Source organism: Streptomyces sp. NPDC052687 (assembly GCF_040678395.1).
Taxonomy (GTDB): Bacteria; Actinomycetota; Actinomycetes; order Streptomycetales; family Streptomycetaceae; genus Streptomyces.
The window spans coordinates 1-47,255 of sequence record NZ_JBFATR010000051.1 but is presented as its reverse complement, the minus strand read 5'-3'; the positions used below and the strand labels follow the sequence as shown (position 1 = coordinate 47,255).

The 47,255-nt window shown below is 74.2% G+C and carries 52 protein-coding genes and 2 tRNA genes; 21 read left to right on the top strand and 33 right to left on the bottom strand.

The window, feature by feature from the left end; all coding sequences use genetic code 11:
• A partial coding sequence (locus AB0K92_RS28650) for a helix-turn-helix transcriptional regulator (protein WP_365927564.1) occupies positions 1–369 on the top strand: 369 nt, incomplete at its 5' end.
• A gap of 38 nt (positions 370–407) precedes the next feature.
• On the top strand, positions 408–1,988 hold the full coding sequence (locus AB0K92_RS28645; protein ID WP_365927562.1) for a carboxylesterase family protein: 1,581 nt from the start codon (positions 408–410) through the stop codon (positions 1,986–1,988).
• Between the two features lie 75 nt (positions 1,989–2,063).
• Here AB0K92_RS28645 and AB0K92_RS28640 read toward each other — a convergent pair whose 3' ends face one another.
• The 6 genes from AB0K92_RS28640 to AB0K92_RS28615 form a co-directional block, all read right to left on the bottom strand.
• On the bottom strand, positions 2,064–2,981 hold the full coding sequence (locus AB0K92_RS28640; protein ID WP_365927560.1) for a TauD/TfdA family dioxygenase: 918 nt from the start codon (positions 2,979–2,981) through the stop codon (positions 2,064–2,066).
• A gap of 99 nt (positions 2,982–3,080) precedes the next feature.
• Entirely contained in the window at positions 3,081–4,679 is a 1,599-nt protein-coding gene (locus AB0K92_RS28635; protein WP_365927558.1) for an AMP-binding protein, read from the bottom strand.
• On the bottom strand, positions 4,666–5,304 hold the full coding sequence (locus AB0K92_RS28630; RefSeq protein ID WP_166003554.1) for a thermostable hemolysin: 639 nt from the start codon (positions 5,302–5,304) through the stop codon (positions 4,666–4,668). Before AB0K92_RS28630 ends, AB0K92_RS28635 begins: the two co-directional genes overlap by 14 nt.
• Positions 5,305–5,328: 24 nt before the next feature.
• The gene (locus AB0K92_RS28625; protein ID WP_365927555.1) at positions 5,329–6,711 is read right to left on the bottom strand and encodes an aspartate aminotransferase family protein; all 1,383 of its coding nucleotides are present in this window, start codon (positions 6,709–6,711) and stop codon (positions 5,329–5,331) included.
• Entirely contained in the window at positions 6,708–7,949 is a 1,242-nt protein-coding gene (locus AB0K92_RS28620; RefSeq protein ID WP_365927553.1) for an aminotransferase class III-fold pyridoxal phosphate-dependent enzyme, read from the bottom strand. Before AB0K92_RS28620 ends, AB0K92_RS28625 begins: the two co-directional genes overlap by 4 nt.
• Positions 7,950–8,248: 299 nt before the next feature.
• Positions 8,249–9,481 carry an MFS transporter gene (locus AB0K92_RS28615; protein ID WP_365927551.1) on the bottom strand — a complete coding sequence of 411 codons (1,233 nt, stop codon included), beginning with the start codon at positions 9,479–9,481 and terminating at the stop codon, positions 8,249–8,251.
• Between the two features lie 267 nt (positions 9,482–9,748).
• Between AB0K92_RS28615 and AB0K92_RS28610 the strand changes: the two genes are divergently transcribed.
• Positions 9,749–10,117, top strand: coding sequence for a VOC family protein (locus tag AB0K92_RS28610; RefSeq protein ID WP_365927549.1), 369 nt, complete (start codon positions 9,749–9,751; stop codon positions 10,115–10,117).
• A 21-nt stretch (positions 10,118–10,138) separates the two neighbouring features.
• Here AB0K92_RS28610 and AB0K92_RS28605 read toward each other — a convergent pair whose 3' ends face one another.
• Complete coding sequence (locus AB0K92_RS28605) at positions 10,139–10,537, bottom strand: DUF6234 family protein (RefSeq protein WP_365927547.1); 399 nt, start codon at positions 10,535–10,537, stop codon at positions 10,139–10,141.
• 182 nt (positions 10,538–10,719) lie between these two features.
• Positions 10,720–10,793, bottom strand: a tRNA-Pro gene (locus AB0K92_RS28600).
• A gap of 131 nt (positions 10,794–10,924) precedes the next feature.
• On the opposite strand from AB0K92_RS28600, the gene AB0K92_RS28595 reads away from it, so the two are divergent.
• Complete coding sequence (locus AB0K92_RS28595; protein ID WP_365927545.1) at positions 10,925–11,497, top strand: DUF309 domain-containing protein; 573 nt, start codon at positions 10,925–10,927, stop codon at positions 11,495–11,497.
• Between the two features lie 42 nt (positions 11,498–11,539).
• The gene (gene cobF / locus AB0K92_RS28590; protein ID WP_365927543.1) at positions 11,540–12,313 is read left to right on the top strand and encodes a precorrin-6A synthase (deacetylating); all 774 of its coding nucleotides are present in this window, start codon (positions 11,540–11,542) and stop codon (positions 12,311–12,313) included.
• A 175-nt stretch (positions 12,314–12,488) separates the two neighbouring features.
• Here cobF and AB0K92_RS28585 read toward each other — a convergent pair whose 3' ends face one another.
• Positions 12,489–13,238 (bottom strand): cobalt-precorrin-6A reductase, encoded by a 750-nt coding sequence (locus AB0K92_RS28585; protein WP_365927541.1) that lies wholly within the window; start codon positions 13,236–13,238, stop codon positions 12,489–12,491.
• A gap of 110 nt (positions 13,239–13,348) precedes the next feature.
• On the opposite strand from AB0K92_RS28585, the gene AB0K92_RS28580 reads away from it, so the two are divergent.
• Complete coding sequence (locus AB0K92_RS28580; protein ID WP_365927539.1) at positions 13,349–13,849, top strand: DUF6174 domain-containing protein; 501 nt, start codon at positions 13,349–13,351, stop codon at positions 13,847–13,849.
• A gap of 91 nt (positions 13,850–13,940) precedes the next feature.
• Here AB0K92_RS28580 and AB0K92_RS28575 read toward each other — a convergent pair whose 3' ends face one another.
• Positions 13,941–14,786, bottom strand: a complete 846-nt coding sequence (locus tag AB0K92_RS28575; RefSeq protein WP_365927571.1) for an MBL fold metallo-hydrolase — start codon at positions 14,784–14,786, stop codon at positions 13,941–13,943.
• Between the two features lie 230 nt (positions 14,787–15,016).
• Here AB0K92_RS28575 and AB0K92_RS28570 point away from each other — a divergent pair, with 230 nt between their 5' ends.
• Positions 15,017–15,445, top strand: coding sequence for a MarR family transcriptional regulator (locus tag AB0K92_RS28570; RefSeq protein ID WP_365927537.1), 429 nt, complete (start codon positions 15,017–15,019; stop codon positions 15,443–15,445).
• Between the two features lie 26 nt (positions 15,446–15,471).
• On the opposite strand, the gene AB0K92_RS28565 is transcribed toward AB0K92_RS28570, so the two are convergent.
• The 3 genes from AB0K92_RS28565 to AB0K92_RS28555 form a co-directional block, all read right to left on the bottom strand.
• The gene (locus AB0K92_RS28565; protein WP_365927535.1) at positions 15,472–16,245 is read right to left on the bottom strand and encodes a sulfite exporter TauE/SafE family protein; all 774 of its coding nucleotides are present in this window, start codon (positions 16,243–16,245) and stop codon (positions 15,472–15,474) included.
• Positions 16,246–16,483: 238 nt separating this feature from the next.
• Positions 16,484–17,989, bottom strand: a complete 1,506-nt coding sequence (locus AB0K92_RS28560; protein WP_365927533.1) for a long-chain fatty acid--CoA ligase — start codon at positions 17,987–17,989, stop codon at positions 16,484–16,486.
• A gap of 103 nt (positions 17,990–18,092) precedes the next feature.
• The gene (locus AB0K92_RS28555; protein ID WP_365927531.1) at positions 18,093–19,280 is read right to left on the bottom strand and encodes a thiolase family protein; all 1,188 of its coding nucleotides are present in this window, start codon (positions 19,278–19,280) and stop codon (positions 18,093–18,095) included.
• A 167-nt stretch (positions 19,281–19,447) separates the two neighbouring features.
• On the opposite strand from AB0K92_RS28555, the gene AB0K92_RS28550 reads away from it, so the two are divergent.
• From AB0K92_RS28550 to AB0K92_RS28530, 5 genes are all read left to right on the top strand, one after another.
• On the top strand, positions 19,448–20,272 hold the full coding sequence (locus AB0K92_RS28550) for a lysophospholipase (protein WP_365927529.1): 825 nt from the start codon (positions 19,448–19,450) through the stop codon (positions 20,270–20,272).
• A gap of 303 nt (positions 20,273–20,575) precedes the next feature.
• Positions 20,576–21,058 (top strand): DNA starvation/stationary phase protection protein, encoded by a 483-nt coding sequence (locus AB0K92_RS28545; protein ID WP_166003530.1) that lies wholly within the window; start codon positions 20,576–20,578, stop codon positions 21,056–21,058.
• Positions 21,059–21,092: 34 nt separating this feature from the next.
• Complete coding sequence (locus tag AB0K92_RS28540) at positions 21,093–21,425, top strand: DUF3140 domain-containing protein (protein ID WP_365927527.1); 333 nt, start codon at positions 21,093–21,095, stop codon at positions 21,423–21,425.
• Complete coding sequence (locus AB0K92_RS28535) at positions 21,422–22,069, top strand: endonuclease (RefSeq protein ID WP_365927525.1); 648 nt, start codon at positions 21,422–21,424, stop codon at positions 22,067–22,069. The genes AB0K92_RS28540 and AB0K92_RS28535 overlap by 4 nt, the downstream gene beginning before the upstream one ends.
• Positions 22,070–22,131: 62 nt before the next feature.
• Positions 22,132–22,944, top strand: a complete 813-nt coding sequence (locus tag AB0K92_RS28530; protein ID WP_365927523.1) for an SAM-dependent methyltransferase — start codon at positions 22,132–22,134, stop codon at positions 22,942–22,944.
• A 97-nt stretch (positions 22,945–23,041) separates the two neighbouring features.
• Here AB0K92_RS28530 and AB0K92_RS28525 read toward each other — a convergent pair whose 3' ends face one another.
• Positions 23,042–23,356: a metalloregulator ArsR/SmtB family transcription factor gene (locus tag AB0K92_RS28525; RefSeq protein ID WP_365927521.1), complete on the bottom strand. Its 315-nt coding sequence runs from the start codon at positions 23,354–23,356 to the stop codon at positions 23,042–23,044.
• A gap of 195 nt (positions 23,357–23,551) precedes the next feature.
• Between AB0K92_RS28525 and AB0K92_RS28520 the strand changes: the two genes are divergently transcribed.
• Positions 23,552–25,030 carry a protein kinase gene (locus AB0K92_RS28520; protein ID WP_365927519.1) on the top strand — a complete coding sequence of 493 codons (1,479 nt, stop codon included), beginning with the start codon at positions 23,552–23,554 and terminating at the stop codon, positions 25,028–25,030.
• Between the two features lie 102 nt (positions 25,031–25,132).
• Here AB0K92_RS28520 and AB0K92_RS28515 read toward each other — a convergent pair whose 3' ends face one another.
• Together AB0K92_RS28515 and AB0K92_RS28510 are read right to left on the bottom strand one after the other, a co-directional pair.
• Positions 25,133–26,101: a Dyp-type peroxidase gene (locus AB0K92_RS28515; protein ID WP_365927517.1), complete on the bottom strand. Its 969-nt coding sequence runs from the start codon at positions 26,099–26,101 to the stop codon at positions 25,133–25,135.
• A 241-nt stretch (positions 26,102–26,342) separates the two neighbouring features.
• Positions 26,343–27,233, bottom strand: a complete 891-nt coding sequence (locus AB0K92_RS28510; protein WP_365927515.1) for a Cof-type HAD-IIB family hydrolase — start codon at positions 27,231–27,233, stop codon at positions 26,343–26,345.
• Between the two features lie 173 nt (positions 27,234–27,406).
• Between AB0K92_RS28510 and AB0K92_RS28505 the strand changes: the two genes are divergently transcribed.
• From AB0K92_RS28505 to AB0K92_RS28485, 5 genes are all read left to right on the top strand, one after another.
• The gene (locus AB0K92_RS28505) at positions 27,407–28,219 is read left to right on the top strand and encodes an SAM-dependent methyltransferase (RefSeq protein ID WP_365927513.1); all 813 of its coding nucleotides are present in this window, start codon (positions 27,407–27,409) and stop codon (positions 28,217–28,219) included.
• A 180-nt stretch (positions 28,220–28,399) separates the two neighbouring features.
• Positions 28,400–28,927, top strand: a complete 528-nt coding sequence (locus AB0K92_RS28500) for an NUDIX hydrolase family protein (protein WP_166005456.1) — start codon at positions 28,400–28,402, stop codon at positions 28,925–28,927.
• Positions 28,924–29,343 carry a (2Fe-2S) ferredoxin domain-containing protein gene (locus tag AB0K92_RS28495; RefSeq protein WP_365927511.1) on the top strand — a complete coding sequence of 140 codons (420 nt, stop codon included), beginning with the start codon at positions 28,924–28,926 and terminating at the stop codon, positions 29,341–29,343. The genes AB0K92_RS28500 and AB0K92_RS28495 overlap by 4 nt, the downstream gene beginning before the upstream one ends.
• Before the next feature lie 161 nt (positions 29,344–29,504).
• On the top strand, positions 29,505–29,675 hold the full coding sequence (gene rpmF, locus AB0K92_RS28490; RefSeq protein WP_086173436.1) for a 50S ribosomal protein L32: 171 nt from the start codon (positions 29,505–29,507) through the stop codon (positions 29,673–29,675).
• Positions 29,676–29,681: 6 nt separating this feature from the next.
• Positions 29,682–30,899 carry a GTP-binding protein gene (locus tag AB0K92_RS28485; protein ID WP_365927509.1) on the top strand — a complete coding sequence of 406 codons (1,218 nt, stop codon included), beginning with the start codon at positions 29,682–29,684 and terminating at the stop codon, positions 30,897–30,899.
• Between the two features lie 211 nt (positions 30,900–31,110).
• Here AB0K92_RS28485 and AB0K92_RS28480 read toward each other — a convergent pair whose 3' ends face one another.
• From AB0K92_RS28480 to AB0K92_RS28465, 4 genes are all read right to left on the bottom strand, one after another.
• On the bottom strand, positions 31,111–31,662 hold the full coding sequence (locus AB0K92_RS28480; protein ID WP_365927568.1) for a sigma factor: 552 nt from the start codon (positions 31,660–31,662) through the stop codon (positions 31,111–31,113).
• Positions 31,663–31,784: 122 nt separating this feature from the next.
• Complete coding sequence (locus AB0K92_RS28475; RefSeq protein ID WP_365927507.1) at positions 31,785–32,447, bottom strand: hypothetical protein; 663 nt, start codon at positions 32,445–32,447, stop codon at positions 31,785–31,787.
• Positions 32,448–32,661: 214 nt separating this feature from the next.
• Positions 32,662–33,498 (bottom strand): YihY/virulence factor BrkB family protein, encoded by an 837-nt coding sequence (locus tag AB0K92_RS28470; RefSeq protein WP_365927505.1) that lies wholly within the window; start codon positions 33,496–33,498, stop codon positions 32,662–32,664.
• Between the two features lie 201 nt (positions 33,499–33,699).
• Positions 33,700–35,277 carry a protein kinase gene (locus AB0K92_RS28465; protein ID WP_365927503.1) on the bottom strand — a complete coding sequence of 526 codons (1,578 nt, stop codon included), beginning with the start codon at positions 35,275–35,277 and terminating at the stop codon, positions 33,700–33,702.
• A gap of 193 nt (positions 35,278–35,470) precedes the next feature.
• Here AB0K92_RS28465 and AB0K92_RS28460 point away from each other — a divergent pair, with 193 nt between their 5' ends.
• The 3 genes from AB0K92_RS28460 (at position 35,471) to AB0K92_RS28450 (ending at position 36,664) form a co-directional block, all read left to right on the top strand.
• A complete protein-coding gene (locus AB0K92_RS28460) occupies positions 35,471–35,857 on the top strand; it encodes a DUF393 domain-containing protein (RefSeq protein ID WP_365927501.1) in 387 nt (128 codons plus the stop codon).
• Between the two features lie 145 nt (positions 35,858–36,002).
• Positions 36,003–36,482, top strand: coding sequence for a DUF6003 family protein (locus AB0K92_RS28455; RefSeq protein WP_365927499.1), 480 nt, complete (start codon positions 36,003–36,005; stop codon positions 36,480–36,482).
• A gap of 32 nt (positions 36,483–36,514) precedes the next feature.
• Positions 36,515–36,664, top strand: coding sequence for a hypothetical protein (locus tag AB0K92_RS28450; protein ID WP_365927497.1), 150 nt, complete (start codon positions 36,515–36,517; stop codon positions 36,662–36,664).
• Between the two features lie 116 nt (positions 36,665–36,780).
• Here the strand turns inward: AB0K92_RS28450 and AB0K92_RS28445 are convergent.
• The 13 genes from AB0K92_RS28445 to AB0K92_RS28385 form a co-directional block, all read right to left on the bottom strand.
• A tRNA-Pro gene (locus tag AB0K92_RS28445) sits at positions 36,781–36,854 on the bottom strand.
• Between the two features lie 95 nt (positions 36,855–36,949).
• Positions 36,950–38,182 carry an MFS transporter gene (locus AB0K92_RS28440; protein ID WP_365927566.1) on the bottom strand — a complete coding sequence of 411 codons (1,233 nt, stop codon included), beginning with the start codon at positions 38,180–38,182 and terminating at the stop codon, positions 36,950–36,952.
• A gap of 242 nt (positions 38,183–38,424) precedes the next feature.
• Complete coding sequence (locus tag AB0K92_RS28435) at positions 38,425–38,784, bottom strand: MmcQ/YjbR family DNA-binding protein (protein WP_365927495.1); 360 nt, start codon at positions 38,782–38,784, stop codon at positions 38,425–38,427.
• A 30-nt stretch (positions 38,785–38,814) separates the two neighbouring features.
• Positions 38,815–39,336, bottom strand: coding sequence for a GNAT family N-acetyltransferase (locus AB0K92_RS28430; RefSeq protein WP_365927493.1), 522 nt, complete (start codon positions 39,334–39,336; stop codon positions 38,815–38,817).
• A complete protein-coding gene (locus AB0K92_RS28425; protein WP_365927491.1) occupies positions 39,333–39,896 on the bottom strand; it encodes an XRE family transcriptional regulator in 564 nt (187 codons plus the stop codon). Before AB0K92_RS28425 ends, AB0K92_RS28430 begins: the two co-directional genes overlap by 4 nt.
• A 137-nt stretch (positions 39,897–40,033) precedes the next feature.
• Complete coding sequence (locus AB0K92_RS28420) at positions 40,034–40,984, bottom strand: LysR family transcriptional regulator (RefSeq protein ID WP_365927489.1); 951 nt, start codon at positions 40,982–40,984, stop codon at positions 40,034–40,036.
• A 31-nt stretch (positions 40,985–41,015) separates the two neighbouring features.
• Positions 41,016–42,209, bottom strand: coding sequence for a glycine C-acetyltransferase (locus AB0K92_RS28415; RefSeq protein WP_166003510.1), 1,194 nt, complete (start codon positions 42,207–42,209; stop codon positions 41,016–41,018).
• 41 nt (positions 42,210–42,250) lie between these two features.
• Positions 42,251–43,279, bottom strand: a complete 1,029-nt coding sequence (tdh, locus tag AB0K92_RS28410; protein ID WP_365927487.1) for an L-threonine 3-dehydrogenase — start codon at positions 43,277–43,279, stop codon at positions 42,251–42,253.
• 164 nt (positions 43,280–43,443) lie between these two features.
• Positions 43,444–44,004 (bottom strand): GAF domain-containing protein, encoded by a 561-nt coding sequence (locus AB0K92_RS28405; protein ID WP_365927485.1) that lies wholly within the window; start codon positions 44,002–44,004, stop codon positions 43,444–43,446.
• Between the two features lie 177 nt (positions 44,005–44,181).
• The gene (locus AB0K92_RS28400; protein ID WP_365927483.1) at positions 44,182–44,904 is read right to left on the bottom strand and encodes an ATP/GTP-binding protein; all 723 of its coding nucleotides are present in this window, start codon (positions 44,902–44,904) and stop codon (positions 44,182–44,184) included.
• Positions 44,882–45,256, bottom strand: coding sequence for a DUF742 domain-containing protein (locus tag AB0K92_RS28395; protein WP_166003507.1), 375 nt, complete (start codon positions 45,254–45,256; stop codon positions 44,882–44,884). Before AB0K92_RS28395 ends, AB0K92_RS28400 begins: the two co-directional genes overlap by 23 nt.
• A complete protein-coding gene (locus AB0K92_RS28390) occupies positions 45,253–45,687 on the bottom strand; it encodes a roadblock/LC7 domain-containing protein (protein ID WP_166003506.1) in 435 nt (144 codons plus the stop codon). Before AB0K92_RS28390 ends, AB0K92_RS28395 begins: the two co-directional genes overlap by 4 nt.
• A gap of 74 nt (positions 45,688–45,761) precedes the next feature.
• A partial coding sequence (locus AB0K92_RS28385) for an ATP-binding protein (protein ID WP_365927481.1) occupies positions 45,762–47,255 on the bottom strand: 1,494 nt, incomplete at its 5' end.

Genomic DNA, 47,255 nt, shown 5'->3' with positions numbered 1-47,255 from the left:
GGACCGGGTGGCGGCCTGGCGGCTCGCGGGCCCGGTGTCGGCCCGGCGGCACCGGGAAGCGTGCGGGACGTGCCCGCGGGCCGCCGGCCGGGGCCCGGTTCCGCGGCGCGGACCGCGCCGCGGCCGGCGGACGGCACGGCGGGCGACTGGAACAGCCTGACCCCGTCCGAGGTGCGGGTCGTCCGGCTGGTCGCCGAAGGGCTGACCAACCGGGAGACCGCCCAGCGGCTGGCGGTGTCCGCGCACACGGTGGACTCCCATCTGCGCCGCGCCTTCGCGAAGTTGGGCGTGTCGCGGCGGGTGGAGCTGGCCCGGTACGTGCTGGCGCACAGTCCCTCCGCGCAGGTCCCGGCGCCCACCTCGAAGTGACACCACCCAACCGACAGCGACAGGGAGACAGAGGAACCATGCGCGCTGCTGACGCCGCCCCTGCGGCCACCCGGACCGGGACGGTCCGGACCGAGGTGTCGGACGGTCCCGTCGTCGGCCGGCTGGAGGGGCCCGGCCACAGCGTGGCGGCGTACCGGGGAGTGCCGTACGCGGCCCCGCCCGTCGGACCGGACCGCTTCGGCCCGCCGCGCCCCCACCCCGGCTGGCGCGAACCGCTGCGCGCGGACGGCGCGGTGGGCACGGTGCCGCCGCAACTGCCGTCGCCGTTCGCGGCGTTGATGGGCGACCCGGTCGACCCGCCGCAGACGGAGGCCTGTCTGACGGTGAACGTCTGGGCTCCGGTGAACGGGGCCGGCCGCCGCCCCGTCCTGGTGTGGCTGCCCGGCGGCAGCTTCCTGACCGGCGGGGCGGACCTGCCCCGCTACGACGGCGCGGAGCTGGCGGCGCAGGAGGGCATCGTCGTCGTCCTGGTCAACTACCGCCTCGGCGCGCTGGGTTTCCTCGCCCCGTCGTGGGCAGGGCCCGCCACCGTGGAGGGCACGGGCACCTCCCTGTCGTTCCGTACGGCGCCGGGGACCACCCATGTCACCAACGCCGGGCTCCTCGACCAGATCGCGGCGCTGAGCTGGGTGAAACGGGAGATCCACGCCTTCGGCGGCGACCCCGGCCGGATCACCGTGATCGGCCAGTCGGCCGGCGGCCAGTCCCTCGCGGCGCTCCTGGCGCTGCCGCAGGTGCGCCCGCTGTTCCGCCGCGCGGCGCTGCACAGCGCGCCCCTGGGCATGGAACCGCTGACCCGCGAGGAGGCTGCGCGCACCGCGGACGCCTTCCTGGCCGCGCTGGACGGCGAGGACCCGCGGTCGGTGTCCGCCGAACGGCTGCTCCGGGCCCAGCGGCACGTGCTCACCCGGCCCCGGCCGCGCGGTGACGTACGGCCGCCGTTCCAGCTCGTCGCCGACGGCACCGTCGTCCCGGCCGATCTGCCGCGCGCGCTGCGCGACTCGCCGCCCGGGGACGGGCTGGACCTCCTCATGGGCGTCACGCGGCACGAGTGCGCCCTGTGGTACGGCAAGGACCCGGCGACGGCGCGGATGACGCGGGAGGAGGTCGCGGCGGAGTTCGCCGCGGTGTTCGGCGCCCGCGCCGAGGAGGCGCTGCGGCACTACTCCACGGGTGTGACGCCGCCGGTCGCGTTCGAGGAGCTGAAGACGGACGCGTTCTTCACCACGCCCACGCAGCGGTTCGCCGGCCTCGCGCAGGAGTGGGGCGCGGCCGTGCGGCTGTTCCGGTTCGACTGGCGGGTACCGGGCGGCAACGCGGCCCTGCGCGCCTGCCACTGCGTGGAGATCCCGTTCCTGCTGGGCCGCGCGGAGGCCCGCCGCGCCCCGATCTTCGCCGACGCGGACCAGGAGGAGATGGCCGCGCTGCGGGTGCGGGTGCGGAGCCTGTGGGGCGAGTTCGTGCGCTCCGGGATCCCGGCGGCCGACTGGCGGCCGTACCGCCGGGAGGACCCGGTCGTGCGGGTGGTGGGCGGCGAGCGGGACGGGGAGCTGCTGGACTCGCTGCCCGAGCCGGGCAGGCTGCCCCTGTGGGACTGACCGCCCACGCGAAGGTGCCGCCGGGACGAGGGTCCCGGCGGCACTCCGCGGAACGGCCGACGTGGCCGTGGGGCGTCAGGCGGCCAGCAGGACGCGGTCCAGGTCGCTCTGCGCGTTGTAGATGGTGCGCTCGGGGTCGGTGATGGCGCGGCGGCCGTGCATGACCCGGGTGTTGTCGATCAGCGCGACGTCGCCGTCGGCCCAGTCGAGTTCCTCGGTCAGTTCCTCGGTGACGGTCTCCACCTCCTTCATGATGTGGACGGGGATGTCCTGGCCGTCGGCGAAGGTGATGCGCGGCTTCTCGTAGTGGTTCGAGGGGCCGAGGATGCTGTTGGCGAAGGCCAGGCGCTCGCCGAAGAGGGTGCCGTGCGCGGCGGGGACCCGGTAGGCGTAGTGGATCGAGCCGTCGTCGAGCAGGTCGATGACGGTCTCACCGGGTCCGCCGGCCAGCTCGCGCAGCTGGTCCACGGTGACCGACGCCGCGTCGGAGCTGCCGAGGTGGAACGCGGTGAACGCCTTCCACTTGGCCTCCTCCACCCGGCGGCTGTAGACGATCTCCTGCTCCCGGAACATGGCGCGGGCCTCGTCGCTCAGCGCGTCCCACACCCGGTAGCCGTCGCACACCGTCGTCTGCGAGCCGGACGAGGCGGCCTTCTCGCAGAAGAACCAGGTGAGGGTGGGCGCGAACGGGCTGTTGCCGTTCTCCAGGTGCAGCCCGACCGCGTCGTACCCGGCGTCCACCTTCTGCGCCGTGGAGCCGCCGTGGAAGGTCCGCGCCGGGTCCAGCGTGACCCGCTCCGAGTGCGCTCCGACGAACGCCGAGAACTGCTCCAGATCCGGCTCGAATCCCCGCAGCAGCAGGAAGCCCGCCTCCCGCAGCGCCCCGATCACCTGCTCGCGCGGCAGGCCGGCGAGGGTGGTGCCGGGCTCGGCCGGCGTCAGGAGCAGTCCGGTGCCGGAGCCGTAGGAGGTCACACGCGCGTGGTCGATCATGGTTTCTCCTCTGATGGTCAGTCAGAAATGTGCCATGACAGGGGAAGTTGCCAGATGTGCGCTGCCGCGCCGGTCGCCGGGAGCGGCGCGGCGGGGGCGTCAGCCGAAGCGGCCCGCCGTGACCGCCGAGAGGACGGCGGAGCGGCGGGGCCGCCCGGTGACGGTGAAGAACTCGGCGTGCAGGGACTCGTCCGCGGGGACGAGGTGGGCGACCTCGACGCGTTCGACGTCGGAGAGCCGTTCGCGGCCCAGCGCGTCGAGTTCGGCGCGTACGGTGTCCAGGGAGGCGCGCGGGTCGACGAGGAACAGCCCGTGCAGGGCGGGCAGTCCGTCGCCGACGACCGCGACGGCCAGGACGGCGGGGTGGGAGCGGTACTGGGCCTCGACCCACTCGGGTGCCACGTTGCGGCCCGCGGCGGTGATGATGACGCTCTTCTTGCGGCCCTTGATCCAGATGTAGCCGTCGTCCTCGATGTCGGCGAGGTCTCCGGTGTGCAGCCAGCCGTCCTCGTCGACCTCGCACCCGGACGGGTCGTCACCGCCCTTGTAGCCCGCGAACAACGAGGTGCTCTTCACCAGCAGTTCGCCGTCGGGCGCGGTGCGCACCCGGACGTGGGCGAGCGGGCGGCCGACGCTGCCGTACCGGCGGGCGCCGGGTGTGTTCCAGCTGACCACGGAGCTGTTCTCGCTCAGCCCGTAGCCCTCGTGGACGGGGATCCCGTGGGCGTCGAGACGGCGCAGGGTGTCGGCGTCGACGGGCGCGCCGCCGCAGCACACCAGCGGCGCCTCGCCCCGCCCGAACAGCGCGGCGACCGGGTCGCGGCCGTCGGCGTGGGCCGCGTCCGCCGCGGTCAGCATCGCCTCGGCGAGCGCGGGGGTGACGACGAGGGCGGTGGGCCGCGCGGCGCGGAGGTGCGGCAGCACGGCGCGCGGGGCGAACGAGGAGGTGCCGACGAGCGGGACCTCGGGCGGCAGCAGGACGACCGTGCCGCCGTCGCACACCACCAGGTAGACGGCGGTGACCTGTTCGATGAGCAGGCTCATCGGGACCAGGGAGAGATAGCGGCGGTAGGCGCCGTCCGGCATCGCCGTGCGCAGGGAGCCGATCAGCTCGTCGAGGGCGGCCTCGCGGATGCACACGCCCTTGGGGCGCGAGGTGGTGCCGGAGGTGTGGATGATCTTGCAGAGGCGTTCGCCGGCGTCGGGGGACGGCGCATCCGGGAAGAGCGGGTCCGTGCCGTCCGGCTCCCGGTCGATGTCGAGCACCCGCAGCCGCGCGTCGGGGGGCAGGACCCGCGCCAGGCCCCATTCCTCGAGCCGTGCCGCGCCCGCCGCGTCGGCGAGGCAGACATCGATGTCCGCGAGCAGGGAGGCGGCCTGTTCGGCGGTGAACGCCAGCGGCACCACCACCTCGGCGCCGCCCGCGCCGAGGATCGCGAAGTCCGCGACGAGGAACTCGGGCCCGTTGGCGGTGACCACGCCCACCTGGAGCTGCGCGGGGTCGGTGGGATCGCCGGCCGGGCGGGCCTCGCGCTCGCGCACGGGGTGGGCGCGCAGGTCGGCGGCGAGGGCCGCGGCGGCGCCGACGATCCGGCGGTAGGAGTAGGAGCGGGCCACCGATCCGTCGGGGGCGAGGACGTCGACCAGCGGGCGGTCGTCCTCGGCCAGGGACGTCAGGCTCTTCTCAAGCGTGCGCACCGGACACCTCCCGGGCCGTGCCGACGAGGGTCCGCACGGCGAGTTCGACGAAGTTGTAGCGGCCGGTCAGGCTGTTGATCAGGTGTCCGATGCTGTCGAGCGGCACCACGCCGGTGGTGGGCGACCGGTCGTAGTAGGTGCCCCAGGAGGCCCGCTCGGCGTCGTCCATCCAGTCGGTGGTGGCCTGCCGCAGCGGCAGGAACGGCACGCCCGCGCCGGCCATGGACCGCTCCACCTTGTCGGTGACCGTGGCCAGGATGAATCGTTTCCCCTGACACCAGGCGATGATCGGCAGCAGCCGGATCAGCTCACCCCCGGCCCCGCCGGAACCCGCGAGCGGACCCACCTCGACGACCTCGTCGCGCTCGGGGGCGGCCTCCACCACCGACGCCAGGACACGCTCCACCGCGTCCCCGAGGTAGTTCTCCGAGAAGAACCCGCCGGGGCGCGGCCCGGTCAGACCCGCGCAGGCCACGATCGGTGCGCCGGCACTCTCCCGGACCGTCACGAAGCGGTCCGGTCTCGGCTCGGTCGTCGCCCCGTACACCTTCCGATAGCTGTTCTGGGCGAACGTCCGAGCCTCGTACCACTCGGACGTGCCGGACTCCGCGATGGCTATCTCCATGTCGAAACCCCTCTGTCGGCCCGGTCACCAGTTCACTTCGAGGTCGGAGTGCATCAGCTTCAGCACCAGCGGCGGCGGCAGCCGGTACTGGCGGCGCAGCAGCCAGGTGATCCGGCGCATCAGCCAGGCCGGCCGCCGGTCCAGCCACGTCAGCGACTCGTCGAGCGCGGTCAGGACGCGTTCGATGTCGGCCTCCGACACCGTCAGCGGCGGGTAGAAGCGCAGGACGGGCTGGTCCATCTGCTCGTTCAGGGAGTGCCCGAGGTGGATGCCGCGGGCGGCCATCTGCATCGAGATCAGGTTCTCGACGGACGGGTTGCGGGTGCGCAGCCCGGTCATCAGCCCGATGCCGGGGGCGTCGACGAGGTGGCGCGGATGCCTGCGCACCGCCCGCTTGAGCCCTTCGCGCAGCGCCCGGCCGACGGTCTCGGCCCGCTCGGGCAGGTTCCTGTCCCGCACCTCGCGGATGGTGGCCGCGGCGGCGGCCATGGACAGCGCGGAGACGGCCGTACCGTCCAGGACACCGGGGTACCACTGCGGGGACCGGCGGGCCCGCGCCAGCACCTCCTCGGTCATGGCGACCACCGCGACGGGCACGAACCCGCCGGTCAGCGCCTTGGACAGCAGCATGATGTCGGGCTCGACGCCGGAGTGCCCGACGGCGAACATCTTCCCGGTCCGCCCGAACCCGGTCTGGATCTCGTCGGCGACGAGCAGGGTGCCGGTCTCCCGGCAGGCCCGCGCCACCTCGGGCAGGAAATCGGCGGGCGGCACCCGCAGATACGCCCCGCCGAGCACCGGTTCGACGTAGACGGCGGCAACGTCACGCCCCCGCAGGGCCTCCCGTACGGCCCGTGCGTCGCCCGGCGGGACGACGACCAGGTCCTCGCCGGCGGGCGTGAAGTCGTCGCGGTGCTCGTGCTGGCCGAGCACGGTGAGGGCGCCGAGGGTCTTGCCGTGGTAGCCGCCCTCCACGATGACGATCTTGCGCCGGCCGGGCTGGGCCAGATAGGCGGCCCGCAGGGCGATCTCGGAGATCTCCGCGCCGGAGCAGCCCAGCGAGAACTCGGTGAGCCCGGCGGGCAGGATCTCGGTGAGCAGGCCGAACAGGTCGGCGGTCGCGGGGTGGACGGTGCCCGGCACCAGGGCAGGCGCGGTGTCCAGGGCGTCCAGGACGGCCGTACGCACCGCGTCGTTCTGGTGGCCGACGAGGAAGACGCCGTAGCTCCCGGCGAAGTCCAGGGCGCGGGAGCCGTCCTCGGCGAACACCTCGGTGCCGCGGGCGTGCGACTCCAGCTGCCGCCCGGCGGCGGCCAGCATCAGCGCGGCGGTGGGGTTCCAGTGGCGGCCCAGGGTGGTGAGGACCTGCTGGCGGTCCATGGCCGTCACCGCGGTCGCGGTGCTCATCGTCCGGCCTCCTCGGTGTCGAGCGCCTTCAGCGCCTCGGCGAGCCGCTGGAGGATCTGGTCGGTGTCCTCCCGGTCGGCGGTCAACGGCGGCGTGAGGGTGACCAGTTCACCGGCCGGCTCGCGGACCAGGACGTCCCGGGCGGCCAGTTCGGCGGCGAGCGTGCGGGCGGCGGCCGGGTCCGGGGTGCGCACCCACAGCAGGGAGCCGTCCGCGTGCAGTTCGACGGCGCCGGACAGCTGCTCGCGCAGCCGGAGCGCGGCCTGCTCGAACTCCCGCTGCCGGGCGGCGAGATCGTCACTGTTCACGGCGTCGAGTACGGCGCTCACGGCCGTCGCGGAGAGCGGGTTCGCGCCGAACGTGGAGCCGTGCAGGCTGGGGTTGCGGCGGCCGTAGACCCGGTCGTAGGCGGCCCGGGTCATCACCGAGACGCCCACGGGCACCGCGTCGGCGCCCAGCGTCTCGCCCATCACGAGGACGTCCGGGAAGATGCCGAGCGCACCGGTGCCGAGTGGGCGGCCGAGCCGCGCCGGGGCGGTGCGGCGCTCGTCGAGGACGAGCAGCGCGCCGGTGCGGTGGCAGCGCTCCCGCAGCGCCACCCACCAGTCGTGGGACAGCCGGCGCAACGGCCGCCCGGGCGTCGCCGGGGCGATCACCACCGCCGCCACCGACTCGTCGACCCGCTCCAGCAGTTCCTCCGGCGCGTCCGCGGGGACCGTACGGGGCCGCAGCGGCGCCCCCGGCAGCACGGCACTCCCCCGGCCCAGGGCACGCCCGTGGCTGAGCGCGCCGTAGTCCTCGCCGCGGATGCCGAGCGCGTACGGACGGTCCGGGTGGGTGCCCTTGGCCAGCTTGAACGCCGAGTCCAGCGCCTCGTCACCGCTGTTGCACAGGTACGACACGGACAGCGGCCCCGGGCAGAACTCCGCGAGCGCCGCCACCGCCCCGGCCAGCGGACGGCTGACCAGGATGCGGCTGGAGAGCGCGACCCGGCGGGCCTGCTCGGCGATGGCGGCCCGCACCCGCGGGTGAGCACCGCCGAACCCGCCGCTCGCGGCGTCCAGCACCACCCTGCCGTCCCGGGTCTCGATCCGGGCCCCCCGCTGCCGGGCCACCACGGGCACCGGCCGTTCGGAGGGGGCGCCGGGTGGGACGTCCCGGATCAGGTGCCGGTGGACGACGGCCACGGGATCGGCCGGGCCGGTCACGCCCACGTCGGACGAAACTGCAGATGTCATCTTCTCTTTCCCATCGGATGGTCACCAAGCGGGTGCCGGGCGGCACGGCGTCGCCGGGTCGGGCGGGCGTGCTGCGCGGCCGGAACGGTTCTCAGGGGTGTGAAGACGTGCAGCCGTAAGGCGAAGACGAAAGGTGAAGGTGAAAGGTGAAGGTGAAAGGTGAAGACGGGAGTAAGGGGCCAGGGGACGAGGGACAGGCGACGAGCGGCAGGCGACGAGGGACAAGGGGCAGGGGGACAAGGGGCAGGGGGACGGGGAGCGAAGGCGGATACGGCCGGCGCTCCCGCACCCCGCGGGGATCAGCGCTTGAGGGAGAGGGTCGCGTCGCGCCCCGCGCCGAGCCCGATGACGGCCATCAGGACACACAGCCCCACCAGCACGGCCAGGGGCACGCCCCAGCCGCCGGACAGGTCGTGCAGCGCGCCGACGCCGAACGGCCCGGCGGCGGCGAGCGCGTAGCCGACGCCCTGCGACATGCTGGACAGCCCGGCGGCGCTGTCGCCGTCACCGGCGCGCAGCCCGATGAGGGTCAGCGCGAGGCTGAACGCGGCGCCGCCGATGATGCCGAGGACCAGCGCCCACAGCCAGATCGTCCACATGGGCGCGACGACCACACCGATCAGCCCGACCGCGGTGCCGAGCGCCACGACCACACAGAAGCCGCGCTGCCCGCGCCCGCCCCGGTCGACGAAGAACGGCACGATCATGGACCCGGCGGCCTGGAGGAAGGTGATCGCCGACATCATGTATCCGGCGGCCTCCTCGCTCAGTCCGCGATCGACGCAGATGGCGGGCAGCCACCCGAAGATCACATAGGCGAGCAGGGCCTCCAGCCCGACGAAGGCGGTGACGAGCCAGGCGAGCCGGTCGCGCAGCAGCGGCCCGACGGAGGCCCGGCGGCCCTCGCTGCCGGCGACCCGCCGCATCCCGAACGGCAACCAGGCGACGATCCCCACCACCACGGGCACGGCGAGCAGCCCCAGCGACCCCCGCCAGTCCGTGCCGACGACGTCCTCCAGCGGGATCACCGCACCGGCCGCGGCGGCACCGCCGAAGGTGAGGGCCATGGTGTACGTGGCCATCATGAGCGGTACGCGGTCCGGGAACTCACGCTTGATCAGACTGGGCAGCACCACGTTGGCCACGGCGATGGCACCGCCGATCACCACGGTCCCGGCGTACAGCAGCGCCGTGGGCTCCAGCAGCCGCACCAGGATGCCCGCCAGCAGCACCGGCAGACACCCCAGCAGCACCCGGTCCTCGCCGAACCGGTGCCGCAGCGCCGGCCCCAGCCCCGCGAACACCCCGAGGCACAGCACCGGCAGCATGGTCAGCAGCCCCGCCCCGGTACCGGACAGCCGCAGATCCTCCTCGATCTGCGGGAGCAGCGGCCCCAGACTGGTGATGGCGGGACGCAGGTTGAGCGAGACAAGGATGATTCCGGCGATCAGACCGGCCTTGCGCGCGACGCGCGCCCCGGGCGCCGGAATGACCGGCGCGAGACCTGGTACAGAGCTTGATTGTTGAGTCACCGAACTTCTTCCTTCCCTCGCTGGCGAGGGCGTGATAGCGCTCTCTCGTTGCCGACGCAACGATCATCGCGAGAGCACGGGGCATGCCCATCCCGTGAATACGTGTACGGTGCACGGCATCCCGTAAGTACGTGACTGAGGCTCGCGGAGCGCAAGGCCCCGGGGCACCGCCGGTCGACGCGCGGGCGGCCGGAACGCGCCCCCACCGATGAGTTCACCGGCCCCGGACGGTCCACCCGGCACACCACCGTCCTCGACAGGAGTGCCATGTCCACCATCCAGCCGGTGATTCTGACCGCCCGCCACGATGTCCTGCTCGCCTTTTACCAGGAGTTGCTCGGCGCTGAGGAGATCTTCCGAGTGCCGGAGGAGGGACCGGTCTTCTACCTCGGCTTGCGCATCGGCGACACCGACCTCGGGCTGGTGGCCAAGCCGGACGTGGAGACCGGGGCGGCACCCCGAATCCTGCTCGGCATCGCCGTCGACGACGTCGACCGGACGCTGGGCCGGGTGGAGGATCTGGGCGGCACGGTCAGCGCTGGCCCCAGCGACATGCCGTGGGGCCAGCGCGTCGCCCACATCGAGGACCCCGACGGCAACCCGGTGAACCTGACCCAGCCGGTCCCGGCTCGGTGACGCGGTGCCGCCGGCGCCCCTTCAGCAGTCCGCGCTGCGGCGGACGCATACAGGGGGCGGGGGACGGCTCTCGTCCCGCTCGTGCTGCGCGGCCATCAGTGAGCCGCCCGTCAGGAGGGCCACCAGCAGGTGGACGATCACCGTCCGGCGGGCACGGAAGAACGCCCCGAGCAGGGCCATGACGAGTACGGCGATCAGCAGGACGCGCAGCCGCCCGATGTGCGCCAGGGCTGCGGCGTCGATGCCTGTCTGTTCGCCCTGTGCCGCCCGGACCTCCAGGCCGTAGCCGTACACCCGGTCCAGCCCGAGCCACCCGGTCTCCAGCAGGAACAGCGGGATGGCGAGAGCCAGGTCCGCTCCGGGGCTTGTCCGGCGCGACCAGGGTCGCCAGGGCTGCGGGGTGGGAGGGGCGTCGGTCATGGGTGCAGGATCGCGCGGCCCGTGGTGGCGCGCATGAGTAGCCGTGCTCAATGCCGGGCTCGCGGCTTCATCCGCTCGGAGCGGCTCGGGTGACTGCCGGAAACGGTCGGAAACGGTCGAGGGCCCCGGCTCACCTGAAGTGAACCGAGGCCCTGACCCGCGACTACGGAGCGGACTCCTTGTCGGGACGACAGGATTTGAACCTGCGACCCCTTGACCCCCAGTCAAGTGCGCTACCAAGCTGCGCCACGTCCCGTTGCGCTGTCCCGTGGTGAACCACGTGATCGCGCGGACAGCACTTTACCCCACCGGCCCGGCGGAGCCGAAGGGGGGCCGAAGGGCGGCCGAAGAGGTCCGGAGAGGGGGGCCGGGCGGGACAATCGTCGTATGGGTGGATCGGGAGACGGAAGCGGTATGCCGGAGGGCCGGGCGGGCGCGGCGGCGCGGGACCGGGACGCGGAGGGGCGGGCGCGGAACGCGCGGCCCCGCGACGGGCTGGGCCGGCCGCTGCCGTACGGGGCCGAGGGCGTGGAGCGACAGCCGGAGGGGGTCGTGCGGACGCCCGAGGAGAGCGTGGCGGAGGCGCAGGCGCTGCTGGACGCGGGAAAGCCGTTCCACGCGCACGAGGTGTTCGAGGACGCGTGGAAGTCGGGGCCGGACGAGGAGCGCGCGCTGTGGCGGGGGCTCGCCCAGCTCGCCGTGGGACTGACGCACGCGGCCCGCGGCAATGTCACCGGTGGCGCGCGGCTGCTGCGGCGGGGTGCGGGCGCGGTGCAGGAGTGGGCCGCGGCGTCCGGACGGCCGGAGCCGTACGGCATGGATCTGGCGGGTGTCGTGTCGTGGGCGCGGGACCTGGCGGAGGTCGTCGAAGCCGGGGCGGACGGCTCCGACGGGATCGGGGTCGGCGGGGCCGTGGTGGTGGACGCGCGGGCGCGGGCGCCCCGGCTGTACGGGACGTGACCCCACGGGGGCACTGCCGGTGGCGTACGGCAGACTCGGGGCGTGCGAAACATTCATGTCATCGGTATCGGCGCGGGCGACCCCGAGCAGCTGACCCTCCAGGCGGTGCGGGCGCTGCGCGGCACGGACGTGTTCTTCCTGCTCGACAAGGGCGAGGTGAAGTCGGACCTCACCCGCTTGCGCCGGGACATGCTGGAGACGCACCTGCCGGAGGGCACGTACCGGGTGGTCGAGGCCCGCGACCCCGAGCGGGACCGGCGCGCGGGCGGCGCGGCGTACTCCCCGGCCGTGGGCGACTGGCGCAGCGCCCGCGCCGACATCTACGAGCGGCTCGTGCGCGACGAGCTGGGCGAGGACGAGACCGGCGCGTTCCTGGTGTGGGGCGACCCGTCGCTGTACGACAGCACGCTGGGCATCCTGGAGGAGGTGCTGGCGCGGGGCACGGTCGCGTTCGACTACGACGTGGTGCCCGGGATCAGCAGTGTGTCCTCGCTGGTCGCCCGGCACCGCACCGGGCTGAACCGGGTGGCCGGTTCCGTGCAGATCACCACCGGGCGGCGGCTCGCCGAGGGATTCCCGGAGGGCGTGGACGACGTCGTGGTGATGCTGGACGCCCACCAGACCTTCCGGCAGTACGCCGACCAGGACATCCACATCTACTGGGGCGCCTATCTCGGCACCCCGGACGAGATCACCGTCTCCGGGCCCATCGCGGAGGCCGCGCCCCGCATCGAGCGGCTGCGGGCCGAGGCCCGCGAGCGCAAGGGGTGGATCATGGACACGTATCTGCTGCGGCGCCATCCCGAGCGCAGCTGACGGAAGGACCGGCGGACGCCCGGGGATCAGGCGGTCGCGGTCTCACGGCTCATCGCGCTGCGCCGCCGCCACTCGCTCCAGGACAGGTTCCATTCGCCGAAGCCGTTCTCCGGGGCGACGACGCCTTGGTGGCCTTGCCGGTGATCTCGAAATGAGGTGATCCGAAGGAAACCGCCTAAGCCGGGCCGCCGAGATCCAGCCACGCGAGGGCCTCCGGTACGCCGGGGACGGCGGCCACGCCGGCGGGCAGCGGTGGGCGCCGTACGACCACGACGGGCAGCCCCCGTTCACGGGCCGCGGTGAGCTTGGCGGCGGTCGCCTCTCCTCCGCTGTCCTTCGTCACCAGCACGTCGACGCGGTGCTCGCGCAGCAGCGCCAGCTCGTCGGCGACGGTGAAGGGGCCCCGCGCGAGCACCTGGGTCATATGGGGCGGCGTCGGCGGTTCGGCGGGCTCCACGGACCGTACGACGAAGTGGAGCCGCTCCAGGTGCGCGAAGGCCGCCAGGTCCATGCGGCCGGTGGTGAGGAGGACGCGGCGGCCCAGGTCCGGCAGCAGCTCGGCGGCCTCGGTCAGGGAGGCGGCCCAGTGCCAGCGGTCGAGGGGGCCGGGGCGCCAGCCCGGCCGGCGCAGCACCACCAGGGGCCGTCCGGCCGCGGCCGTGGCGCGCGCCGCGTTCGCGGTGATCGTGGCGGCGAAGGGGTGGGTGGCGTCGACCACGGCGTCCACGGCCTGGGCGCGGAGCCAGTCGGCGAGCCCGTCGGTTCCGCCGAAGCCTCCGACGCGTACGTCCCCGGCAACCGCTCCCGGCCGGGCGACCCGCCCCGCCAGCGAGGTGGTCACCCGTGTGCCCGGGCGTCCGGCCAGCTCGGCGGCGAGGTGGCGCGCCTCGGTGGTGCCGCCGAGGACGAGGATGTGGCGGGGCATGGCGTGGAGCGTATCGAACGGGGAGCGCATCGAACGTATGACGGCCCCGCCGCGTCGTAGGAGTGACCGGTGCGCCGGGAGACCCGGCCGTTCGTGGAAAGGACTCCGCCGTGACCGCTCTTCGCCCCACTCCGCCCGCCCAGCTCGCCGCCCCCCGGCTCGCCGCCGCCCTGCTGGCCGGCGGACTGATGGCGGCGACCGCCGCCTGCTCCGGTGAGGCGTCGCCCGACCCCACCGCCCGGCCCGGCTCCGGCTCGCGGACCGGCGCCGCCTGGACGGAGCCGGAGGCCTACTCCTACACCCTGGAGTCGAGCGGAGGAGAACGGGCCCTGCTGGGCAGCTACCGGGTGACCGTGCGGGACGGCCGGGTGACCGACGCCAGAGGGCTGGACGACAGCGCGCGTGACATGGTGAAGCGGCTGCCCGACCAGGTGCCCACCCTCGGCGGGCTGCTGCGTGAGCTGGAACGGGCGCGGCAGGAGAACGCGGACGAGGCGGCGGCCGAGTTCGCCGCCGACGGGCACCCGGTGCGCATCTCACTGGACTGGGACGCGAACGCCGTGGACGACGAGGCCCTGTACGTGATCAGCGACTACGCGCCCCGGACGTAGCGGCAGCCGTCCCCGGCCGGTCAGACGTTCACGCCGGTCAGGCGTCCCCGACCGGTCAGGCGTCCCCGACCGGTCAGCCTTCCCCGGCCGGTCAGGTGTCCGCGGGCTCGGTGGAGTCGACCGGCTGCCACGCGGGGCCGTCGCCGCCCCGGCGGACCCGTCCGAAGACCACGTCGGCGAAGTGGATGCCGAAGCCGATGGTGCCGGGGGCCGCGAGGTCGGCGACGAGGCGGTGCCGGTGCTCGGCGGCGCGGGCCGGGTCGTCGTCGAAGGCCGAGGTCCACTCGGGGTGGTCCGCCTGGATCGACGAGTGCAGGGCGTCACCGAAGGCGATCAGCCGCCGGCCGCCGGAGGTGATGACGTACTCGGTGTGGCCGGCCGTGTGGCCGGCGCCGATCCGCACGCGCACGCCGGGGAAGATCTCCTGACCGTCCTCCACCGTGCGCACACGCGGCGCCAGGGCGGCGATCTCCTCGGGCATGTCCGGCCCCGCCGACGGCTCGTACGGGGCCCATTCCGGCGCGGAGACCAGGAAGTCGGCCGCGGGGAAGACGGGCCGGCCGGTGCCCGGCAGGGGATGGCTCGCCCATCCGGTGTGGTCGGGGTGGAGGTGGGTGAAGGCCACCGCCTCGATGTCCTCGGCCCGGCGGCCGAGCCGGGCCAGCCGCTCCGGGAGCGCTCCCCCGTGGATCACGCCGCGCGGCCCGTCCGGGGCGGCCGGCCAGCGGCGCGGTCCGAAGCCCGCGTCGATGAGCAGCGCGCGGTCGCCGCGCTCCACCAGGAGGGCGCCGATGCTCGCCACCAGGTGACCCGCGTCGTCCAGGTACTCCGGGTGCGCGGCCCACACCGCGTCGTCCGAACCGAGCAGCAGTTCGCGCGGGCGCAGCCGCACATCGCCGTCCGGTACGTACGTGACCTTGGTGTCCCCCAGCCACAGCGAGCGGAGCACCCCCGGCCGCCGCAGGCGCTGCGACCACTCCGGTCGCGTCGTTTCCTCCCGCCGTTCCGTCCCGTTCGTCCGTTCGGCACGGTCGGTCAAGAAGTCGGTCACGGTTCTCCCCCAATGCTCGGTGTCGGGCGTCGGATGACTGCGACGACCATATGCGTAAAGCTAGAACCATTCAAGCTGTAATTATTCTGGCTTGATGAACTTGCTAGCATGGGGTCATGACGACGTCCCGTGAGCCGCACGCCATCGCCGAGCGGGAGCTGTGCGGTCTGGTGAACGGCCTGGCCCAGCGGATCGCCGAGCACGTACGCGAGCGCGCCGTCACCCTGGGCCTCACCGTCGCCCAGGCGACCGCCCTGCGGGAGATGACCGGGCCGATGACCATGCGCGAGCTCGCCGACCGCATGAGCTGCGAGCCGTCCAACGCCACCTTCGTCATCGACAAGCTGGAGAAACAGGGCCTGGTCGAACGCCGCGCCCACCCCACCGACCGCCGCGCCAAGCACCTCGTCCTCACCCCGGAGGGCACCGCCCTGCGCGACCGGCTCCTCGACGTCCTCACCCGTGAATCCCCGCTGGGCACCCTCACCCCCCAGCAGCAGGGCACCCTCAAGGACCTGCTGGAACAGGCGCTGAGCCGGGACTGAGGAGCCCCGCCTGCGGCACGCGCTGCTCAGCGCAGCAACAGCTGGAGGGCGCCCAGCACCGTCGCGGCGATCACCAGCCGCTCGAACAGCCGCTGGTCGATGCGGCTGACGGCCCACTTGCCGAGCAGCGCGCCGGGTACGACGAACAGCACCAGGGCCGCGTCGAGGAGCAGCGAGGGGCCGTCGATGAGGCCGAGGCCCGCGCTGAAGGGCACCTTGGACACGTTCACGATCAGGAAGAAGAACGCCGACGTGCCCAGGAAGCCCAGCTTCCGGAAGCCCGCCGACAACAGGTACAGGGCCATCACCGGTCCGCCCGCGTTCGCGACCATGGTGGTGAAGCCGCCGAGCACTCCGTACGCGCGGGCCTTGACCCGGCCCGCGCTGGTGGTGACCGCGTCCGGCTCCGCCGCCCTGTCCGCCGTACGCCGTCGCCACACCGTCAGCGCGGCCATCAGCAGCAGGATCGCGCCGATCGAGGTGCGGACGATCTCGTCGTCGGCCCACATCAGGAACGCGGTGCCGACGACGACTCCGGCCGCGACCGCCGGGAACAGCCGCCACAGGGTGGGCCAGTGGGCGTGGCGCCGGTAGGTGAGGACGGCGAGCAGGTCCCCGGCGATGAGCAGGGGCAGGAGCACACCGGTGGAGGCGCGGGCGGGCAGCACCGCCGCGAAGACGGCGAGGCTGATCGTGTTGGCACCGCTCACCGCGGTCTTGGAGAAGCCGACGAGCAGCGCCGCGACGGCGAGCGCGGCGAACTCCCAGCCGGTGAAGTGCCAGAGGGTCATCGTGTCCATGCGGGCACCGATGCTATGCACACGCATCCGGCCGGGGCCGCGCCGTCTCGCCTGGTGACACCGGGGACCGGACGCCTGAGCCGCGCGCCGCGCTCACCGCCCACCGCCCACCACCCGCAGCCCTCAGCCCGCAGCCCTCAGCCCTCAGCCCTCAGCCCTCAGCCCTCAGCCCTCAGCCCTCAGCAGCGCACACTCCGCCACCCGCCGCAGCCCACCCGCCGCAGCGCGCCCTCCCCCGTCAGACGTACCGCGCCCGCAGCTCCCGCTTCAGCACCTTCAGGCTCGGCCCGAGCGGCAGGGCGTCCGTGAACTCCACGCGCCGCGGGTACTTGTGGCGGCCCAGGCGCTCCTTGGACCAGCTGATGACGTCCTCCGCGTCCGGCGCGGCGCCCTGCGCGGGGACGACCACCGCGCAGACCTCCTCGCCGTGCAGCTCGTCCGGCAGGCCGACGACCGCGACCTGGGCGACGCCCGGGTGGCGCATCAGGACCTCCTCGACCTCGCGCGGGTAGACGTTGTAGCCGCCGCGGATGATCACGTCCTTCTTGCGGTCCACGATCCGCAGGAAGCCGTCCGCGTCCTTGGTGCCGAGGTCACCGGTGCGGAACCAGCCGTCGACCAGCGCCTCGGCGGTCGCCTCGGGGCGGCCGAGGTAGCCGGAGAAGACGTTGTGGCCCCGGATGACCACCTCGCCCAGTTCCTCCGGGGGAAGCAGCTCGATCCGGTCCTCGATGTCCGCGCGCGCGATCTCCACGTCGACGCCCCACAGCGGATGCCCGATGGTGCCCGCCCGGGTGCCGAACACCGGCTGGTTCACGGTCGCCGTCGGCGAGGTCTCCGACAGGCCGTAGCCCTCGTGGACCGGCACGCCGAAGGTCTCCTCGAACCGCTCCAGGACCGCCACCGGCAGCGAGGCCCCGCCGGAGACGCACACCCGCAGCCGGGGCAGGTCCGCCGCCTCGGCGGCCGCGGCGACGAGGGCGACGTACATGGTGGGCACCCCGTGGAAGGTGTCGACCCTCTCCCGCACCATCAGCTCGATCGCGCGCGCCGCGTCGAACCGGGGCATCAGCACGAGGGTGGCCCCGGCCCGCCAGGTGGAGTTGAGGGACACCGTCTGGCCGAAGGCGTGGAACAGCGGCAGCGCGCCCAGCGCGACGTCGTCGGGGCGGATGTCGTTGGCGTCGAAGGCGTTGACGGTCGCGTTCATCACCAGGTTGAGGTGGCTGAGCACGGCGCCCTTGGGCACGCCCGTGGTGCCGCTGGTGTAGAAGACGACGGCCGGGTCGTCGGCGTCGCGGGTGACGAACGTGGGCAGCGGCCCGGCCTTCGCGGCGAGTTCGCCGAACTCCTCGCCCAGGGTGACGACCCGCACCCCGGCGGCCCGCGCCGCGGCGGTTCCCGTCTCGGCCTGGGCCGGGTGGCACAGCAGCAGGGTGGCGCCGCTGTCCCTCAGCACGTGCTCGACCTCGCCGGGGGACAGCAGGAGGTGGACGGGGACGACGACACCGCCGGCCGCGACGATGGCGTAGTACGCCGTCGGGAACTCGGCCACGTTGGGCGCCATCAGGGCGACCCGGTCCCCGGGCCGTACGCCGAGCGCGGCGAGGGCGCCGGCGCGGGCGAGGGCGCGCTGCCAGACCTCGGCGAAGGTGAGGCGCAGGTCGCCTTCGACGAGGGCGGTTTTGGCCGGCCGGCGGCGCGCGTTCTCGGCGAGGATGCTCGCCAGGGACAGGGTTGCCATGGAGGGGGTTGCTCCGTTTCGTTGCGGCTCTGGTTCCGGATGCCCGGCCCGGGCTCCCCCGTCGAGTCGCCCGGGCTGCGGCTCGGTGCCCGTCGGAGTGCGGTCAGTGCCGTTCGACCAGCACCGCGCTTCCCTGCCCCACGCCCACGCACATGGTCGCCAGGCCGCGCGCGGCCCCCGTGCGGCGCATCCGGTGGAGCAGGGTGGTCAGGATGCGGGCGCCGGAGCAGCCGAGCGGGTGGCCGAGGGCGATGGCGCCGCCGGTGGGGTTGACCAGCTCGGGGTCGATGCCGAGCTGGTCGACGCAGGCGAGGGCCTGCGCGGCGAACGCCTCGTTGAACTCGGCCTCCTGGACGTCGCCGATGTCCCAGCCGGCCCGGGCGAGGACCTTGCGGGTGGCGGGGACCGGGCCGATGCCCATGACGTCGGGGTGGACGCCGGCCGAGCCGCCCGCGACATAGCGGCCGAGGGACTCCAGGCCGAGTTCGTTCAGGGCCTCCTCGCTGACCAGCAGCAGTCCGGCGGCGCCGTCGTTCATCGGCGAGGCGTTTCCGGCGGTGACGGTGCCGCCGTCGCGGAAGACCGGCTTGAGGCGGGACAGCTTCTCGTAGGAGGTGTCCTCCCGGACGCATTCGTCGCTGTCGACGACGACGCCGTCGGGGCGGGTGACGGGCAGGATCTCGTCGTCGAAGTGGCCGTTCTTGCGGGCGAGGGCGGCCCGCTGGTGGCTGCGCAGGGCGAACTCGTCCTGGCGTTCGCGGTCGACGCCGTACCGCGCGGCGACCTCTTCGGCGGTCTCGCCCATGGACAGCAGCCCGTGCAGTTCCCGCATCGCCGGGTTGACCAGGCGCCAGCCGAGCCGGGTGTCGGCGGTCTCGATGCGGTGGGGCAGCGCCTCGTCGGGGCGGGGCAGGACGAAGGGGGCGCGGCTCATGGACTCGGAGCCGCCCGCGAGCACGATGTCCGCCTCGCCCGCGGCGATGGTGCGGGCGGCGGTGGTGACGGCCTCCAGGCCGGAGGCGCACAGCCGGTTGACCGTGGCGCCGGGCACCGAGTCGGGCAGCCCCGCGAGCAGGGCGGCCATGCGGGCGACGTTGCGGTTGTCCTCGCCGGCCTGGTTGGCGGCGCCCCAGTAGACGTCGTCGATCCGGGCCGGGTCCAGCGCGGGCACGTCGGCGACCAGGCCGCGGATCACGGTGGCGGCGAGGTCGTCGGGCCGTACCGAGGACAGGGCTCCGCGCAGCTTGCCGATGGGGGTGCGGCGGGCGGCCGCGAAGTGGACGGGACGCACGAGTGGACTCCTGACCGTCATCGCTCAGCGGACAAGGGCAGTACCGGGGGCGATGTGGAGCGCCCATTAATTAGCACTGCTAGTTTTGGACTATAGACCTCCGCACCGCTCCCTGGGAAGATCCCCCGGAACCTTCCGCATCCATTCCCGACGCGACCGGAGGAGCCATGACGACCGACCCCCGCGAGCACGTTCTCACCGGAACGCGGGGCGCGCTCGCCGTCCGCGAGTGGCCGCACCCCCGCCCCCGGTACACCGCCCTCGTGGTGCACGGCTACGGCGAGCACAGCGGCCGGTACGCGGACCTGGCCGGCGTCCTGACCGGGCACGGCGCCACCGTGTTCGGGCCCGACCACATGGGCCACGGCCGGTCGGCGGGCGAGCGGGTGGTGATCGAGGACTTCGAGGACGTCGTCGGCGATGTGCACACCGTGGCGCGGCTCGCCCGCTCCGCGCACCCGGACGTACCGATGGTGATGATCGGCCACTCCATGGGCGGGCTCATCGCCGCCCGGTACGCCCAGCGGTACGGCGCCGGCCTCGCCGCCCTGGTGCTGTCCGGGCCGGTGATCGGCACCTGGGAGACGCCCGCGCGGCTGCTCGCCCACGACGCGGCGCACGGCGAGGTCCCGGACGTCCCGGTCAGCCCCGCCGCGCTGTCCCGGGACCCGGCGGTGGCGGCGGCCTACGCGGCGGACCCGCTGGTGTGGCACGGGCCGATGAAACGGCCGACGCTGCGGGCGTTCGTCCGGACCCTGGAGGACGTCGCCGAGGGCGGTGACGCGGGCCCGCTGCCGCTGCTGTGGCTGCACGGCGACGACGACCGGCTGGTGCCCCTCGCGGGCAGCCGTACGGGCGTGCGGCGGCTGAGCGGCGGGACGGCGGCCGAGCGGATCTTCCCGGGCGCGCGGCACGAGGTGTTCCACGAGACGAACCGCGCGGAGGCGTTCGCGGAGGTGACGGCGTTCGTGGACCGGGTCCTCGGAGACTGACCGGCCCGGGGCCTCGGAGACTCACCGCGGGTCCTGGGAGGCTGACCGGACGGCCCTCGGAGGCTGACCGGGCAGGTCCTCGGAAACTGACCGGACGGTCCTCGGAGACTGACCGGCACGGAGCCGCCACCCTCCCGGACCTCCCTCTCACCACCTGCGCGCGCCGCGTTTGCGCTGGTACACGCGGGGCACCCGCGCCCCCATGGAGGGGTCGCGGCGATCGGCCGCCGAACGCGTCCGCGCGCGCCGCGCCGCTCCGCACGACCGACAACCCTCGCACGAGGTGAGAAGGAGAAGCGCCCCATGACCGTCGTGAAGAGCACACTGCCCGACGACGCCCGCCGGGTCGCCTGCGACGCGCTGCAGGACACGCTGGTGGATCTGGTCGGGCTGTCACTGATCGGGAAGCAGGCGCACTGGAACATCGTGGGCCCGCGGTTCCGTTCGATCCACCTGCAGCTGGACGAGGTGGTCGCGACCGCCCGCGCCCACTCGGACACGGTGGCGGAGCGGTGCGCGGCGCTGGGCGTGCCGCCGGACGGCCGCCCGGAGACCGTCGCCGCCCGGTTCTCGCTGCCCAGCCCGAAGGAGGGCTGGGTGCGCGACAACGATGCGGTCCAGGTGCTGGTGGAGTCGCTGGAGGCGGCTATCGGCCGGCTGCGGGAGCGCATCGAGGCCACCGACGGTCCGGATCCGGTCACCCAGGACCTGCTGATCGCCATCACGGCCGACCTGGAGAAGCAGCGCTGGATGTTCGACGCCGAGAACTTCCCGCGCCAGGACTGACCCCTACGGACGCACCACAGGGAAGGGGCAGGCCATGACGCATTCCGCCGGACTCGACGCGCTGTGGGAGGACTTCCACCACGTCGTGAACATGACCTCCCGGGAGCTGGACGCCTGGCTGCGGACCCGGGACGCCGGCGAGCGGACCGAGCCGCTGCCGGACCAGGCGGGCCCCCCGCTCGGACAGCAGGTGCTCGCCGTCCTGCGCAAGCGGCGTACCGACCTCACCGACGAGGACGTCCGGGTGATGACGAAGGTCGTGGAGATGGTGTCCGGACAGACGGACCTGGCGAACGAGCCGGAGCCCGCGCGCACCAGCCGCCGCCATGCGCTGATGTCGATCGGACACGACCCGCTCAAGCCGTGACCGACCCGCGGCGCGTGGTGCGCGAACTGACCCGTGCGCACGGCCAAACCTATGCCGAGGAGGCGGGCATCCGGCTGCGGGACACCCCCCAGCCGCTGTACCGTCTGCTGGTGCTGTCCGTGCTGCTCAGCGCCCGTATCCGGGCCTCGGTCGCGGTGGCGGCGGCCCGCGCCCTGCACGAGGCGGGGCTGCGGGATCCGCGCCGGATGGCCGAGGCCGGCCGGCGGCGTCGGGTGGCCGCCCTCGGCGAGGCCGGTTACCGGCGCTACGACGAGCGCACCGCGACGATGCTCGCTGACGGCGCCCGGCTGCTGACCGAGCGCTGGGGCGGCGATCTGCGCCGGCTGCGCGCGGAGGCGGACGGCGATCCCGGCGCGCTGCGCCGGCTGCTCCAGGAGGTGCCCGGTCTGGGCCCGGCCGGCGCGGACATCTTCCTGCGCGAGGTGCAGCGGGTCTGGCCGGAAGTCGCCCCCTTCGTCGACGGCAAGGCGCTGTCGGGAGCGCGGCGGCTGGGGCTGCCGGAGGACCGTGACCGGCTGCTGGAGGCGGCCGGTGACACCGAACCGGCCGTCCTGGCCGCCGCGTTGGTGCGGGCGGCGCTGGAGAAGCAGGTGGCCGGCGACACTCTCCGCCGCGCCGCGTGATCGTGTCAGACTGCTCGCAGCCCCGCCCCCTGCGCGGGGCCCGCGCAGCAGAGGAGAGACGTGTGACGGGGACCGAGCCGGCCGCAGCGAGGATCGACACGACGCGGCCCCATCCGGCCCGGGTGTACGACTGGTATCTCGGCGGCAAGGACAACTACCCGGTCGACGAGGAACTGGGCCGGCAGATCATGGCGATCGACGACGGCGCCCCGCGCGCCGCGCGCGCCAACCGCTGGTTCATGCAGCGGGCCACCCGGCTGCTGGTCCGCCGGGAGGGCATCCGGCAGTTCCTCGACATCGGCTCCGGCATCCCCACCGAACCGAATCTGCATCAGATCGCCCAGTCGGCGGCCCCGGAGTCGCGGGTGGTCTACGTCGACAACGACCCGATCGTCCTCGCCCATGCCGAGGCCCTGCTGCGCGGCACTCCCGAGGGCGCCACGGACTACGTCCAGGCGGACGCGCGGGACCCGCGCCGCATCCTCGAACAGGCCGCGCAGGTCCTCGACTTCGACCGGCCGGTCGCCCTGTCCCTGATCGCGCTGCTGCACTTCGTCGCGGACGAGGACGGCGCCTACGAGCTGGTGGACACCCTCGTCGACGCGCTGGCGCCGGGCAGTTGCCTGGTGCTGTCGGCGATGACCGCCGACTTCGAGCCGGAGAACGTCCGGCGCGGCATCGCGGCGTACACGGCGGGCGGGGTGACCCTGGTGGCCCGCTCACGGGACGAGATGGCCCGCTTCTTCAAGGGCCTCGAGGTGCTGGACCCCGGCATCGTGTCGGTCGCCGACTGGCGTCCGGAGCTGGCCGAGAACGAGTCGGACCTGGGCCGCGGGCCGGTGTCGCTGTACGGCGCGGTGGGCCGCAAGGTCTGAGGTCCGCGCGGTGGAGCCGGGCCGGGCGAGCCGCCGGTGCTCGTCGCGGGTGGTCAACCCGGCTACGCGCGGGGCGCGCGCTCGTTCGGCGGACCGGTCAGGGGCAGGAGCGCTTGACGTCGTTCTCGGCGGTGGCGCGCGCGGTCGCGGCCAGCCGGGCGAAGCCGTCGGCCAGGCCGGCGAGGACCTCGGGCCTGAGCCGGTAGTAGGTGAACCGGCCGCACGGCTCGGTCTCCACCACGCCCGCCTCCCGCAGCACCCGCAGATGGTTGGAGAGGTTGGTCTGGCGGGCCCCGGTCTCCTCCACCAAGTGCGTGGTGCACAGCGTCTCGTGGGCGAGCAGGGTGACGATCCGCAGGCGCAGCGGATCGGCCAGCACCCGGACCAGATCAGCGTCAACTGACGTCAGCATGGACTGATCGTCTCACATCGCCCGAAGCCGGACCCCCGGCCCCGGCGCCCGCCCGCGCCGGGGCGCCCACGGTGATCAACGCCCGGCGCTGCCGGTACGCTGAGGCAGCCGCGGCGCTCCCCCCACATCACCCGCACCCGCGCGGTGAGTTCGCCCCGCGGCGGTCGACTCACTCAGGACGAGGACGAAGCACAGGTGCTCATAGCGGGCCGGTACCGGCTGCACGACGCGATCGGACGCGGCGCGATGGGAGAGGTCTGGCGGGCGTACGACGACACGCTCGGCAGGCCGGTGGCCGTCAAGCTGCTGCTGCCCCAGGACTCCGACACCACCGCCGCCTCCCGGTTCCGGCTGGAGGCGCAGACCGCCGGCCGGCTCCACCACCCGCACGTGGTCGGTGTCCTGGACTTCGGCACGTACGAGGACAAGCTCTTCCTGGTGATGGAGCTGGTCGAGGGCGACAGCCTGGCCGGGCTGCTCGCCCGCTCCGGCCCGCAGCCCGCCGACCGGGTCGCCCGGATCGCCGCGGAGGCCGCCGCCGGGCTCGCCGCCGCCCACCAGCAGGGCATCGTGCACCGGGACATCAAGCCCGCCAACCTGCTGCTGGACGCCGACGGCACCCTCAAGATCGGTGACTTCGGCATCGCCCGCTTCATGGACGACCCGGCCGCAGCGCTCACCGCGACCGGGCAGATCGTCGGCACCAGCCTGTACATCGCGCCGGAGCGCGCCCTGGGCAAGCCCGCGGGACCGCCGAGCGACGTCTACTCGCTGGGCTGCGTGCTGTACCAACTCCTCACCGGCAGCCCGCCGTTCCAGGCCGACAGCGCCATCGCCATCCTCCATCAGCACCTCGACGCCACCCCGACGCCGCCCCGCCAGCTGGGCGCCCAGCTGCCGCCCGCCTTCGAGAGCTATCTGCTCGGCCTGCTGGCCAAGCAGCCCGAACACCGGCCCACCGCCGAGCAGGTCGCGGAGTGGTTCGCCTCGGGGGCCTGGCAGGGCCGCCCCGAGCCGCTGCCCGCGGCCGCCCCGGATGTGCCCGCGCCGGAGCGGCACCCCGAGCCGCACTCGGCGCCGCACCAGCCGGCCACCCGCCATCAGCCGGCCACGCGTCACGCGTCGTCCTCGCGGCGGTCGCCGGCTCCGCGCCAGCAGCCGCCCGCGCAGGCCCAGCCGCGTCCGCTGGGCGAGACCGGCCCCGCGACGACGTACATGCTGCCGTCGACCTCCGCTCCGGCCTCCCGGCGCCGCCCGCCGGCCCCCGGAAACCGGCGGAAGGTCGCGGCCGGCGCCGCCGGTGTGGGTCTGTTCCTGGCCGCGATGGTCACCGGGATGCTGCTGTTCTCACCCGACGACAGCGACACGGAGAGCTCCCGCACGGACCCCTCGACGTCCGCCGACCCGTCCGCGACGGCCCCGGCGGCGCCGCAGGGCCAGGGGCAGGCCCCGGCCGCGGACGCGCAGGCCCCCGACTCCCAGGGGCAGCCCCCGGCCGGCGACGCCCCGGGCCAGGTCCCGGCCGCCGGGACACCGGCCGCGGAGGCCCCGGCCACCCCGGCCGCCGCCCAGACGCCCGCCGCCGTCCCCTCGCCCGCCACCTCGGCACCGCCGCCGGCGGCCGGTGACCCGGCACCCGCGGCAGACGACGGCGACGAGGGCGGGGACGACTGACGGCGCGACGCGGCGAGACACGGAGCGTCGCGGCGAGGAAAGGCGCGGCGAGGAAAGGCGCGGCGAGGAAAGGCGCGGCGAGGAAAGGCGCGGCCGGCCCGCTCAGCGGGGCTTCCCGTTCTCGGAGAGGTCCTGGAGCAGGTCGGCCGAGGGCACGAAGAACAGCGTTCCGGTGACCGCGCGGGAGAAGTCCAGCAGCGGGTCGGGGCCGCCGCCGGGAGTACCGACGAACATCCGGCGCAGCATGGTCTCGGTGAGCTGCGGGTCACGGGCGTAGGCGATGAAGTACGTGCCGAACTCGCCCCGCCCCGGGCGGCCGAACGGCATGGCGGCGCGCAGGATGCGCTGCTCGGTGCCGTCCGGGCCGAGCACGGTGTTGACCTCCTTGTGGGAGCCGGGCGCATCCCGTTCGAGCCCGGTCGCCTTCACCCGGCCCACCACCCGCTCCTGCTCCTCCGTGGTCAGCGCCTCCCAGGCCGCCATGTCGTGCAGGTACTTCTGCGCGATCGCGTACGAGCCGCCCCGGAACTCGGGGTCCTCGTCGCCGACGAGCGCCGCCTCGGCGGCGTCGGCGCCGACCGGGTTCTCGGTGCCGTCGACGAAGCCGAGCAGGTTGCGGGCGTCGTAGTGGGCGAACGCCTGCACCTCGTCCTGGACGGTGACCGCGCCGCCCAGCCCCTTCATGATCTCGGCGGTCAGCGCGAAGCACAGGTCGGGCCGCGCGGCCCGGATGTGGAAGAGCAGGTCGCCCGGGGTGGCCGGGGCGTGGTGACGGGGTCCGGTCAGGGCGCGGAACGGATGCAGGCCGGCGGGGCGCGGGGCGCCGTAGAGCCGGTCCCAGGCCTCGGCACCGATGCCGGCGACGCAGGACAGGCCCGCGTCGGGGTACGGGAAGGCGAGCGCCCGCTCCCATCCGGGGAGCGCGGCCAGCACCTCGCGGGCGGCCTTCTCTCCGCCGGGGTCGACGGTGACGACCAGGAAGAACGCGGCGCGGGCGGGCGGGCCGAGCACGGGCTGCGGCCGGCCGCGGGGCGATGGAACCGACGTTACCGACGGAAGCGAGGACGACATGGCTCCCCCTCTGCGACGTGACGTCACGGCCACGGTGGCCGGCCGGCACCCGACACCATGCCCGGTGCGGCGGGCGGCGACACGGCGCACGAGGACGGCACGGGGGGCACGGTGCGGCGTCGGCCCGGCGGAGGGCGGCGTGCCGGGGGCGGGGCTGCCGGGGTGGGCCTGCCGGAATGGGTCTGCCGGGGGCAGGCTGCGGGGATGGCCCTGCCCAGGAGGGCGGATCTGCCGGGGGGCGTCAGCCGGTGGGGCGGGCCGGGTCCGGCAGGCCGAGCAGCCGCCGGACGGTGCGCAGGACGCCGTCGTCGTTGTTGGAGGGGGCCAGGTGGCGGGCCCGGCGGATGACCTCGGGATGGGCGTTGGCCATGGCGAAGGACCACTCGGCGGTGTCCATCATCTGGAGGTCGTTGAGGTAGTCCCCGAAGACCATGGTCTGGGCCGGGGTGATGCCCAGTTCCCGCTGGAGGGCGCGGACGGCGGCGCCCTTGTCGGCGCTGCGGTTCATCACGTCCACCCAGTGCTCGCCGGAGACCACGACCTGGTGGGTCCCGGCGAACGGGGCCAGGGCGGGCGCGGTGGTGCGCTCGGCGGGGCCGAAGTCGTACAGGGCGACCTTGAGGATGTCGTCGTCGACGGCGGTGACGTCCTCGACGATCCGGTTCTCGACGTAGTACCGGCGCACCTCGGTGAGGAAGGGCGCGTCGGTGCGCTCGACGTAGGCGGACCGCTTGCCGCAGACGACGGCCCCGACGTTCACTCCGTCGGCGGACAGCCGCCGTACCGCCGCGACGACCCGGGCGACGACGTCCGGCTCCAGCGGGTCGGAGCTGAGCTCGACGCCGTCGCGCACCACGTAGGTGCCGTTCTCCGCGATGAAGACCATGCCCCGCGCGGCCGGCGCGAACTCCCGCGCCAGGGTGGCGTACTGCCGCCCGCTGGCCGGGCTGAACAGCACGCCCCGCGCGCGCAGCTGCTCCAGCGTCTCCCACAGCCCGGCCGGGGGCCGCTTGTCGTCGTCCAGGAGCGTGCCGTCCATGTCGGTGACCACGAGCCGGATGTCGGCGGGGGCGACCGGGGTGTCGGCGGGGGTGTCGGCGGGGGTGGGGAGGGGGGAGTGGGAGTACGGCATGTCCTGCTTCCTGCGACGGCAGCCCTTTGTCGTTCCGTGGCCGACCGTCAACCCTACCTGGGCGATCTCACCCGTCCGGGCGCACGTGCCGCTCCCCCGGTTTCCCGGACGCGCTGATCATGAGCGCGGCACAATGGCCGAAGACCGCGGCATGGGCGAGGAGAGGACACGACGTGAGCGAGACCCCCACCCCGGCGGAGGGAGCGGCACGCCTGAACACCGGTGTGGCGCACAACGCCCGGGTCTGGAACTACTGGATCGGCGGCAAGGACAACTACGAGGTCGACCACCAGGTCGGCGATCACGTGGCCGGGATGTTCCCGGTGATCCGGGACATCGCCCGCGCCGACCGGGAGTTCCTCGGCCGGGCCGTGCGGTTCCTGGCCGCCGAGCGCGGGGTGCGGCAGTTCCTGGACATCGGCACCGGGCTGCCCACCGCCGACAACACCCACGAGATCGCCCAGCGGGTCGCCCCCGAGTCGCGGATCGTGTACGTCGACAACGACCCGATCGTGCTGATCCACGCCCGCACCCTGCTGACCGGCAGCGCGGACGGCGCCACCGACTACATCGACGCGGACGTGCACGACCCGGACACCATCCTGGCGCGCGCCTCCCGCACCCTGGACCTGTCCCGGCCGGTCGCGGTGATGATGCTGGGCATCCTCAACTTCGTCCTCGACACCGGCACGGCGCGGGACATCGTGCGCCGGATCATGGCGGCGGTCCCGTCCGGCAGCTTCCTGGTGCTGACCCACCCCACCTTCGAGCCCGACCTGGGCGGCGAGGGCCAAATCGCGGCGATGAAGTTCTGGAACGAGAACGCCACCCCGCCGATCACCGCCCGCGGCCGCACCGACATCGCCTCGTTCTTCGACGGGCTGGAGTTCCTGGAGCCGGGCCTGGTGTCGTGCTCGCAGTGGCGGCCGGAGAACCCGTGGCCCGTGGTGGTCCCGCAGTTCGGCGCGGTGGCCGTCAAGCCCTGACCCCGCGCCCCGGCCACGGGAGCCGTGCGGACAGGCCCCGCCTCCGCCCGCCTCCGCCTGCCTCCGCCTGCCTCCGCCCGCACCCGCTCGCACCCGCGGCGCGGGCGGCCGGCCGGCCGGGTGTGTGCGCCGAAACGGTTTTCCGACGACACACGAAAGTATGATCAAGCAATGTCTGACATGACCGAAACCACGCCCGGTTGGCTGACACCCGACGAACTCGAACTGGCCCGCGCGCGCATGCCGATCCTGTACGTCGAGGCCGTGCCGGTCCGCGTGGACGACAGCGGCGAGGTCACCAGCATCGGACTGCTGCTGCGCATCGGGCCGGACGGCACGGTCAGCCGCACCCTGGTCTCCGGCCGGGTGCTGCACCACGAGCGGGTCCGCGACGCCCTGCTGCGCCATCTGGAGAAGGACCTCGGCCCGGTCGCCCTCCCCCGGGTCCCGGCCTCGCTCCAGCCCTTCACGGTCGCCGAGTACTTCCCGACCCAGGGCGTCACCCCGTACCACGACCCGCGCCAGCACGCGGTCTCCCTCGCCTACGTCGTCCCGGTCACCGGCGACTGCCGGCCCCGCCAGGACGCCCTCGACCTCGTCTGGTTCAGCCCGCAGGAGGCCGCCTCGGAGGCGGTGCAGAGCGAGATGCCGGGCGGGCACGGCGTCCTGCTGAAGCAGGCGCTCGCCCACGTGGGCCTGGCGCTTTGAGCGCGGCAGGCAGCGGCGGCGCCCTGCGCTTCGCCCCGCGCCCCTGCACGCTCGTCGTGTGCCGGGGCTGCTGCTGCGGCAACGCGCGCAAGCATCCCGGCACCGACCACGCCTGGCAGCTGGCGCGGCTGCGGGCCGCCGCCGCGGACTCCGGCGGCCGGTTCACCGTCCGTACGACGGACTGCCTCGGCCCCTGCGACCAGGCCAACGTCATCGTCGTCCAGCCCTCCGGCGCGGGCCGGCGGGCCGGGGGCCGCGCGGTGTGGGTGGGGTTCGCCATGGACGACGACTCCACGGAGGAGCTGCTGGCGTGGGCGGACGCGGGCGGCCCCGGGGTGGCGGAGCCGCCGGCGACGCTGGAGCTGCAGTTCATCCCGGCGCCGCGGGAGGGAAAGGTGCGCAGCCGCCGCCGCTGAGGGACGAAGCGGGCAGCCGCCGCTACAGAACCGATTGGGCAGCCGCCGCTGAGGACCGAGCGGGCAGCCACCCGGGCTGCCGGGGCCGCGAAGGCTTTTTCGTAATGGGATCCATTTTCATGTAGCGTTCTGCCTGGTTCACCGACCCAGGAAGGACTCCCATGGCCGTTCCCAAGCGGAAGATGTCCCGCAGCAACACCCGGCACCGCCGCGCCCAGTGGAAGGCGAGCACGCCGAACCTGGTCCCCGTCACCGTCGACGGGGTCCGCCACCTCGTGCCGCAGCACCTGGTCCGGGCGTACGAGCGCGGGCTGCTGCGCCCCGAGGGCTGAGCCCCGATGCCGTACGACCGACTGCCCGTCACCGTCCTGTCCGGGTTCCTCGGGGCGGGCAAGACCACGCTGCTCAACCATGTCCTCGCCAACCGCGAGGGGCTGCGCGTCGCCGTGATCGTCAACGACATGAGCGAGGTCAACATCGACGCGACGCTGGTCCGCGGCGGCGAGGCCGCGCTGTCGCGGACCGAGGAGCGGCTGGTCGAGATGACCAACGGCTGCATCTGCTGCACCCTGCGGGACGATCTGCTGGAGGAGGTCGACCGGCTGGCCCGCGAGGGCCGCTTCGACCACCTGCTGATCGAATCTTCGGGCATTTCGGAACCCATGCCGGTTGCGGCCACGTTCGCGTTCGCCCGCGACGACGGCGCCACCCTCGGCGACCTGGCCCGCCTGGACACCATGGTCACCGTGGTCGACGCGGCCAACTTCCTGGCCGAGCTGGACAGCGGCGACGAACTGGCCGAGCGCGGCCTCGCCCCGTACGAGGACGACGAGCGCACCGTCAGCGATCTGCTCATCGACCAGGTCGAGTTCGCCGACGTCCTGGTGCTGAACAAGCTGGACCTGGTGGACGCCGCCACCGCCGACCGCCTCCGCGCGGCCCTCACCCGGCTCAACCCGGCGGCCCGGATCGTCCCGGCCACGCACGGGCGGGTGGACCTCCGCCAGGTGCTCGACACGGGCCTGTTCGACCTGGAGCGCGCCCAGCAGGCACCCGGCTGGGTCCGCGAACTCAACGGCGACCACGTGCCGGAGACCGAGGAGTACGGCATCTCCTCGACCGTGTTCCGCTCCGCACTCCCCTTCCACCCCGGGCGGCTGTGGACGTTCGTCACCGAGCGGATGGACAGCGGCGCCCACGGGCGGATCCTGCGCTCCAAGGGCTTCTTCACCCTGGCCACCCGCCCGCACGTGACCGGCCTGTGGTCACAGGCGGGCTCCGTCGCCCGCTTCGAGCCGTCCGCGGCCCGCGACGACGAGGCACCCCACGCGCAGGAACTGGTCTTCATCGGCACCGGGCTCGACGCGGCCTCGCTGCACGCGGACCTGTCCGCCTGTCTGCTGCGCGCCGGCGAGCCGCTGCCCGCGGAGGATCCCTTCCCCGCCTGGGCGACCCACGGGATGGACGAGGCCTGCGTGCTCGAACACCCCGAACAAGCCGGACACCGCGAACACCGCGAACACCCCGGACTCGCCGAGCTCGTCGGCGAGCACTGAGAATCCGGGCCGGGCGGCGAACGCAGCCACGGCACCGCCCGGCCCGGTCCCCCGAACCCGCCTTCACCGGCCCTGTGCCGCTGCGAGCCCGGCGGGAGGGTGCCCGAGGCCCGCGGGCACCCTCCCCCCGTCACGGCCCTCACCGCACGGCCCTTCGCGACAGGCCCTTCGTGGCAGGCCCTTCGCGACAGGCCCTTCGCGACAGGCCCTTTCAGGCCGCCGCCGCGAGGAGGTCGATCAGCGTGGCCCGCGCCCGGGCCACCCGGGAGCGCAGGGTGCCGACCGGGCAGCCGCCGATCCGGGCCGCCTCCGCGTACGGCAGTCCGAGCAGCTGGGTGAGGACGAAGGCCTCCCGGCGCTCGTCGGGCAGCGCCGCCAGCAGGTCCAGCAGGGCGACACCGTCGTCGAAGCCCGGCAGTCCGCACGGCTGCGCCCGCTCGACGGCCGTCCGCCAGTCGGCGGCGTCGCAGGGCCGCGGCCGGCTGCCGGCGTGGCGGTAGCTGTCGACGACGGCCCGGCGGGCGATGGCCAGCAGCCAGGAGCGCGCCGAGGACCGCCCCTCGAAACGGTGCAGGCTGCCGAGCGCCCGCAGGAACGTGTCCTGCGCCAGATCGTCGGCCGCCTGCGGGTCGCCGCACAGGTGGGCGACGTATCGCAGGACGTCCCGGTGCAGGGCGCGGACGAACCGGTCGACGGCGTCCGGGTCGCCGCCGCGGGCGGCGAGCGCCCAGGCGGTTATCGACTCGTCCGCGCGTTCGGGCATGGGCAGGGCAGAAGTGATCACCTGGTGTCCTTCTCGTCACGTGGGGAGCGGCCGTACCGCCCCGCACGGGCGTACGGCCGGGGCCCGGGACGCGCACGGGCGGCCCGGGAAGCCGGCTGTCGTCAGGCGACAGCGGTCCCCATGGGCGGACCCCGTGAGGTGAGCGCGTGGACGAGGAGGAGCCGGCGCGGCGACCGGTCCGAGCGGCGCCGGCGAGGCCGCGGGCGGGGCGGACCGGCGACGACGACCAGGGCGAGCGGCAGCCGCAAGGGTGCCGCGAGCCAGCCGGCGACGGCGCGCAGGATGCGGAAGGCGGCGCGCTCGCCGTGGGCGAGCCACAGACCGCACAGCAGCGCGGCCAGGAGGTGGGCGGCGAGCATGCCCGACGAGAGTCCGGCGGGTGCGGGCTCGACCGCCATCGACCCGGCCGCCCCCGCCGCGGCGCCCATGTTCCCCAGGTGGGCCATGTGTTCCATCTGGTCCATGGGGGGCATGTGGGCCAGGTGGGCGGTGTGCCCAAGGTCCGGGGTGCCGGCCTGGGCGTACGAGAACGCCGAGTGCAGCGCGGTCTGAGCGGCGACCACGACGGTCGTGATCAGCGGCAGCCCGCGCTCCCGCCCGGCCAGGGCCCAGCCGACGGCACCGGTGACCGCGAGCCCGCCGGCGAGGGTCCAGCCGGGCACATGCCGGCCGGACATCAGGACGTGTCCCAGGGCGGCGAGCAGCACGCAGACGGCCGCGAACACCGCGGCCCGCACCGTGCGCGCACCCCACCCTGCCGTCATGACCGCCCCATCCTCCCATCCACGGCCCGTTCCCCACCCGCGCCTGCGGAAATCGGCGGGACCGCGGACCGGATGGAGGGCTGCCGCTGACCGGTCGACCGCCCGGACCCGCACACCGCCCGGACGCGCACACCGGCCGGCACCTGTCAGGCGGCGGTCGTCATCGGCCGGTTCAGGGCGGCCGGTTCAGGGCGGCCTGTTCAGGTGGACGGGTTCAGGTCGGCGAGGAGCAGGGATCGGGCCGCTCCGGTCGCCCGTCCCGCGCCAGTTCGGCGTTGAACCGCGCGCCCGCCAGCAGCACGACGTGGGTAACCCACAGCCACACCAGGAACGCCACCACGCCCGCCAGGGAGCCGTAGAGACGGTCGTACGTCGCGATGTGGGACGCGTAGAAGGCGAAGCCCGCGGACGCCAGCAGCCAGAGCAGCACCGCCAGTGTTCCGCCGGGCAGTGTCTGCCGCACCCCGCGGGTCTCCGGCGGCCCGGACCGGAAGAGGAGCATGACGAGGGCGACGACCACCGTGAACAGCAGCGGCCACTTCAAGCCGGCCCAGACGAGGGCGGCCTGATGGTCCGTTCCCGTGCCGCGGCCGATGGCACGGGCGATCCGCTCCGCGGCCGTGAGCGTCAGCACCCCGCTGACCAGCAGGGCGAGCACGGTCAATGCCCGCAGCAGGCTGGCGGGGAACGTCCGCCACGCCGGGCGGCAGTCGGGAACGCCGTACATCGCGTGCAGCGCCCGCCGGAAGACGGCCAGGTAGCTGGAGGCGGACCACAGCGCGGCGCCGGCGGTGCCCACGAGCAGCAGCCAGCGGACCGACGAGCCCTCCCGCAGACTGCTCATGGCCTGGTCGAGGACCGGCCGGGCCGTCTCCGGCACCAAGGCGGCCAGTTGCGGGACGACCTCCTGGGGGGAGTCCGTGCCGAGCAGGGCGATGGAGAAGCCCACCACCAGCAGGGCGGGGAAGACGGCCAGCACCGCGTAGTACGTCAGCGCCGCCGCCCAGTCGGTGAGGTCGTCCTCCCAGACGGCGGCCGGTGTACGGGCCATGGCCCTGGCGTACGCCCCGCGCTCGTGCCGAACGGGCGCCGGGCCGCTCACGGGTGCACCGATCGTCATGACACCACCGCTCCGTCCAGGACCTTCCGCGACCCGGTCGCCACCCGGCCTTCAGCGTGCCGGGCGGGTGCCGGCGAGTTGCCTGTCTGGTGCCCCGTCAGAGCGGTGTCACGCCAGGGAGTCACGGCGGTGTCACCGCGCGTGCTTGCCCTTCGCGTGCTTCGGCTTTCCCTGCCGCGCCTGGGCCTTCTCTGCGGCGGGGTCGGCGGGACCGGCGGGGCCGGCTGCTCCGGAACCGCTCGCGCGGCCTCGCTGCGGCTCCCGGTTGCCGTCGGCCGACGGCGCGCCGCTGTCGCCCGCCGTGTCCTCGGCCGCCGTGTCCTCGGCCGCCGTGTCCTGGGCACCGGTGACCGGCCGGCTCCCGGTGTAGGAGGGGGAACGCCGCGCGGACGCGGACACGGCGGCGGCTCCGGACGCCGAGGCGGCGGGGGACGCGGACGGGGAGGAGGAGGCGGACGTGCCGGACCGGTCCGCGGGCGGTGCGGCCGGCTCGGTCGTGGCGGAGCGAGGCGGACCGGACGCGGCGTTCTCCGCCTCGGCGGGCGGCCCGCCCACCGAACCGGCCAGGCCGACGCCGAGGACGGTCAGGGCCGCGCCGGCGGTCAGCAGGACCCGGCCGGCCCGGCGTGCGCCGGGCCGGCCGGACGGGGACCGCGCGGGCTCCGGGGCGGCGGACGCGGGGACGGCGACTCCCTCGGCGCCGGCGCCCAGCGGCGCGGCGGCCAGTGGCTTGACTCCCGCCTCGTGCGACCTCAGCGTGTCGAGGTTGCGCCCGTCGGCGTCGACCTCACCAGACTCGCCGCTCTCGCCGCTCTCGCCGCTCTCGGCCGGAGCCCCGGGCACGGCGGATCCCGCGGGCGCGCCGGACGCTTCCGCGGTTTCCTCCGATGCCAGGGCGGCCAGGGCCCGCTCACAGGCCTGCGCGTCCGGCCGGCGGCTCTCGTCCGCGTCGGTCATGGCTCGCAGCAGGTCGGCGAGCGCCTCCGGCGTGTCCGGCGGTATGACCGGGGGCCGGTGCAGGCGGGCGATCGCCGCCTCCAGGGGTGCCCCGTCATACTCCAGTTCACCTTTGACGGACTCGATGAGCACCAGTCCCAGGCTGTAGATGTCCGCCGCCGGCCCGGCGCCCCGGCCCAGCACCTGCTCCGGGGCCATGTACGCGGCGGTCCCCACGAGGGCGCCCGGAGCGGTCTGGGACGTGGTGTCGAGCAGCCGGGAGATGCCGAAGTCCGTCAGGCGGGGGACGCCCGCCTCGTCCAGCAGGATGTTCGCGGGCTTGACGTCGCGGTGGACGACTCCGGCCCGGTGCACATGGGCCAGCGCCGAGGCCAGCGCGGCTCCGATCCGGCAGGCCTCGGCGGGCGCCAGCGGGGCCGCGGCGATCCGTCGGCGCAGCGTCGTGCCCCTGACCAACTCCATGACCAGGTAGGGCGTTCCGTCGTCGCGGCCGCAGTCGTACACGGTGATCAGGCCGGGGTGCTGCAGCTGGGCCAGCAGCCGGCCCTCGCTGTCGAACCGTTCCTCCGTGTCGGCGGCACCGTCCGGGCGGAAGACCTTCACCGCGACCGGCCGCCGCAGCCGCAGGTCCATGCCCTCGTACACGTCGGCGGCGCCGCCGCGGCCGAGCAGGTCGTCGAGCCGGTAGCGTCCGGCCACCACCTGGGCGGTGAGCCGGTAGTCCGGCCGGATCGGCCACGAGCGGACTTTCATCACTGCGCTCCCTGCGTCCTGTTGTCACCTGCCGTCGTCCGCCCGCCCACGTGTGTGCCACCGGTGGCATGCCCAGCTGTGTGGTCGCGAGCACCATATGCACGTGTGCCCGCTCAGCCGCCGGGCATCCCCCCTTTGCGCAACCCGGCCTCGTGGACGGAGGGTTCGGCAGCGTGTCGCGCATGATGGACTCATGCGGACTCGACCGGTGCTGGTCTTCGACGGCGACTGCGGCTTCTGTACGTCGTGCGTGTCGTTCGTCGAACGCCGCCTGCGCCCCGACTGCGAGACCGTGCCCTGGCAGTTCGCGGATCTCGCCGCGCTGGGCGTGACGCCGGAGCGCGCCGCCCACGAGGCGCTCTGGGTGACCCCGACGGGCCGGGTGTACGGCGGTGCCCGGGCGGTGGCGAAGATCCTGCTGCGCTCGGGCCGGGGCTGGGCGCCGCTGGGGGCGCTGCTCATGCTGCCCCCGATGCGGTGGGCCGCCCACGCCGTCTACCGGCTGGTCGCGGACAACCGGCACCGGCTGCCCGGCGGAACGGCGGCATGCGCGGCACCGGAGCCCCGCCGGCCGAGGTGACGACGCCCGGCGAGGGTCGGTGACGACGCCCCGAGGGGATAGGTGACACTCCCGCGGGCGAAGGTCACGACGCCGGGCGCTGGGTCCCGCCGGAGGGGGTAGGTGAGGACAGCACACGACCATCGCGTCTGCGAAGGAGACGAGCATGACCGACGACGCCTACCTGTTCCTCGTGGACGACCCGTCGATCCCGCTGGGCGCGGCCGTCGCCGCGGTCGGAGACCTGGCGTGCCTGGAGACGCCCGCAGTACGGGCCTGGCTCGACGCGCACGAGGTGACCGCCGCCTCCGCGACGGTCCGGCTGCTGCCGCCGGAGGAGACGGGCGCCATCCCCGACGGGGCGGAGAAGCTGCCCGTTCCGTTGAGCGAGGACGAGCTGAACCGGCTGCGCCTCGCGCTGGCGCCGGACGCCCTCGCCCGCGTGGAGGAGGAGCTGCTGGCCTACCGCGACTGCGCGGGCGAGCGGGACGCCCTGCTGGCGCGGGCCGCGGCCGCCGGGGTGCCGCCGCACCGCATCGTCGAACTCACCGGCGAGGACCCCCGGACCGTGGCGGTGGCCACGGCGGCGGCCACCGCGGCGCAGGGGCAGGGCCGCCCGTCGGACGCCGGCCCGCGGCAGCGGTGACGGGGAAGGGGAAGACGGGGAAGACGGGGAAGATGACGAGCGAGGAGACACGCATCAGGCTCCGGCTGCTGGAGGACCGGCTCGGCGAGCCCACCCCGGCACCGATCGAGGGTCAGACCAGCATCCCCCTCCCCCGGCCCACCCCGGCGGACGACGAGGACGAGGAGACCGGAGCGCCGTGACACGCCTGCGGCGCGGGCTCTCCGTGCGGTGACCTGATGATCCTGTGCACGTGACACGACCGAGGGGCCGTTTCAGATCTCTCTGAAACGGCCCCTCGACCTGCGACTCTCACAAGTCGGGACGACAGGATTTGAACCTGCGACCCCTTGACCCCCAGTCAAGTGCGCTACCAAGCTGCGCCACGTCCCGGTGCCGTCTGACCTGGGGTTTCCCCTGGCCGAACGCGCAGAGAAACAATACCGCACTCGGGTCCGTGGTCGCGCACCCCTTTTCGCCCGGCGGGGTCACTCGGGGCGGGCCAGGGCCGCCGTGCCGGGCGCGGGCGCGCGCGGGCCGGGCGGGGTGTCGACGCGGACCAGGCCGCGGATCGCGGGGACGGCGAGCAGCGTGGCCACGACGACGCAGCTGGTCACGCCGGAGACGATGAGCACCCGCTCGGCGCCCAGCGCGGCGGCGGCCGGTCCGGCGAGGGCCTGGCCGACCGGCATCATCGCGAGCGAGCCGGCCACGTCGTAGGCGTGGATGCGGTTGAGGACGTCGGGCGAGACCTGGGTCTGCACGCTGGTCGCCCACATCACGCCCCAGAACGACAGCCCGGCCCCGGCGACGGCGGACCCGGCCGCCATGAGGGGCACGGACAGCCCGAGGCCGACGGAGAGCGGGAAGGCGGCGAAGCCGGTCAGGGCGAGGGCGCCGGCGCGCAGCATCCGGTGGGGGCGCAGCCGCAGGGCGAGCAGCCCGCCGACGACGGTGCCGGCGCCGAGGGCGGAGTTGACCAGGCCGTAGGCGCGGGGGCCGTGCTCCTCCACCACCTGGAAGGCGACGAGCGGCCCGGTCGGTCCCCATACGGCGATCATGTAGAGGCACCAGACGGCGATCACGCCCCACAGCCAGGTTCGCGAGCGGAACTCGTGCCAGCCCTCGACCAGGTCGGCCCGGAAGCCGGCGGTCGCGTGGTCCGCCGGACGGCCGTCCGGGGCGGGCGGGGGCAGTCGCAGCAGGACGAGGCAGACGGCGCTGATCGCGTAGGTGGCGGCGTGGGCGGCGAACACCCCGCCGGGGGTGGCGAAGCCGACGAGGAGTCCGGCGACGGCGGGCCCGGCGAGCTGGGCGACGGACTCGGCGACGCGGATCGCGCCGTTGGCGCCCTGGACGTCGGTGGCGAGGCGCGGCACCATGCTGGCCACGCCGGGCTGGAACAGGGCGCCCGCGGCGCCGTTGACCAGGCCGATCGCGCAGATCTCCCAGAGCACCACGTGGTCGGCGAAGAACAGCGCGGCGGCCAGCGCCTGGCTGCCGAGCCGGACGATGTCGGCCCAGATCATCAGGGTGCGGGTGGCGAACCGGTCGGCGATCACCCCGGCGAAGACGACGAGCCCGGCGAAGGTGGCGGCGGTCGCGGCCATGGCGAGGCCGACCGCTCCCGCCCCGTAGCCGTGCTGGAGCAGCCCCGCGGCGAGGGCCACCGGCAGCATGGTGTCCCCGAGCCGGGCGACGGCGCGGGCGAGGAAGAACAGCCCGAAGTTCCGTGACCAGAGCCGCCGGCCGGTGCCCCGTTCCCCGGGAGCGCCGCTCCCGTCGCCCTGGACCGCACTCCCCCCGGTCGCGCTCACCCCGGCCGCACTCCCCCCGGTCGCGCTCCCCCCGGCCGTGCTCTCCCCACCCTCCGGTGTTCCGGACGTCACTGGCGAGTCTCCTTCCCGGCCACCCACTCAGGCCGGGGATACTGCCATGCCGCCCGCCGCCGCCCAAGGCATTTTCAGTCCGCGGCCGGGAGCCCCAACTCCGGGTAGGCGTCGAGGAGTCGGGAGGGTGCGGCCTGGCGCCAGGAGTCGGCGAGGATGTCCCGCAGCTCCGCCTCGTCCTCCAGCGCGGCGAGCCGCACCCTGACCCAGGCGAACTGCGCCTCGTGGTCGGCGATCCAGAACTTCTCCGGCTCGGCGAGGACCAGTTCCTCGCGCTCCTCCTTGGGGCAGCGCACCGCCATGGAGGTCTCGTCCTCGGGCAGGGTGGCGAACATCTTGCCCGCCACCCGGAACGTGGGCATGCTCCAGGCGATCTTCTCCGTCGTGTCCGGCAGGGACAGAGCGACACGGCGTACGTCTTCGGCTTCCTGCATGGCACGCACCGTAGCGCCCGCCACTGACAGTCACCCGGCGCCGAGGTGCTTGTAGTAGATCGTCGTGCCGCGCAGCGCGCCGGCCGGGTCGGCCGCGTAGTCGGGGATCACGCCGACCCTGGTCCAGCCCGCGGACCGGTAGAGGTGTTCCGCGGGGCTGCCGGTCTCCGTGTCGAGGTGCAGCAGGGTGATGCCGGCCGCGGCGGCGGCCGCCTCCGCGGTCGTGAGCAGGGTGCGGCCGAGGCCGCGGCCGCGGACGTCGCGGTGGACCATCAGCTTGACGACCTCGGCGCGGTGCCGGCTGTTGGGCTTGTCCGGGAAGGCGAGGCTCACGGTGCCGAGGACGCGGTCGCCGTCGGCCGCGGCCCACACCGCCGCCTGCCCGCACGCCACGGCCGCGGCCCGTTCGTGCCACCAGGCGAGGGCGTCCGCGGTGTCCATCGGCGCGAGGAACCCGACCGACGCGCCGCCGGCCACGGTGTCGGCCAGCAGGGCCGCCAGGCCCTCGGCGTGGGCACGTATGTCCGCGCTGCCCAGGCGGGTCACCTTCACGGCAGCACCACCGCCAGGAGGTAGCGCGCGGGCCGCTGACCCGGGCACCGGAAGCGCGTCGCCCCCCACACCCGCAGCCGCAGGCAGTCACCGGTCGCGAGAGCGTGGGTCACGTCCTGCACGGTCACCTCCAGTTCTCCTTCCAGCACCCAGATGTGCTGTTCGAGGCCCGGCACGGGCGGCCGGTCGTAGGCGAGGTCGGCGCCGGGGGCGAGCCTGGCCTCGACGAGTTCGCCGCGCAGTCCGGCGTGCGGCGGGGACACCGAGCGCCGTACGAAACCGGCGGCGCGGTCCTCCCACGCCCGCTGGTCGGCGGCCCGCACCACGGGCACGGGCTCCGCCTCCACCTCGCTGAGCAGCTGGGACATGGTCCGTCCGTAGACCGCGCACAGGCGGTTCAGTACGACGGCGGTGGGGCTGGTCTCGGCCCGCTCGGCCCGCGAGAGCGTCGAGCGGCTGACCCCGCTGCGCTCGGCGAGCTCCCCCAGGGACCACCCGCGCTCGGCCCGCAGCTCCGCCAGCCGGGCCCCCAGGCGCAGGTCCAGTTCCGCGTCTCTCATATACGGGACACTATCCCCGATATGAGACGCCCACGTTACGGCTTCCTCACGCGCGCCCGCCGAACGCCGCGAGGAATGCGCGTGCGTCGACGAGTGGCCGGTGTGTCATGCGCGTACGTCGACGGGCGGCCGGTTCCCTACCCCGCGCCGCCGCCCCGCGGCCGCCCCTCGTCGGCCTCGTCCAGCTGGCGTTCCGCCGCCTCGCGCAGCGCGTCGAGCACGGGGCGGATCAGGGGGTGCTCCTCCGCGCCCCTGCGTACGGCGGCGAAGACCCGGCGCGTGGGCGCCACACCGTCGACGGGGCGCACGACCACGCCGTTCAGGTCCATGCCGCGCAGCGCCGAGCGCGGGACGAGGGCCACGCCCGCGTCGGCCGAGGCGAGCGCCACGACGGCGCGGAAGTCGTCGGAGGAGTGCTCCAGGCGGGGCTGGAAACCGGCGCTCTCGCAGGCCAGGACGACCACGTCGTGGCAGGGGTTGCCGGGGTAGGGGCCGATCCAGGGGTCCTTCGCCAGCTCGGCGAGCGGCACCTCGCCCGCGTCCGCCAGCCGGTGCGTCACCGGGACCACCGCGTCGAAGGGCTCGGCGTACAGCGGCACGTGGGTCAGCCGGGGGTCGTCGGCGGGCGGCGCCCCGCGGTACTCGACGGCCACCGCCACGTCGACCTGCCGGTCCAGCACCATCGGCAGGCTGGCGTCGCCCTCCGCGTCCTGGACGCGGATGCGGATGCCGGGCGAGGTGCCGGCGAGGCGGGCCACGGCGGGCGCGACGACCTGGGCGATACCGGTCGCGAAGGCGGCCACGGTGACCGTGCCCGCGGCGCCCGAGCCGTACGCGGCCAGCTCGGCCTCGGCCCGCTCCAGCTGGGCGAGGACGATGTGGGTGTGGCTGAGCAGGATCTCACCGGCCGGAGTGAGCCGTACGCCCTTGGCGCTCCGCTCCACCAGCCGGTGGCCGGTCTCCTGCTCCAGCGCCGTCAGCTGCTGGGAGACCGCCGACGGGGTGAGATACAGCGCGGCGGCAGCCGCCGTCACCGTGCGGTGGTCGGCCACCGCACGGAGGATGTGCAGCCGCCGCGCTTCGATCACGGCACCGATTCTCTCAGGCCGGCGGACCGGCTCAGCCCGCCAGCTCCGCGCGGGCCGCCACGAAGGCGTCCACGGCCCGGTTCACGTCCTCGGTGGAGTGCGCGGCGGACAGCTGCACGCGGATGCGGGCCTGGCCCTGCGGGACGACCGGGTAGGAGAAGCCGATCACGTACACGCCGCGCTCCAGCAGCAGCTCGGCCATCCGGCCGGCCTCGGCCGCGTCGCCGATCATCACGGGTGCGATGGGGTGGTCGCCGGGGAGGATGTCGAAGCCCTCCTCGGTCATCCGGCGGCGGAACAGCGCGGTGTTCTCGGCGAGCCGCACCCGCAGGTCGTCGGCCGACTCCAGCAGGTCGAGGACCTTCAGGGAGGCGGCGGCGATCACCGGGGCGAGGGTGTTGGAGAACAGGTACGGCCGGGAGCGCTGGCGCAGCAGCGCGACGATCTCGGCGCGGGCGGCGACATAGCCGCCGGAGGCGCCGCCGAGGGCCTTGCCGAGGGTGCCCGTGATGATGTCGACGCGGTCCATCACGCCGTGCAGCTCGGGGGTGCCGCGCCCGCCGGGGCCGACGAAGCCGACGGCGTGCGAGTCGTCGACCATGACCATCGCGTCGTAGCGGTCGGCGAGGTCGCAGATCTCGCGCAGCGGCGCCACGTAGCCGTCCATGGAGAAGACGCCGTCGGTGACGATGAGCCGGCGCCGCGCGTCGGACGCCTCCTTCAGCTGGCGCTCCAGGTCCTCCAGGTCGCGGTTGGCGTACCGGAAGCGGCGGGCCTTGGACAGGCGGATGCCGTCGATGATGGAGGCGTGGTTGAGGGCGTCGGAGATCACCGCGTCCTCGGGGCCGAGCAGGGTCTCGAAGACACCGCCGTTGGCGTCGAAGCAGGAGGAGTAGAGGATCGTGTCCTCCTGGCCGAGGAACGCCGACAGCCGCGCCTCCAGCTCCTTGTGCACCTCCTGGGTGCCGCAGATGAAGCGTACGGAGGCCATGCCGTAGCCCCAGCGGTCCAGCGCCTCGTGGGCGGCGGCGATGACCTCGGGGTGGTCGGCGAGGCCGAGGTAGTTGTTGGCGCAGAAGTTGAGGACCTCGCCGGGGCGGCCGCCCGCGGTGACGTTCACGGTGGCGGACTGCGGGGTGCCGATCACCCGCTCCGGCTTGTGCAGTCCGGCGGCGCGGATCTCGTCGAGGGTGGCGCGCAGGTCGTCGCGCACGGAGTCGAACATGGAAGAAGCTCCTAGAAGGCTGCGAGGCGTGCGGGAGGGGTCTACGTGGTCCAGTCGAGGATGACCTTGCCGCCGCGGCCGCTCGCCGCGTCGGCGAACGCCGCTTCGAAGTCGCGGTAGCCGTACCGGCCGGTGATCACGGGGGCGAGGTCGAGGCCGCCTTCGAGCAGCACCGACATCGCGTACCAGGTCTCGAACATCTCCCGGCCGTAGATGCCCTTGATGGTGATCATCGAGGTGACGATCCGGGACCAGTCGACCGGGAACTCCTCGGACGGCAGGCCGAGCATGGCGATCCGGCCGCCGTGCGTCATGTTGGCGATCATGTCGCGCATCGCCTCGGGGCGGCCGGACATCTCCAGGCCGATGTCGAAGCCCTCGCGCAGGCCCAGCTCGCGCTGGCCGTCGGCGATGGCCGCCTGGGAGACGTTCAGCGCGAGGGTGGCGCCGAGCTTGCGGGCCAGCTCCAGGCGCTCCTCGCTGACGTCGGTGATCATCACGTTGCGGGCGCCGGCGTGCCGGGCCACGGCCGCCGCCATCAGGCCGATCGGGCCGGCACCGGTGATCAGTACGTCCTCGCCGACCAGCGGGAACGACAGCGCGGTGTGCACGGCGTTGCCGAACGGGTCGAAGATGGCCGCGATGTCGAGGTCCACGGGCACCCGGTGCACCCACACGTTGGACGCGGGCAGCGCCACGTACTCGGCGAACGCGCCGTCGCGGCCGACGCCGAGGCCGACGGTCGCCCGGCACAGGTGGCGGCGCCCGGCCAGGCAATTGCGGCACTTGCCGCACACCAGATGGCCCTCGCCGCTGACCCGGTCGCCGGCCTTGATGTCGGTGACGTCGCGGCCGGTCTCGACGACCTCGCCGACGAACTCGTGTCCGATCACCAGCGGGGTGCGGATCGCCTGCTGCGCCCAGCCGTCCCAGGACCGGATGTGCAGGTCGGTGCCGCAGATACCGGTGCGCAGCACCTTGATCAGCACGTCACCGGGGCCGATGGCGGGCTCCGGTACGTCCGCCAGCCGGAGCCCTGGCTCCGCCTTCTCCTTGACCAGCGCCTTCAACGCTACGGCTCCTGAGGGTGAGATCCCGGCCGCGGGCACGCCGAAGGGGCCCGCGACGGGGAGAGGGGTGGAATCTCCTGGCAATCTGCCGTACGAGGATGCCCCCGGTCCATCGAGGTTTTCTTAAACGGCGCCACAGCTTTCCTTCACACCCCCCGGAGGGGTCAACGCGTGCCGCCCTCCAGGCGTGCGGTGAGGTCCGCGGCCGTCGCCTTGATGGTCTCCAGTCCGGTGCGGCCCCAGGGGCGCGGTGTCAGGTCGGCGACGGAGACGGTGCCGAGCACCATGCCGGTGGTGTCGATGAGCGGGGCGCCGAGGTAGGAGCGGATGCCGAACTCGTCGACGACCGGGTTGCCCGCGAACCTCGGGTAGTCGCACACGTCCTCCAGGACCAGCGCCTTGCGCCGCACCACGACGTGCGGGCAGAAGCCGTGGTCGCGGGGCAGCCGGCGGCCGATCACCGGCCCCGGGGAGCCGTCGGGCAGGGCGGGCCCGGTCCGCGGGGTGTGCAGTCCGGCGTAGAACTGCCCTTCCTCGTCCAGGAAGTTCACCATGGCGTACGGCGACGCGGTGTGGACGGCGAGGCGGGCCGCGTAGTCGTCGAGGGCGGGCTCGGGGCGCGGTCCGAGGCCGAGGCCGCGCAGCCGCAGGGTGCGGGCGGGGGCCTCCCGGTCCTCGGGGGTGAGCAGCAGACGACCGGCCGGGCGCGGCGGCTCGTAGCTCATGGCCGGGCTCCGTCGCTGGGGGCGGATGTCATGTGCGGCTCCGTGCGGTGGGGCGGTGGGGTGCGGTGGTCACCGCGGGACGATGGGGTGTGGCGGTCGCCGCGGGGGGATGGGGTGCGGCGGTCACCGCGGGGCGATGGGGGGTGAGGGTCACCGCTGGGCGATGGGGTGTGAGGGTCACCGGTGGGCGCCGTGGCTGGGCGCGGGGACGGCGGGAGCGTGGGCGATCAGGTGCCGGACCAGGGTCAGCAGGGTCTGGACGCCGGAGGCGGAGATCCGCGCGTCGCAGCGGACGATGGGCACCCCCGGGTCGAGGTCGATGGCGGCCCGTACCTCCTCGGGGTCGTAGCGGTGGGCGCCGTCGAACTCGTTGATGGCGACGATGAAGCCGAGGCCGCGTTCCTCGAAGAAGTCGACGGCCGCGAAGCACTCCTCCAGGCGGCGGGTGTCGGCGAGGACGACCGCGCCGAGCGCGCCCTCGGACAGTTCGTCCCACATGAACCAGAAGCGTTCCTGGCCGGGGGTGCCGAACAGGTACAGCACATGGCGGGAGTCGAGGGTGATCCGGCCGAAGTCCATGGCGACGGTCGTCTCCATCTTGTTCTCGATGCCCTCGAGGTTGTCGGTTCCGACGCTGACGGTGGTGAGCAGTTCCTCCGTGCTGAGCGGCGCGATCTCGCTGACGGCGCCGACGAACGTGGTCTTGCCGACCCCGAACCCGCCCGCGACGAGGATCTTGAGCGCGGTGGGGAAGGGGTCGGCGGCGTGGTCGTGGCCGGCGGCGTGGTCGTGCCTGGTGCCGTGGTCGTGCCTGGCGCCGTGATCGTGGCCGTGGCCGTGGTCGTGCCCGGCGCGGTGGTCGTCGTACTCGTCGTACTCAGAGCTGTCGTCGTAGTCCATCGAGCACTGCCTCCAGAAGGGCCCGGTCCGTGGGTGTGTGGTGGTACGCGGGGGGCTTGGTGGTGAGCGCCCCGCAGTCGAGGAGGTCCGCCAGCAGCACTTTGGTGACCGCCGCCGGCAGCTTCAGGTGGGCGGCGGCCTCGGCGACCGAGACGGGCGCGTGGCACAGGTCGAGGACCTGCGCGTGTTCCGGGCCGAGATAGCCGAGGGGGGTCGCCCCGGTGGCCATCACCTGCGACATCAGGTCGAGCGGGACGGTGGGGCGGGTGCGGCCGTTGCTCACCGTGAACGGGCGCACCAGCCGTCCGGCCGCGTCGTCGAGCCAGGGCCCCTCGCCGACCGCCGCGCTCAAGGCCTCATCGCCGTGGGTTCGACGGCCTGCTGCCGGGGCGCGGTCACCAGGTACGGGCGCACGCTCTTGACCAGCATCGCCATCTCGTAGCCCAGGACGGCCGCGTCGGCCTCGCGGCCCGCGAGCACGGCGAGGCAGGTGCCGGACCCGGCGGTGGTGACGAACAGCAGCGTCGAGTCGAGCTCGACGACCACCTGCCGTACGTCGCCGCCGTCGCCGAAGCGGACCCCGGCGCTGCGGCCGAGGGAGTACAGACCGGAGGCCAGCGCCGCCATGTGGTCGGCGCTGTCGGGATCGAGGCCGTGGACGGACTTCACCAGTCCGTCGCAGGACAGGAGGACCGCGCTGCTGGTGTGCGGGACGCGCTGCACGAGGCCGCTCATCAGCCAGTCGAGATCGGACACATGGCCGGTGGGGGCTTCGCTCGCCATGATGGATCGACTCCTTGGGGTACGAAGGGGGGTTCGAGGGTGCGGGGAAGCGCCGGGGGACGGCGCGCGGCTGGTCATCGGGGCGGTGCGCTCCCGTCGTGCCGGACGGCGGCGATGTCCGCCGGTTCCAGACTCTGCTGGGCCTCGGCGAGGCTGATGCCCCGCTGGAAGGCGGCCATCAGGCCCGGGTCGTGGCCGACGTGCCGGTCGTCGTCCTGGCGGGGGGCGGGGCCGCCGCGCAGCTGCGGGACGAGGTGCTCCTGGGCGCGGCGGCGGGGCAGCCGGGGTTTGCCCATGGTGCCCCGCACGACGCCGTCCCGCCGCGGCACCGGGGGTACGCCCTCCCGCTCGGCCACCAGCGCCTGGTCCTGCGGTCGCAGTCCCGGCACGGCCTCGGCCGGGTTCGGCCGGTCGTCGCGTCCGCCGCGCACGGGGAGCGGGGCGGGCGCGGCGCCCGGGGCGGCCTGCGGGGGCTGTCCGGTCCAGGAGTCCGGGGTGGGACGGAAGTCGCCGGTGAGACGGGGCGCCTCGCCGACCGGAGACCCCGGGGTCTGCGCCGCGCCGGTGGCCGTGCCCGGGGGCGCCGTCTCCGTCACCGTCACCGACGACGCCGCGCTCGCCACCGTCGCCGTACCCGGCGCTGTGCCCGCTGCCGTACCCGACGCCGTGCCCGAGGCCGTGCCCGCTGCGGTGCTCGTCGCCCCGAGCAACGCCTGGGGCACGACGAGCACGGCCTGCACCCCGCCGTAGATGTTGCTCTGCAGACGCACGCCGATGCCGTGCCGGCGGGCCAGCTGGGAGACGACGTAGAGCCCGATACGGCCGTCCGCCAGCAGGCGGGCGACGTTGACCTGGTCGGGGTCGGAGAGCAGGGCGTTCATCCGGTCCTGCTCGGCGACCGGCATGCCCAGGCCGCGGTCCTCGACCTCGACGGCGAGCCCGGAGGTGACGAGGCTGGCGCGCAGCAGCACCTGGGTCTGCGGGGCGGAGAACACCGTGGCGTTCTCGATGAGTTCGGCCAGCAGGTGGATCACGTCCGCGACGGCGTGCCCGCGCAGGGTGCCGTCGATCGGCGGGACGATCTTCACCCGTGAGTACTGCTCCACCTCGGCGGTCGCCGAGCGCAGCACCTCCGTCATGGGCACCGGGTTGCTCCACTGCCGCCGCGAGACGGCGCCGCCGAGCACGGCCAGGTTCTCGGCGTGGCGCCGGATCCGGGTGGCGAGGTGGTCGACGTGGAACAGGCTCTTGAGGAGGTCGGGGTCCTCGATGTCGTTTTCCAGCTCGTCGAGGATGGTGATCTCGCGGTGCACCAGCGACTGGAGCCGGCGGGCGAGATTGACGAAGACCTCCAGTTTCTGCTCGCTGCCGGTCTGGCTGGACAGCTGCGCGGCCTGTACGACGGCGCTGACGGCCCCGTCGTGGGCGCGGGCGAGGTCGGCGGCGAGCAGGTCGAAGTCGTCGGCGTCGTCGGGCGGCGCGGCGCGCTGGGTGGGGCGGGGCGGGGTCTCGCCGCGCCGCAGCCCCTCGACGAGGGCGCGCAGATCGGCCTCCCGGCGGGCGCCGGC

Excerpts from the sequence above, each read along its gene's own strand:
- AB0K92_RS28390 (WP_166003506.1), bottom strand. The coding sequence starts at position 45,687 with ATGGCGAGCGAAGCCCCCACCGGCCATGTGTCCGATCTCGACTGGCTG.
- AB0K92_RS28485 (WP_365927509.1), top strand. The coding sequence starts at position 29,682 with ATGCCGTACGACCGACTGCCCGTCACCGTCCTGTCCGGGTTCCTCGGG.
- AB0K92_RS28470 (WP_365927505.1), bottom strand. The coding sequence starts at position 33,498 with ATGGCCCGTACACCGGCCGCCGTCTGGGAGGACGACCTCACCGACTGG.
- AB0K92_RS28415 (WP_166003510.1), bottom strand. The coding sequence starts at position 42,209 with ATGTTCGACTCCGTGCGCGACGACCTGCGCGCCACCCTCGACGAGATC.
- AB0K92_RS28640 (WP_365927560.1), bottom strand. The coding sequence starts at position 2,981 with ATGATCGACCACGCGCGTGTGACCTCCTACGGCTCCGGCACCGGACTG.
- AB0K92_RS28630 (WP_166003554.1), bottom strand. The coding sequence starts at position 5,304 with ATGGAGATAGCCATCGCGGAGTCCGGCACGTCCGAGTGGTACGAGGCT.
- AB0K92_RS28545 (WP_166003530.1), top strand. The coding sequence starts at position 20,576 with ATGACCGTCGTGAAGAGCACACTGCCCGACGACGCCCGCCGGGTCGCC.
- AB0K92_RS28560 (WP_365927533.1), bottom strand. The coding sequence starts at position 17,989 with ATGGCAACCCTGTCCCTGGCGAGCATCCTCGCCGAGAACGCGCGCCGC.
- AB0K92_RS28460 (WP_365927501.1), top strand. The coding sequence starts at position 35,471 with ATGCGGACTCGACCGGTGCTGGTCTTCGACGGCGACTGCGGCTTCTGT.
- AB0K92_RS28620 (WP_365927553.1), bottom strand. The coding sequence starts at position 7,949 with ATGACATCTGCAGTTTCGTCCGACGTGGGCGTGACCGGCCCGGCCGAT.
- AB0K92_RS28510 (WP_365927515.1), bottom strand. The coding sequence starts at position 27,233 with ATGCCGTACTCCCACTCCCCCCTCCCCACCCCCGCCGACACCCCCGCC.
- AB0K92_RS28550 (WP_365927529.1), top strand. The coding sequence starts at position 19,448 with ATGACGACCGACCCCCGCGAGCACGTTCTCACCGGAACGCGGGGCGCG.
- AB0K92_RS28425 (WP_365927491.1), bottom strand. The coding sequence starts at position 39,896 with ATGAGAGACGCGGAACTGGACCTGCGCCTGGGGGCCCGGCTGGCGGAG.
- AB0K92_RS28565 (WP_365927535.1), bottom strand. The coding sequence starts at position 16,245 with ATGGACACGATGACCCTCTGGCACTTCACCGGCTGGGAGTTCGCCGCG.
- AB0K92_RS28525 (WP_365927521.1), bottom strand. The coding sequence starts at position 23,356 with ATGCTGACGTCAGTTGACGCTGATCTGGTCCGGGTGCTGGCCGATCCG.
- AB0K92_RS28435 (WP_365927495.1), bottom strand. The coding sequence starts at position 38,784 with ATGCAGGAAGCCGAAGACGTACGCCGTGTCGCTCTGTCCCTGCCGGAC.
- AB0K92_RS28480 (WP_365927568.1), bottom strand. The coding sequence starts at position 31,662 with ATGCCCGAACGCGCGGACGAGTCGATAACCGCCTGGGCGCTCGCCGCC.
- AB0K92_RS28405 (WP_365927485.1), bottom strand. The coding sequence starts at position 44,004 with ATGAGCTACGAGCCGCCGCGCCCGGCCGGTCGTCTGCTGCTCACCCCC.
- AB0K92_RS28610 (WP_365927549.1), top strand. The coding sequence starts at position 9,749 with ATGTCCACCATCCAGCCGGTGATTCTGACCGCCCGCCACGATGTCCTG.
- AB0K92_RS28540 (WP_365927527.1), top strand. The coding sequence starts at position 21,093 with ATGACGCATTCCGCCGGACTCGACGCGCTGTGGGAGGACTTCCACCAC.
- AB0K92_RS28570 (WP_365927537.1), top strand. The coding sequence starts at position 15,017 with ATGACGACGTCCCGTGAGCCGCACGCCATCGCCGAGCGGGAGCTGTGC.
- AB0K92_RS28585 (WP_365927541.1), bottom strand. The coding sequence starts at position 13,238 with ATGCCCCGCCACATCCTCGTCCTCGGCGGCACCACCGAGGCGCGCCAC.
- AB0K92_RS28450 (WP_365927497.1), top strand. The coding sequence starts at position 36,515 with ATGACGAGCGAGGAGACACGCATCAGGCTCCGGCTGCTGGAGGACCGG.
- AB0K92_RS28475 (WP_365927507.1), bottom strand. The coding sequence starts at position 32,447 with ATGACGGCAGGGTGGGGTGCGCGCACGGTGCGGGCCGCGGTGTTCGCG.
- AB0K92_RS28605 (WP_365927547.1), bottom strand. The coding sequence starts at position 10,537 with ATGACCGACGCCCCTCCCACCCCGCAGCCCTGGCGACCCTGGTCGCGC.
- AB0K92_RS28625 (WP_365927555.1), bottom strand. The coding sequence starts at position 6,711 with ATGAGCACCGCGACCGCGGTGACGGCCATGGACCGCCAGCAGGTCCTC.
- AB0K92_RS28645 (WP_365927562.1), top strand. The coding sequence starts at position 408 with ATGCGCGCTGCTGACGCCGCCCCTGCGGCCACCCGGACCGGGACGGTC.
- AB0K92_RS28500 (WP_166005456.1), top strand. The coding sequence starts at position 28,400 with ATGACCGAAACCACGCCCGGTTGGCTGACACCCGACGAACTCGAACTG.
- AB0K92_RS28455 (WP_365927499.1), top strand. The coding sequence starts at position 36,003 with ATGACCGACGACGCCTACCTGTTCCTCGTGGACGACCCGTCGATCCCG.
- AB0K92_RS28465 (WP_365927503.1), bottom strand. The coding sequence starts at position 35,277 with ATGAAAGTCCGCTCGTGGCCGATCCGGCCGGACTACCGGCTCACCGCC.
- rpmF (WP_086173436.1), top strand. The coding sequence starts at position 29,505 with ATGGCCGTTCCCAAGCGGAAGATGTCCCGCAGCAACACCCGGCACCGC.
- AB0K92_RS28400 (WP_365927483.1), bottom strand. The coding sequence starts at position 44,904 with ATGGACTACGACGACAGCTCTGAGTACGACGAGTACGACGACCACCGC.
- AB0K92_RS28515 (WP_365927517.1), bottom strand. The coding sequence starts at position 26,101 with ATGTCGTCCTCGCTTCCGTCGGTAACGTCGGTTCCATCGCCCCGCGGC.
- AB0K92_RS28595 (WP_365927545.1), top strand. The coding sequence starts at position 10,925 with ATGGGTGGATCGGGAGACGGAAGCGGTATGCCGGAGGGCCGGGCGGGC.